This window comes from Malikia granosa (genome assembly GCF_002980595.1).
Taxonomy (GTDB): domain Bacteria; phylum Pseudomonadota; class Gammaproteobacteria; order Burkholderiales; family Burkholderiaceae_C; genus Malikia; species Malikia granosa.
The window spans coordinates 169,657-222,594 of record NZ_PVLQ01000008.1; the positions used below are offsets into that span (position 1 = coordinate 169,657).

Below are 52,938 nucleotides of genomic sequence, written 5' to 3' on the forward strand. Positions count from 1 at the left end.
GGCCGAAGGCGTCAAGATCCGCACCGGCGTGCTGATCGGCAGCATGCCCGAGGGTTCCAAGGTCACCAACTGGGCCAAGGAAAGCATCAGTCCCGAGCAGCTCAAGCAGGACTTCGACGCCGTGCTGCTGACCGGCGGCTCCGAGCAGTCGCGCGACCTGCCGGTGCCGGGCCGCGAGCTCGACGGCATCCATTTCGCGATGGAGTTCCTGCCGCAGCAGAACAAGGTCAACGCCGACGGCAAGCTCAAGGGCCAGCTGCGCGCCGATGGCAAGCATGTGATCGTGATCGGCGGTGGCGACACCGGCTCCGACTGCGTGGGCACCTCGACCCGCCACGGCGCTGCCAGCGTGACCCAGTTCGAGGTCATGCCGATGCCGCCCGAGCAGGAGAACAAGCCGCTGGTCTGGCCCTACTGGCCGCTCAAGCTGCGTACCAGCTCCAGCCACGACGAGAGCGCCGAGAAGGGCATCCTCAAGCGCGAGTTCGCGATCTCGACCAAGGAGTTCATCGGCAAGAACGGCAAGGTCACCGGCCTCAAGACGGTTCAGGTCGAGCTCAAGGACGGCAAGCTGGTCGAGGTGCCTGGCACCGAGAAGGAATTCCAGGCTGACCTGGTGCTGCTGGCGATGGGCTTCGTCCATCCGGTCGCGACCATCCTGGATGGCTTCGGCATCGAGAAGGACGGTCGCGGCAATGCCAAGGCCAGCGATGCGCTGGTCGGCGGCTACGCGACCAGCGTGCCCAAGGTCTTCGCTGCCGGCGACATCCGCCGCGGCCAGTCGCTGGTGGTGTGGGCGATCCGCGAAGGCCGCCAGGCCGCGCGCGCGGTCGACGAGTTCCTGATGGGCTCGACCCAGCTGCCGCGCTGATGCGCCCGGGGGTATAGGCGAATCCAGCTCAGGGTTTTCCTCTATCCCTTATCATATGGAAGCCGGTCAGTCCGGCTTTCTTCATTTCTGAGCCTGCCCCATGTCCACACCGCACCTGGTTGAAATCCGCGATCTCACCTTCGGGTATGGGGATGGCCGCCTCGTGCTCGAGGACATCAACCTGCATGTGCCGCGCGGCAAGGTCACGGTGCTGATCGGTGCCTCGGGCGGTGGCAAGACCACCTTGCTGCGCCTGATCGGCGGCCAGAACAAGGCCGTCAAGGGCCAGGTGCTGTTCGACGGCCAGGATGTCGGCCAGCTCGACCGCGACGGCCTCTACGCGATGCGCCGCCGCATGGGCATGCTGTACCAGTTCGGCGCGCTGTTCACCGACCAGGATGTCTACGACAACGTGGCCTTCCCGCTGCGCGAGCACAGCGGCCTGCCCGAGTCGATGATCCGCGACATCGTGCTGATGAAGCTGCAGGCGGTCGGCCTGCGCGGCGCGCGGCATCTGATGCCCAGTGAATTGTCGGGCGGCATGGCGCGCCGCGTCGCGCTGGCGCGCGCGATCGCGCTCGACCCCGAACTCGTGATGTACGACGAGCCGTTCTCGGGCCTGGACCCGATCTCGCTCGGCACCGCCGCGCGCCTGATCCGCCAGCTCAACGACACGCTGGGACTGACCAGCCTGATGGTCTCGCACGAGCTCGACGCCACCTTTGCGGTCTGCGACCATGTGATCGTGCTGGCCAACGGCAAGGTGGCGCAGCAGGGCACGCCCGACGAGATCCGCGCCAGCGACAACCCGCTGATCCGGCAATATGTCACCGCCTCGCCCGAGGGGCCGGTGCGCTTCCACTACCCCGGTCCCGAGGTCGAGGAAGACTTTGGCCTGGTGGCCAGGAGAACTGCATGAAACGCCTGGCACCGGCCGAGATCGGTTTCGCCGTGCGCAGCTGGCTGGCTGACCTCGGCCGCGGCGCGCGGCTGTTCTTCCGCCTGCTGCTCGGCACCTGGGGCAGCTGGCGCCGCTTCGGCCTGATTCGCGACCAGATTCATTTCCTCGGCAACTACTCGCTTGCGATCATCGGGGTCTCGGGCCTGTTCGTCGGCTTCGTGTTCGCGCTGCAGGGCTACAACATCCTCGAGAAGTTCGGCTCGACCGAGGCGCTGGGCCTGATGGTGTCGCTGAGCCTGATCCGCGAGCTCGGTCCGGTGGTGACCGCGCTGCTGTTCGCGGGCCGCGCCGGTACCTCGCTGACGGCCGAGATCGGCCTGATGAAGGCCGGCGAGCAGATCAGCGTGATGGAGATGATGGCGGTCGATCCGATCGACCGCGTGCTGGCGCCGCGCTTCTGGGCCGGTGTCATCACGATGCCGCTGCTCGGCGCGGTCTTCAGCGCGATGGGCATCATCGGCGGCTGGATCGTCGGCGTGCTGATGATCGGCGTCGATGGCGGTTCGTTCTGGAGCCAGATCCAGGGCGGGGTCGACGTCTGGGCCGACATCGGCAACAGCCTGATCAAGAGCCTGGTGTTCGGCATCGCGGTGACCTTCATCGCGCTGCAGCAGGGTTTCGAGGCCAGTCCGACGCCCGAGGGGGTGTCGCGCGCGACCACCCGTACCGTGGTGATGGCCTCGCTGTCTGTCCTCGGTCTGGATTTCATCCTGACCGCCATGATGTTTGCCGTTTGATTCAAGGGAGAGCCAATTGCAACGCTCCAAAGTCGATGTCTGGGTAGGCCTGTTCGTGCTGATCGGCGCGGCCGCCATCCTGTTCCTGGCCCTGCAGTCGGCCAACCTGCTCAACCTGAGCTTCGAGAAGACCTACCAGGTGACGGCCAAGTTCGACAATGCCGGCGGCCTGAAGCCGAAGGCGGCGGTCAAGAGCGCTGGCGTCGTGGTCGGCCGCATCGAGTCGATCAATTTCGACGACAAGAGCTACCAGGCCCAGGTGGTGCTGGCGCTCGAGTCGCGCTATGCCTTCCCGAAGGACAGCTCGCTCAAGGTCTTGACCAGCGGCCTGCTCGGCGAGCAATATGTCGGCATCGAGCCGGGTGGCGACGAGAAGAACCTGGCTCAGGGTGATGTGATCACCCAGACCCAGTCGGCCGTGGTGCTCGAGAACCTGATCGGCCAGTTCCTCTACAGCAAGGCGGCTGACGCGGGCAATTCCCCCGCCAATGCCACGGCGCCCTGAGCGCCACAGCGACCAAGGACATGGCGATGAGCTCGACTCTCCACAAGCTGCTGCAGACGGCCGGGCTGACGGCCTTGCTGGCGCTGGCCGGCTGTGCCAGCGGACCGGCGGCCGACCCGCGCGATCCGCTCGAGCCGCTCAACCGCGGCATCTACCAGTTCAACGTCGATGTCGACCGCGCGCTGCTCAAGCCGGTGGCGACGGCCTATGTCGATGTCGCGCCGGCGCCCGTGCGCACCGGCGTCAACAACTTCTTCGGCAACTTGCGTGACGGCTGGTCGGCCGTCAACGGCGTGCTGCAGTTGCGTCCGCGCGAGGCGACCGAGAACGGCATGCGCTTTGCCATCAACAGCACCTTCGGCCTGGTCGGCCTGCTCGACATCGCCTCGGAAATGGGCCTCGAGCGCACCACGCTGGACTTCGGCATGACGCTGGGCCGCTGGGGCGTGCCTGACGGTCCCTACCTGATGCTGCCGCTGCTCGGCCCCTCGACGTTGCGCGACACGGCGGCCTTGCCGGTCGATGGACAGGGCAATGCCGTCGGCCAGGTCGGCCATATCCCGACCCGCAACGAGCTGAGGGCGCTGAGCGTCGTCGACCAGCGCGCCGGCCTGCTGCGCGCCGGCGACATGCTGCAGGAGGCGGCACTCGATCCCTACAGCTTCCTGCGCGATTCCTACCTGCAGCGTCGCCACAGCCAGATGGGCGTGACTCCGCCCGAGGAACGCTACGACCTCGAATGAAACAATTGCAGGCATTTGTAAGCGGAGGGCGCGACTGTCATCGCCCTCGGCTACAGTGACCTGGCAACAGCCCCTTGTCGGGGCCTCTCTTGCAGACAGGAAAGACCCAATGAATCTTGCCATCGACCGCCGCACGGCCCTGGGTTGGGCGGCCGCCTTTTCCCTTTCCGGCCTGGCCGGCCGCGCCATGGCGCAGGCCAGCGAGGGCCCCGAGGTGCTGATCCAGCGCGTCGCCGCCGAACTGATCGAGGCGGTCAAGTCCGATCCGGCGCTGCGCAACGGCGACCAGGCCCGGGTGATCGCGCTGGTCGACAACCGCTTGCTGCCGCACGTGAACTTCATGCGCATGACGGCATCGGCCGTCGGCCGCTTCTGGCGCCAGGCCACGCCTGAGCAGAAGCAGAAGCTGCAGGCCGAGTTCAAGACCCTGCTGGTGCGCACCTATTCGGGCGCGCTGAGCCAGGTCAAGGACCAGACCCTGGTCGTCAAGCCGCTGCGCGCCAATCCGGGCGATACCGAGGTCATTGTGCGCTCCGAGCTGCGCAGCCCGGGCAAGGACCCGGTCCAGCTCGACTACCGGGTCGAGAAGACCGATGCCGGCTGGAAGGTCTACGACCTCAACGTGCTCGGCGTCTGGCTGGTCGAGACCTACCGCGGCCAGTTCGCGCAGGAAATCAATGCCAAGGGCCTGGATGGCTTGATCGCGGCGCTGGCGCAGCGCAACCGCGGCAATGTCACCGAGAAGCCGCCGGTCGGCAGCAAGGGCTGAGGCCGTGAGCCGATTGCCTGCCTTGCCGTCCCGGCTCACCCATGCCGAGGCGCCGGCCTGCCTGGCCGCCTGCGAGGCCGCGCTGCGCCGCACCCCGGCTGGCGAGCCGGCCGAGCTCGATGCCGGTGCGCTGCAGGACTTCGATTCCTCCGCCGTGGCGCTGTTGCTGGCGCTGGCGCGCGTGGCGCGCGAGCGCAGCGTCGAGCTGCGCCTGCTGGCCCTGCCGCAGCGCCTGCGCGAGCTGGCCGTACTTTATGGGGTCGGCAGCCTGCTGCCCGGCTAGAATCCCCGGTCCATGTCAGCAGTCTCATTCCAGAACGTTTCCAAGACCTTTGCCACCGCGCGCGGGGAGCTGCACGCCCTCAAGGGCGTGAGCTTCGACATCGAGCCGGGCGAGTTCTTCGGCCTGCTCGGCCCCAATGGCGCGGGCAAGACCACGCTGATCAGCATCCTGGCCGGCCTGTCGCGCGCCAGCAGCGGCCGCGTGCTGGTGCATGGCGCCGATGTGCAGGCCGACTTTGCCCAGGCCCGCCGTTGCCTCGGCGTGGTGCCGCAGGAGCTGGTGTTCGACCCCTTCTTCAATGTGCGCGAGGCGCTGCGCTTCCAGTCGGGCTATTTCGGCATCCAGCGCAACGACGACTGGATCGACGAGCTGCTCGACGGCCTCGGCCTGACCGATAAGGCGAACGCCAACATGCGCCAGCTCTCGGGCGGCATGAAGCGGCGCGTGCTGGTCGCGCAGGCGCTGGTGCACAAGCCGCCGGTGATCGTGCTCGACGAGCCGACCGCCGGGGTCGATGTCGAGCTGCGCCAGACCCTGTGGGCCTTCGTCTCCAGGCTCAACAAGCAGGGCAGCACCGTGCTGCTGACGACGCATTACCTGGAGGAGGCCGAGGCGCTGTGCAACCGCATCGCGATGCTCAAGCTCGGCCAGGTGGTGGCGCTGGACAAGACCTCGGAGCTGCTCAAGCAGGCGGTCGCGACCCAGCTCTGCTTCAAGACCGACCAGGCGCTGCCGCCCGCGCTGGCGGCGCAGGCGCGCGTGACCGGCCGCGTGGTGCGGCTGCCGGCGCAGGACGCGGCGGCGGTCGAGCGGCTGCTGGCCCAGCTGCGCGAGCAGGGCATCGCGGTCGAGGACATCGAAATCCGCAAGGCCGATCTCGAGGACGTGTTCCTCGACCTGATGGCCGGCCACCCGGAGGCAAGCGCATGAGCGGCTGGACCACCCTGTTCTACAAGGAAGTGCTGCGCTTCTGGAAGGTCGGCTTCCAGACCGTGGCGGCACCGGTCATGACGGCCATCCTGTACCTGCTGATCTTCGGCCATGTGCTGGAAGAGCATGTGCAGGTCTACGATGGCGTGGGCTATACCGCCTTCCTGCTGCCGGGCCTGATCATGATGAGCCTGCTGCAGAACGCCTTCGCCAACAGCTCGTCGAGCCTGATCCAGAGCAAGATCATGGGCAACCTGGTCTTCATCCTGCTGAGCCCGCTGTCGCACCGGGCCTGGTTCCTGGCCTATGTCGCCTCCTCGATGGTGCGCGGCCTGGTGGTCGGCGCTGGCGTGCTGCTGGCCACCTGCTGGACCGCCCAGTTGAGTTTTGCCGAGCCGCTCTGGATCCTGGCCTTCGCGCTGCTGGGCTCGGCCCTGCTCGGTTCGCTCGGCGTGATCGCCGGTCTCTGGGCCGAGAAGTTCGACCAGATGGCGGCGTTCCAGAACTTCGTCATCATGCCGATGACCTTCCTGAGCGGCGTGTTCTATTCCATCCACTCGCTGCCGCCGTTCTGGCAGCAGCTCAGCCGCTTCAACCCCTTCTTCTACATGATCGACGGCTTCCGCCACGGCTTCTTCGGCCGCGGCGACGTCTCGCCCTGGCTCAGCCTGGGCGTGGTGGGAGGGGCTTTCGCCCTGGTCGCGGGCCTGGCCCTGCACCTGCTCAAGACCGGCTACAAGATCCGACACTGAACATGACTTCCGACGAACTGCAATCCATCATCGCCGCCGGCCTGAGCTGCGAGCACCTGGAGGTTTCGGGCGATGGCCGCCACTGGGCCGCCGTTGTCGTGTCCGCCGCCTTCGAGGGCAAGCGCGCGATCGCGCGCCACCAGCAGGTCTATGCGACCCTGGGTCCGCGCATCCACAACGACGAGGTACATGCGCTGTCGATCAAGGCCTACACCCCGGCCGAATGGGCCGCTGCCCAGGGCTGAAGATGGACAAGCTACTGATTCGCGGTGGCCGCCGCCTGAACGGCGAGGTGAATGTCTCGGGCGCCAAGAACGCGGCGCTGCCCGAGCTCTGTGCCGCCTTGCTGACCGACCAGCCGGTGATGCTGCGCAACGTGCCGCGCCTGCGCGACGTGGCGACCATGCGCCAGCTGCTCGAGAACATGGGCGTGCAGGCCCAGACCCATGGCGAGCGCGGTGGCTTCACGCTGCAGGCGGCCGATCCGATCAAGCCGGAAGCGCCCTACGAGCTGGTCAAGACCATGCGCGCCTCGGTGTTGGTGCTGGGCCCGCTGCTGGCGCGCTTCGGCCAGGCCAAGGTCTCGCTGCCGGGCGGCTGCGCGATCGGCTCGCGTCCGGTCGACCAGCACATCAAGGGCCTGCAGGCCATGGGCGCCGAGATCGAGGTCGAGCATGGCTACATGATCGCGCGCCTGCCGGCCGGCCGCACCCGCCTGAAGGGCGCGCGCATCACGACCGACATGGTGACCGTGACCGGGACCGAGAACTTCCTGATGGCCGCCACCCTGGCCGAGGGCGAGACCATCCTCGAGAACGCGGCGCAGGAGCCCGAGATCACCGATCTGGCCGAGATGCTGATCAAGATGGGAGCCCGGATCGAGGGCCATGGCAGCAGCCGCATCCGCATCCAGGGCGTCGAGCGGCTCGATGGCTGCGACCATGCGGTGGTGGCCGACCGGATCGAGGCCGGCACCTTCCTGTGTGCGGTCGCGGCCACCGGCGGCGAGGCGCTGCTGCACCATGCGCGCGCCGATCATCTCGACGCGGTGATCGACAAGCTGCGTGATGCCGGCGTCCGGGTCGATGCGGTCGAAGGCGGCCTGCGCGTGACCTCGCCCGGCGCGGCCCAGCTCAAGGGCCAGACCTTCCGCACCACCGAATACCCGGGCTTCCCGACCGACATGCAGGCCCAGTTCATGGCGCTCAACGTGGCGGCGCAGGGCGCCAGCAGCGTGACCGAGACCATCTTCGAGAACCGCTTCATGCATGTGCAGGAGCTGCAGCGCCTGGGCGCGCGCATCCATACCGACGGCCGGGTCGCGCTGGTCGAGGGTCTGGGCGAGTTCGGCCGCCTGTCGGGCGCGACCGTGATGGCGACCGACCTGCGGGCCTCCGCCAGCCTGGTGATCGCCGGCCTGGTGGCCAAGGGCGAGACCGTGGTCGACCGCATCTACCACCTGGACCGCGGCTACGACCAGATGGAAGTCAAACTGCGCGCCCTCGGCGCCGACATCGAAAGAATCCAATGAGCCAGGCCAAACTGACCCTGGCCCTGTCCAAGGGCCGCATCTTCGAGGAGACCTTGCCGCTGCTGCGCGCTGCCGGCATCGAGGTGCTGGAAGATCCCGAGAAGTCGCGCAAGCTGATCCTGCCGACCAACCGCGCCGACGTGCAGGTGGTGCTGGTGCGCGCCAGCGACGTGCCGACCTATGTCCAGTATGGCGGTGCCGACCTGGGCGTCTGCGGCAAGGACACGCTGATCGAGCACGAGGCCGAGTGGGGCGGTGCCGGCAGCGTCGGCCTGTACCAGCCGCTCGACCTCAAGATCGCCAAGTGCCGCATGAGCGTGGCGGTGCGCGCCGACTTCGATTACGCCAATGCGGTGCGCCAGGGCGCGCGCCTCAAGGTCGCGACCAAGTATGTCGCGATCGCGCGCGAGTTCTTCGCCAGCAAGGGCGTGCACGTCGACCTGATCAAGCTCTACGGCAGCATGGAATTGGCACCGCTGACCGGCATGGCCGATGCCATCGTCGACTTGGTCTCGACCGGCAACACGCTGAAGGCCAACCATCTGGTCGAGGTCGAGCCGATCATGGAGATTTCCTCGCGCCTGGTCGTCAATCCGGCCGCGCTCAAGGTCAAGCGCGAGCTGATCCGTCCCATCCTCGACGCCTTTGCCCAGGCCACGGCCTGAAACCTTCCCTAGGTCCGACAAGATGAAAGCCACCCCGCTGGTGCTGCGCACCACCGACGCCGATTTCGAAGCCCGCTTCCAGCAGCGCCTGCACTGGTCGGCCGACACCGATGCCGCGATCGAGCAGCGCGTGGCCGCTATCCTGGCCGACGTGCGGGAGCGGGGCGACGCGGCGGTGATCGAGTACACCCAGCGCTTCGACGGCCTGCAGGTCGATGGCATGGCCGGACTCGAGCTCAAGCAGGACGAGCTCAAGGCAGCGTTCGACGGCCTGCCCGAGGTCCAGCGCGAGGCGCTGCAGGCGGCTGCCGCGCGGGTGCGCCGCTACCACGAGGCGCAGAAGCGCGCCAGCGGCGAGAGCTGGAGCTATCGCGACGAGGACGGCACGCTGCTGGGCCAGAAGGTCACGCCGCTGGACCGGGTCGGCATCTACGTGCCGGGCGGCAAGGCGGCTTATCCGTCTTCCGTGCTGATGAATGCGATTCCGGCCCATGTCGCTGGCGTGGGCGAGATCATCATGGTGGTGCCGACGCCGCGCGGCGAGAAGAACGCGCTGGTGCTGGCCGCCGCCCATGTGGCCGGCGTGACGCGCGCCTTCACCATCGGCGGCGCCCAGGCCGTGGCCGCGCTGGCCTATGGCACCGCGACCGTCCCCAAGGTCGACAAGATCACCGGCCCCGGCAACGCCTATGTCGCGAGCGCCAAGAAGCATGTGTTCGGCACGGTGGGCATCGACATGATCGCCGGCCCGAGCGAGATCCTGGTGCTGGCCGACGGCACGACGCCGCCGGACTGGGTCGCGATGGACCTGTTCAGTCAGGCCGAGCACGACGAGCTGGCGCAGAGCATCCTGCTGTGCCCGGACGCCGCCTACATCGAGGCGGTGCAGGCCTCGATCGACAAGCTGCTGCCCGAGATGCCGCGCGCCGAGATCATCGCCAAGAGCCTGAACGGGCGCGGTGCGCTGATCCTGACCCGCAGCATGGAGGAGGCCTGCGAGATCAGCAACCGGATCGCGCCCGAGCACCTCGAGGTGTCGTCGAGCGAGCCGCTGCGTTGGGAGCCGCTGCTGCGCCATGCGGGCGCCATCTTCCTGGGTGCCTACACCAGCGAATCCTTGGGCGACTACTGCGCCGGCCCGAACCACGTGCTGCCGACCAGCGGCACCGCGCGCTTCAGCTCACCGCTGGGTGTCTACGATTTCCAGAAGCGCTCCAGCCTGATCGAGGTCAGCGAGGCCGGCGCCCAGGTGCTGGGCCGCATTGCCTCGGTGATCGCGCATGGCGAGGGCCTGCAGGCGCACGCCCGCGCGGCCGAGCTGCGGCTGCGATCCGCCTGACGGCATCCCTGACCCCGGCTGGCGCCGCCTGCGCTGACTGCTTGGAGGGCCGCGCCATGTTGCAGCAATATCTCGCTTCACCTGGGCCACACTCGCTCGATGCCGCTCCATCGGCATCCCGGCAACCTGCCGGGCTGGATGGACTCGTCATGAACATCGTGCATGGCGTGGCGGTCTGTGGCGACGAGAACGCCTACCGCCGCATCCTGCATCAGTTCCTCGAGCGCTATCGGGCCGGGGTCGCCGAGTGGCGTTCAGCGCCAGCGGATCGCGGGCTTGTCCTCGACCTGGCGCACCAGCTCAAGAGTGTAGCCAGCTATCTGGGGCTGGAGCGGCTGGCAGCCACGGCGCACGAGGTGGATGATCCGGACGCTTCGCTGGAGCAGATCGAGCTCGCGTGGCAGCGACTGCAGGCGACGATGACCGAGGCATTGGCTGCGATTGCCGCTTTCCTGTCGCCTCCGCCTGGCGACAGTCCCGGCTGATCCAGGCAGACACTCAGCAGGCCTCGCTGCTGCCGACACCGGCTTGGCGGAACTGGCCGGGCGTCAGCCCGAACCGGGCCTTGAAGGCTGCAGTGAAGTTGGCGCCGCTCGTGAAGCCGAGTTCCTGCGCGATGGACTGGATTTCCATCAGCGTCTGCTTCAGCAACTGGCATGCCTGGCGCATGCGCGCCTCGCGCAGGTACTCGAAAACGCTCATGTCGACCCGCTGCTTGAACGCCTGGCCCAGGCGGCTGACGTTGGTGCCCGCCGCCCGCGCGACCTGCTCGAGCTTGGGGGTGCGGTCCATTTGAGCCAGCAGGTAGGAGCTCGCCGCCTCGAAGATCAGGTCGTCCAGCGTGGCCGGGGAACCTTGGGCCGTACCGGCCGGCATCACTACGGGCTTGGGCTTTTCTTGCAGATGGAGGGCCAGGCGCAAGCCGACTTCCGCGAAGTTGAATGGCTTGTGGATGTAGTCCACGGCTCCCGCCAGCAGGCCGTGAACCCGGTCGTCTGGCGTCGTCGCCCCGGACAGGAACATCACGTCAACCGATCTCGTCCTGCAGCCCGTTTTCAGGATGCGGCAGGCGGTGAGTCCGTCGCAGTGCGGCATGTTGATGTCCATCAGCACCAGATCGGGGAGCAGGCGCCTGGTCTGTGCAATCGCTTCCGCTCCGTCGCTGGCCAGGTAGACATGGCAGCCCTGTTTCCTCAGGTATTGCGCCAGCAGTTCCTGCTGGATGGGCTCGTCCTCCGCGATCAACAGGCGTCGTCCATGCAGCCGGGACAACTCGGAAGTCTGGATGTGGTCGTTCATTGACTCAGATGGAACGACCGTGAAAACATTTGGTTGCAGCAATGCCATCTCATCGCTGGGCAATGTTGAATCCAGCACGGTCAAGCTAAATTCACATATAAGGTCTTGTTTATACATGGAATTATGAGCTTTAACACCGCGGCGACGCACGGAGAGTTTGACTACGATCAAGGCTTGACGCTGATGTCGGTCACCGACACGCAAAGCTACATCACCTACGCGAACGAGGCTTTCGCGGAGGTCAGCGGTTATCACGACGGCGAGCTTCAGGGGCAGCCGCACAAGATCGTTCGCCATCCCGACATGCCGGCTGCCGCCTTTGCCGACATGTGGACGACCCTGAAGCAGGGCATGTCCTGGACCGCGCTGGTCAAGAACCGGCGCAAGGACGGTGGCCATTACTGGGTGCGCGCGAACGCTGCCCCCATGGTGCGTGACGGGCAGGTGGCCGGGTATATCTCGGTGCGCACCAAGCCCAGGCGCGAGGAGATCGCCGCGGCCGAGCAGCTGTACGGCGACTTCCGCGCCGGCCGGGCCGGTTCGCGCCGTTTCCATCGTGGCCTGGTCGTGCGCACCGGCCTCGGGTCCTGGCGCTCGCTGTTGCAATTGATCTCGGTGGCCGCGCGCATACGTCTGGTGCTGGCCTTCATCGCCCTGGGCCAGCTGGGCCTGCTGGCCTCGCTCGGGCTCGGCACGGTGCCGCTGGCAACGGCGGCCGGGGTGACGCTGCTGCTCTGCGGCTTGGCAGACGCCTGGCTGCAAGTGCAGATCAGTCGCCCCCTTGCCAAGGTGGCCCAGCACGCGCAGTCGGTGGCGGCCGGCAACATGGTTCGCTCGCAGCATTTCAACCGGATCGACGACATCGGCATGATCATGCGGTCGGTGAACCAGGCGGGACTGAACCTGCGTTCGCTGGTCGCCGATGTCGAGGCGCAGGTCGAAGGCGTCCAGGGCGTCAGCCAGCAGATCCGGCAGGCCGGCAACGATCTGGCAGCTCGGACCGAGCAGTCGGCTTCCGGGCTGGAGCAGACCGCTGCGTCGATGGAAGAGCTCACCTCGACCGTGGTGCAGAATGCCGACGGCGCACGCGAGGCGACACAGCTGGCCCAGGGGGCCAGCCAGGCCGCCGAACGGGGCGGAGCAGTGGTCGCGCAGGTGGTCGAGCTGATGCAGCGCATCACGAGCAGCTCGAAAAAGATCGCCGACATCATCGGGCTGATCGATGGCATCGCCTTCCAGACCAATATCCTGGCGCTGAACGCGGCGGTGGAAGCTGCGCGAGCCGGCGAGCAGGGGCGTGGCTTCGCGGTCGTGGCGAGCGAGGTGCGCAGCCTGGCCCAGAGAAGCGCTGACGCAGCGCACGAAATCAAGTCGCTGATCGAGGAAAGCGTGGCGGAGGTCAACTCTGGCTCGTCCTTGGTCCGGCAGGCCGGCGACACCATGAACGGCCTAGTGCGCGAAGTCCAGCGCGTCAGCCAGCTGATCGGCGAAATCACGACCGCAAGCAACGAGCAGGCCAATGGCGTGTCTCAGGTCTGCGTGGCGGTCGCCGAACTTGACCGGGTGACGCAGGAGAATGCCACCATGGTGCAGGGCAGCGTGGATGCCGCGCATGTACTGATGGCGCGGGCTGAGCGCCTGGGCGACGCGGTCAAGGTCTACAAGAACCGGTACGCTTGAGACGGCCTGCTCCCAGCCTGGCTCACCAGGGAATGATCTGTCCGGCGTGGTCGACGAACTGCGCCCGCCCGGTCGGTTCCAGGCCGTCGAGCACGCGCAGCAGGCGGGCGGCCGAATCGAGCGGGTCCATTGCCTGTTCGCCGACGAAGGGCCGGCTCAGGCCCGAGCGCACCGTGCCGGGCTGCAGCGCCGCGACCACGGCCAGCGGGCGCCGGCGCGCGATCTCGATCGCTGCCGTCTGCAGCAGCATGTTGAGCGCTGCCTTGGACGCGCGGTAGCCGTACCAGCCGCCCTTGCGGTTGTCCTCGATGCTGCCAACCCGGGCCGACAGCTTGGCCCAGATCACGCGCTCCCCTGTGGCCAGCCGGGGCAGCAGCCGCTGCAGCAGCAAGGCCGGGCCGATCGCATTGATGCTCATCGCGTCCTGCAGCGCTCCGGCATCGAGCTCGTCGAGCCGCTTTTCCGGCGGGCGTCCATCGAGCAGCAGCGCGCCGGTGGCGTCGATCACGAGCTGGAACGGACCCCGCTCGGCCAGCGTCAGCGCCAGCCGCTCGAGGCTGGCCGGGTCCCTGAGGTCGAAGCCGGGATCGCTCTGGCGCGACAGTCCGATCACGCTGGCGCAGCGCGGATCGGACTGCAGCAGCGTCACGAAGGCCTGGCCGATGGCGCCGCTGGCGCCCAGCACCAGGGCCGAATAGCCCGCACGCAGGCTCTGCATCGACGGGGCGGGGAGGGCGGTGTGGTCTTGCATGTCGTCTTTGCTCGGAGGTGCAGGATCAAGCGGATCACTCATGGGCCGCGCGCCAGCGCGCCAGGCCGGCATCGACCTGCGCACCATTGACGACCGGCCGCACGTCCTGGGGCAGGCGGCGCCGGTTGGCGTCGATCCAGGCGCCGCCGACCCAGAGTTCGGTCGCGGGCGGCAATTGCTCGCGCAGCAGCGACAGCTGCTCCGTGACCTCGCGCACCGAGGCGTGCAGGCTGATGCTGAGCGCGACGATGTCGATGCCGAGATGCCCGACCGCGGCCAGGATCTCGCTCGCGGGCAGCCGCGGGCCGAGCGCGAGCCGTTCGCAGCCGGCGAGCGCGAAATAGCATTCGGCCATCAGCAGGCCCAGCGTGTGCTGCTCCTGCGGCAGCGTGGTCAGCAGCACCCGCGGCGGGCGGTTGTCGCCTTGGCTGTCGAGCTTGGCGATGGCTTCGCGCAGCACCGACTGCAGGGTTTCGCTGAACAAGTGCTCCTGGTGGATCGAGAGCCGGTTCGCCAGCCAGGCCTGGCCGATGTGCTGGCCCAGCGGGACCAGCAATTGCTCGATCGCCTGCGCCAGGCCCAGCTGCTGCAGCTCTTGCTGCAGCGCCGCCCGCAGCTGCAGCTGCTGGCCCTGTTCTAGCAGGGCCAGCCAGCCGTCCAGGCCGGTCGCCGCGCACTGATCCGCCGGGGCACAGCTGGCCTGCAGCAAGGCCTCGAGCTGCGGCAGCGGCAAGGGCACGACCTGGCCCGGCCGATGGCCCGCGTCGAGCAGCTGCTTGATCCGCAGCAGGCGCTGCAGCTGCGGCTGGTCGTACAGGCGGTCGCCACGCGCATCGCGCAGCGGGGTCGGAAAGCCGTAGCGGCGCTCCCAGACCCGCAGGGCGTCCTTGCCCAGTCCGGTGTCGCGCTCGATCTCGGCGATGTTCCAGAGCTGGGCGGATGGAGGGCTGGCGGTGGTCGGATTCATGGTCGCGGGGGAAGAGGCTGAAAAATGGATTGGGGCTTTGTCTTGAGCGTCACACGCGACTTGCATAAATGAAGCATACTTGGCTTTGTCTAAGACAAATAGAGGCCGCCATGAAATTCCTGCATTTGAGCCTGCCTTTTGCCGCTGCCGCGATGACGGCCCTCGGCGCTGCCTCCGTGCAGGCCGCCGAGCCGGCCGCCAGCTGCCCGGCCCTGCTGCAGCACAGCTTCCCGAGGCTGCAGGACGAGAAGCCGCAGTCGCTCTGCCAGTACAGCGGCAAGGTGCTGCTGGTGGTCAACACCGCCAGCTACTGCGGCTTCACCGGCCAGTACGAGGGCCTGGAGCAGCTGCACGCGCGCTACCGCGACCGTGGCCTGGTCGTGCTGGGCTTCCCGTCCAACGACTTCGCCCAGGAGACCGGCAGCAACCAGCAGATCGCCGAATTCTGCAGCAATACCTACGGCGTCAAGTTTCCGATGTTCGCCAAGAGCTCGGTCGCTGGCGCCCAGGCCTCGCCCTTCTTCCGCCAGCTGGCCGAGGCCACCGGCCAGAAGCCGCGCTGGAACTTCTACAAATACCTGATCGGTCGCGATGGCAAGCCGGTTGCCTCCTACTCGAGCATGACCGGGCCCGATAGCCAGGCCCTGCGGCGCGAGATCGAACGCCTGCTGGCCCTGCCGGCCCCCCGCTGAAGGAAGAAAAAGATGAAGATTGCAATCGTCGGCTCCGGCATCTCGGGCCTGGCCGTGGCCCATGCGCTCAAGGGCCAGGCGGCCTTGACCCTGTTCGAGGCCGGCGACTATTTCGGCGGCCATACCCACACGGTGGACGTGACCCTGCCCGACGCCAGCGGCCGCCCGGTCACCCAGGGCGTCGATACCGGCTTCCTGGTCTACAACGAGCGCACCTACCCGCAGCTGATCGCGCTGTTCGAGCAACTGGGCGTCGCGACCGCCAAGTCCGACATGTCGTTCTCGGTCCAGGTGCCGGCGGCTGGCAACGGACGCGCGCTGGAATGGAGCGGCAGCAACCTGGCCTCGCTGTTCGCGCAGAAGCGCAACCTGCTCAATCCGCGCTTCCTCGGCATGCTGGCCGACCTGCTGCGCTTCAACAAGCTGTGCACCCGCATCGCCGAGCAGGGGGTGGACGCCGAGCTGATGCAGCCGCTGGGCGACTTCCTCTCGGCCCATCGCTTCGGCGCGGCGTTCCGCGACTGGTATTTCCTGCCGATGCTGGGCTGCATCTGGAGCTGCCCGACCGACCAGATGCTGCAGTTCCCGGTCGCGACCATGATCCGCTTCTGCCACAACCATGGCCTGATCCAGGTCAGCAACCGGCCGCAATGGCACACGGTGGCCGGCGGTGCGCGTCACTATGTCGAGAAGATCCTGGCCGGCATCGCCGACAAGCGGCTCAACACGCCGGTGCGGCTGATCGAGCGCGATGCCGCCGGGGTGCGGATCGTGACCGATCACGGCGCCGAGCGCTTCGACCAGCTGGTGCTCGCGACCCATTCCGACCAGGCGCTCGCGCTGCTGCGCGAGCCCAGCGCACTGGAGCGCGAGCTGCTCGGCGCGATCCGCTACCAGCCCAACCGGGCCGTGCTGCACACCGACGTGTCGGTGATGCCGCAGCGCCGGCGTGCCTGGGCGGCCTGGAACTACGAGCGCGCCGCCGACGACGGCCGCGAGTCGGCCCGGGTCTGCCTGCATTACTGGCTCAACCTGCTGCAGCCGCTGCCGTTCGCGCAGGATGTCATCGTGTCGCTCAATCCGGTGCGCGAGATCGATCCGGCCCGCATCATCGGCGAGTACGAGTACGCGCATCCGGTGTTCGACCTGGCAGCGATCCGGGCCCAGCAGCGCCTGGGCGAGCTGCAGGGTCAGCAGCACAGCTGGTTCTGCGGTGCCTGGACCGGCTACGGCTTCCACGAGGACGGACTCAAGTCCGGGCTGGCGGTGGCGGCCGGCCTCCAGCAGCAGCTGCAGGACTGGCGGGAGGCCGCATGAGCCTGTCGGCCGCACCAGCCGCTTCGGCCTCCTCGACCCCCTCAGCAGCGGTCGAGCCAGCGGGCTGGCCTGGCGCCGGGCCGCTGATCGGCTTCGGCCAGGTGCACCACAGCCGGCTGCGGCCGAGCCGCAACGACTTCAGCTATCCGACCTGCTTCCTGCTGTTGCCGATGCGCCGCCTGGCGGCTGACCCGGCGGCGGCTGGCGCGCTGGCGCTGAACCGCCCGGGGCTGCTCAGCTTCTTCGATGCCGATCATGGCGACGGCCGCGGTCCGGAGCAGGGCGGCGCGCTGGCCTGGCTCGACGAGCTGTTGCGCGCCGAGGGCATCAGCGACGCCGATGGCGAGGTCTGGCTCCATGCCTATCCGCGCATGCTCGGCCATACCTTCAAGCCGGTCAGCTTCTGGTATTGCGAGCGCGCCGACGGCAGCCTGCGCGCGATCGTGGCCGAGGTCAACAACACCTTCGGCGAACGCCACTGCTACCTGCTCGAGCAGCCGCGCTACGGTATCGAATTGCAGGCCGAAAAGGTCTTCCATGTCTCGCCCTTCTGCGAGCTGGCCGGGCGCTACCGCTTCCGCTTCCTGCGCCACGGGCAGGGCGGCGAGCTGCAGACCCTGGTGCGGGTCGACCATGACGACGAGGCCGGCCCGCTGCTGCGCACCAGCGTCGGCGGCCGGCTCGAGCCCGTCACGCGCGCCAGCCTGCGGCGTGCGCTGCTGGGCTATCCCGCCATGACGCTGATGATCGTGTGGCGCATCCACTGGCAGGCGCTCAAGCTCTGGGTCAAGCGGGTGCGCTTCCATGCCAAGCCCGCTCCGCCTGACCGATTCCTGACCCGCTGACCTTCGGGAGACTCCATCCATGAACAGCTCCACCTTTCCACGCGGCGTTTCCGGCCTGCAGCCCTTGCCGGCCGACCTGCCCGCTTCCGCCCGTACCCTGTTCGGCCTGCTGCAGCGCCTGTCCCACGGCTCGCTGACCCTGCAGCTGCCCGACGGCCAGTTGCAGCATTTCGGCCAGGCCGAGTCGGGCTCGCCCTGCGCGGTGATCCATCTGCACAACTGGAAGCCCTGCGCGGCCGCGCTCAAGTCGGGCGACATCGGCTTTGCCGAGAGCTATGTCGCCGGCGACTGGAGCACGCCGCATCTGGCCGAGCTGCTCGGCCTGCTGGCCGCCAACCGGCAGGCGCTCGATGCCGCGATCTTCGGCCACTGGGCCGGCCGGTTGCTGTACCGGATCAAGCATCTGCTCAACCGCAACACGCGCGCCAACAGCCGCAAGAACATCCACGCCCATTACGACCTCGGCAATGCCTTCTACCGGCTCTGGCTCGATCCGAGCATGAACTATTCCTCGGCCTGGTTCGAGGGGCGCATGGATGGCGACCTGAACCAGGCCCAGCATGCCAAGGTGGCGCGCGCGCTGCGCATGGTCGAGCTGCAGCCGGGCCAGCGCCTGCTCGAGATCGGCTGCGGCTGGGGCGCGCTGGCGGAAAAGGCCACGCTCGAGTTCGGCGCCTCGGTGACCGGCGTGACCCTGTCGACCGAGCAGCTCGGCTTCGCGCGCCAGCGCCTGGCCGACCAGGGCCAGTCGGAGCGGGCCGATCTGCGGCTGCAGGACTACCGCGACATCGACGACGGGCCCTATGACGCGATCTGCTCGATCGAGATGATCGAGGCGGTCGGGCAGGAATACTGGCCGACCTATTTCCAGACCGTGCAGCGGCTGCTCAAATCCGGTGGCAAGGCCTGCATCCAGAGCATCGTGATCGACGACCGGCTGTTCGCGCGCTACCTGCGCTCGACCGACTTCATCCAGCAGTACATCTTCCCCGGCGGCTGCCTGCCCTGTCCGGCCGAGTTCAGGCGCCAGGCCGAGTCCGCCGGGCTGCGCGTGGTCGACGAGTTCGCCTTCGGCCTCGACTATGCCGAGACCTGCCGGCGCTGGCGCGAGTCCTTCCTGGCCCGGCGCGAGGAGGTGCTGCAGATCGGCTTCGACGAGCGCTTCATCCGGGTCTGGGAGTTCTACCTGGCCTATTGCGAGGCGGGTTTCCGCGCCGGCGACATCGACGTGCGTCAGTACACGCTGCAAAAGCCATGAGCAAGACCCGGCGCCGCATCGTCTTGGCCCTGCTGGCTGCAGGGCCGGTCATTGCCTGGCCGGTCGCTGCCCTAGCAAACGGATTGGCCAGCGCAGCGACCGATCCCGTGTCGGCGAGTGCCGCTGCGGTGCTTGACCAGGGTCGTCTGCTGTCGCTGCCGGGGGCCCGGCTGGCGGGCCAGGGCCTGCTGCGCTTCTGGGGCCTGGAGGTCTACCAGGCCCGCCTTTGGGTCGGCCCCGGCTTCAGGCCCGAGTCCTTCGCCAGCCAGCCCTTCGCGCTCGAGCTCGAGTACCGGCGCGCCTTCAAGGCCAGCGCGATCGCCGAGCGCTCGATCCAGGAGATGCGCCGCCTGGGTTCCTTCAGCGATACCCAGGCCCGGCGCTGGCAGCGCGCCTTGCAGGCTGCGCTGCCCGATGTCAGGCCGGGCGACCGCATCGTCGGCCTGAACCGGCCGGGCCAGGGCGTGCGCTTCGAGCAGGACGGGCACCTGCTCGGCGAGCTGGCCGACCCCGAGTTCGCGCGCCTGTTCTTTGCCATCTGGCTGGCACCGGCCAGTCCGGAGCCAGCGCTGCGCGAGGCGCTGCTGGCCGGCCTGGCGGCAGACTGAGGCGGGACTGGCCATGCCTGCGATGCCCGGCTCCGAATCCGAGCTGCCGACTGCCACCGGTACGGTTGCCGGGCCGGCGCCGCGCCGCCTGGGCCTGAGCGCGCGCCAGGGACTGGCCTATGGCCTGCTCGGGTTGCCGCTGGCCTTCGTCTCGCTGCCGCTGTACGTGCTGCTGCCGCACCACTATGCGCGCGAGTTCGGCCTGCCGCTGGCCACCCTGGGCGCCTTGCTGCTGGCCGCCAGGCTGGCCGATGCGCTGGTCGATCCCCTGCTCGGGCGCTGGATCGACCGCCGGTTCCGTCGTTCGGCGCGCAGCGTGCAAGGGCAGGGGTTGCTGGCCGCGTTGCTGCTGGCGCTGGGCCTGACCGGCTTGTTCCTGCCCCCGGTGCGCGGCGCCGATGCCTTGCTGCTCTGGGCCGGTGCCAGCTTGATCCTGAGCTATGCCGGCTACAGCCTGCTGGCGATCGCGCACCAGGCCTGGGGCGCGCGGCTCGGCGGCGACGAGGTCGAGCGCGGTCGCATCGTGGCCTGGCGCGAGGGGGCTGGCCTGCTCGGGGTGCTGCTGGCCTCCGTCCTGCCGGCCTGGCAGGGCATAGCGGCCATGCTGGCTGTCCTTGCCATCAGCCTGGCGCTGGGCTGGCTGGCCTGGTGGCGCTCGCCTCAGCCGCCGCAGCTGCCGGCGGCCATCGCGGTGGAGCAGGGCCAGGTCTCGTGCTGGCAGCCCTGGCGTCAGCCGGCGTTTCGTGGCCTGCTCGGGGTGTTCGTGCTCAACGGCATCGCCAGCGCGATTCCGGCCACGCTGGTGCTGTTCTTCGTCGAGGACCGGCTGCAGGCGCCGGTGGCGCAACAGCCGCTGTTCCTGCTGAGCTATTTCCTGGCAGCGGCAATCGGTCTGCCGCTGTGGCTGCGCCTGGTGCGGGCCTGGGGGCTGGCGCGCAGCTGGCTGCTCGGCATGGGGCTGTCGGTAGCCGTGTTCGGCTGGGCCGCGGCGCTGGGGACGGGCGACCTGATCCCGTTCGGCCTGGTCTGTCTGCTGGCCGGACTGGCCTTGGGGGCGGATCTTGCGCTGCCCGGCGCCTTGCTGGCCGGCCTGCTGGCCGATACGGGCGAACGCGACCAGCACGCTGCGACCTATTTCGGCTGGTGGAATTTCGCCACCAAGCTCAACCTCGCACTGGCGGCCGGTCTGGCGCTGCCCTTGCTGGCCTGGTGGGGCTACGAGCCGGGCAGCCGCAGTCCGCAGGGCCTGCAGGCGCTGGGCTGGGCCTATGCCGTGCTGCCCTGCGTCCTCAAGCTGCTGGCGGCAGCCGCGCTCTGGCGCTGGAGCCGCCTGCATCACATTCACCACCGCTGGAGCTCCCGATGAAACCGAAACTGCTGCTCTTGTCACTGGCCGCCAGCCTGGCTCTCCTGACCGGCTGTGCCGGCCCCCAGGTCGGCGACTACGCCGCCGAGCAACCCGCGCTCGACCTGCGGCGCTATTTCGACGGGCCGATCGAGGCCCATGGCATGTTCCAGGACCGGGGCGGCGCGGTCGTCAAGCGCTTCACGGTGCGCATGGAGGGGCGCTGGCAAGGCGAGCAGGGCGTGCTCGACGAGCAGTTCCTGTATTCGGACGGCACGCGCGAGCGCCGCGTCTGGCGCCTGACGCACCATGGCAATGGCCGCTACACCGGGCGCGCCGACGACGTGGTCGGCGAGGCCAGCGGCCAGGTCGCGGGCAATGCCTTCCGCTGGGCCTACACGCTCAAGCTGCCGGTCGATGGCAAGATCTACGAGGTCCAGTTCGACGACTGGATGTACCTGGTCGACGAGCGCGTCATGCTGAACCGCGCCACCATGAGCAAGTTCGGCCTGCGCCTGGGCGAGGTCACGCTGAGCTTCCACAAGCCGGCGCCGCTGGCTGCTGCCCAGGCTGGACCAGCCGCTTCGGCTGGAGCCGCGCGATGAGCCTGAATCCCCGCATTCGTGACTGGAGCGGCCGGCGCGTCTGGCTGCTCGGCGCCTCCAGCGGCATCGGCCTGGCCACGGCCCGCCTGCTGCATGGGCGCGGCGCGCGCGTGATCGTGTCGGCGCGCCAGGCCGCTGCGCTCGACGACTTCGTCGAAGCCCACCCGGGCAGCCAGGCGCTGGCGCTCGACATCACCGATCGCGAGGCGGTCCGGGTGGCGGCTGATCGCCTGGTCGCAGAAGGTCCGCTCGACCTGGTCTGCTATCTCGCCGGTCACTACCGGCCGATGCGCGCGATGGACCTCGACCTCGAGGACGCGCTGCGTCACCAGCAGGTCAACCTGACCGGAGTCTGGCATCTGCTGGCGGCCCTGTTGCCGGCGTTGCTGGCGCAGGGCCATGGCCATCTCAGCCTGGTCAGCAGCGTGGCGGGTTTTCGCGGCCTGCCGCGCAGCCTGGCCTATGGCCCGACCAAGGCGGCGCTGATCAACCTGGCCGAATCGCTCTACCTCGACCTGCGACCGCGCGGACTGGGGGTCAGCGTGATCACGCCCGGTTTCGTCGCGACGCCGCTGACCGCCGGCAACGATTTCCCGATGCCGGCGCTGCTGACGCCCGAGCAGGCCGCCGCCGAGATCGTGCGCGGCTGGGAGCGCGGCAGCTTCATGATCCATTTCCCCAAGCGCTTCAGCCGCTTCCTGCTGCTGTTGCGGCTGCTGCCCCATTCCGCCTATTTCGCGCTGGTGCGCCGCTTCACCGGGCTCTGAACCATGCCACCCGACGCCATGACCCGCTTCGTGCGCTATTTCGAGCAACTGCAGCCGGCCGACATCGCGCGGCTGGGCCATTACTACGCTGCCGACGCGCGCTTCAAGGACCCGTTCAACGACGTGCGCGGCGTGCCGGCGATCGCGCGCATCTTCCAGCACATGTTCGACTCGCTCGAACAGCCGCGCTTCGTCGTCACCCGGCAGCTGCTGCAGGGCAACGAGGCCTTCCTGAGCTGGGAATTCAGCTTCCGTTTCAGGGACTTCAGGCGCGAGCAGCTGCAGCGCATCGAGGGCGCCACCCTCCTGCAGTTCGATCACGCCGGCCTGGTGACGCTGCACCGCGACTACTGGGACGCGGCCGAGGAGCTGTACGAGAAGCTGCCGCTGGTAGGCAGCCTGATGCGCTGGCTGAAAGCGCGCGCCAACGCCTGAGCATGAGCTACCGCGTCGTCTGGTTCAAGCGCGACCTGCGCCTGTGCGACCATGCGCCGCTGGCCGAGGCGGCCCGGCAAGGGCCGGTGCTGTGCCTCTATCTGATCGAGCCCGGACTCTGGGCCCAGCCCGATGCCGCGACCCAGCATTACCGCTTCGCGCTCGAGGGCCTGGCCGACCTGGAGGCCGAATTGCAGCGCCTGGGCGGGCGGCTGCTGGTGCGGGTCGGCGAGGCGGTCGAGGTGCTGGAGCAGCTGTACCGCACCGCGCCCTTCCTGGCGCTGCATGCGCACGAGGAGACCGGCAACGGCTGGACCTATGCGCGCGACCTGGCGGTGGGGCGCTGGTGTCGCGGCAAAGGCCTGGCCTGGCGCGAATGGCCGCAGTTCGGTGTCGTGCGTTGGCTGGCGGATCGCAATCGCTGGCAACGCGAATGGGAGGCGCTGATGGCCCAGCCGCCGGCCGATTTGCCCGAGCCGCGCTTCTTCGATCCGCCCATGCCCAGCGATCCGCCGCCCCAGCCGGCGCAGCTGGGGCTGGACCCCTGGCAGCCGCCGCAGCGCCAGCGCGGTGGTCGGCGGCGCGCACTGGCGCTGCTCGACGACTTCCTCGACCAGCGCTGCGAGCGCTACCGCGGCCATATCTCGTCGCCGCTGTCGGCGCCCACCGCCTGCTCGCGCCTGTCGCCCTACCTGGCCCAGGGCAGCCTCAGCCTGCGCGAGGTGGTGCAGGCCACGCGCGCGCAGATCGCCTTGCTGCCCGAGTCGCAGGTGCGTAGTCGGCAGGGCCTGCAGGCCTTCCTGAGCCGGCTCTACTGGCATTGCCATTTCATCCAGAAGCTCGAGAGCGAGCCCGCGCTCGAATCGCGCAACCTGCACCGCGGCTACGACCGCCTGCGCGAGCCGGACTGGAATCCGGCCCATTTCGCGGCTCTGGTGCAGGGTCGCACCGGCTGGCCGCTGGTCGATGCCTGCGTCGCGATGCTGCGTCAGACCGGCTGGCTCAACTTCCGCATGCGCGCTATGCTGGTCTCGGTCGCGGCTTATCCGCTCTGGCTGCACTGGCGCGAGGTCGGCCTGTGGCTGGCGCGCGAGTTCCTCGACTACGAGCCCGGCATCCACTGGAGCCAGCTGCAGATGCAGTCGGGCACCACCGGCATCAACACCACCCGGGTCTACAACCCGGTCAAGCAGGCGCGCGACCAGGACCCGCAGGGCGTCTTCGTGCGGCGCTGGCTGCCGGCCCTGCGCCGCGTGCCGGACAGCTGGATCTTCGAGCCCTGGCTTATGCCACCCGAGCTGCAGCAGCGCTGCGGCCTGCGCGTCGGCATCGACATTGCGCAGCCGGTGGTCGATCTCGAGGCCGCCACCCGCGCGGCCAAGCAAAGGCTGTACGCCCGGCGCGGCCAGCCCGAGGTGCGCGCCGCCAAGGCCGCCATCGTCGACAAGCATGGCTCGCGCAAGGGCATGCCGGGCCGGGTGGCCGAGCGCGGCAAGCGCAGCCTGCGTCCTGTCACGGCGTCAGCCGACGCATCACAACTGAGCCTGGATTTTTGAGGCCGATCCGAATGAAGATGAGAAAGAAATCCGAGCTGCCGAGCAAGACCTGCCTCTGCTGCGGCCTGCCCTTTGCCTGGCGCAAGAAATGGGAGCGCGACTGGGACCAGGTCAAGTACTGCTCCGAGCGCTGCCGCCGCAGCGCGCCCAAGGCCCAGGAGGCTACCCGATGAGCGCCGGCGTGATCTACTGGCTGCGCAATGACCTGCGCTTGCACGACAACCCGGCACTGTTGCTGGCGGCAAGGCGCGCGAGCGAACAGGGCGGCTGGCTGCTGCCGGTCTGTCTGCACGACCCGGTCCAGCAGCTCGAGACGCGCTGGGGCTTCGCGCGCATGGGCGCGCACCGGCGCGCCTTCCTGGACCAGGCGTTGCAGGACCTGGGGCGGCAACTGGCCGGCCTGGGCAGCGGCCTGTTGCAGCTGCACGGCAGCCCAGCCATGGTGCTGCCCGAACTGGCGCGCCGACTCGGTGCCCGCCGCCTGGTCTGCGAGGCCATCGCCGCGCCCGAGGAGCTGGCCGAGGTCCAGGCGCTGCGCGCCGCCGGCCTGCAGGTCGAGACGGTCTGGCAGTCCAGCCTGATCGATCCGGCCGACCTGCCCTTTGCGCCCGAGGCCGTGCCCGATACCTTCACCACCTTCCGCCAGAAGCTGGAACGCGCCGGCGTGCTCGAAGCCTTGCCCAGGCCGGCGCCGGCCGCGCTGTCGCCCCTGCCGGCCGCATTTCCGGCTACAGCGGCAACGCTTGCCGGCGCGTTGCGCCCCCTGGAAGGGGAGGCGTCGGCGCTGGGCGATTGGCTGGCATCAATCGCTGCCAGGCCGGACATGCACAGCCCGGCCGTCGATCCGCGCAGCTCCTTCCCCTATGCCGAGGCCCGCTGCCATGGCGGCGAGCGCGCCGCGCTGGCCCACCTGGCCCAGTATTGCGCGCGCGGCCTGCCGCACAGCTACAAGGACACGCGCAACGGCCTGGCGGGCCTCGACTACTCGAGCAAGTTCTCGCCCTGGCTCGCGACCGGCGCCCTGTCGCCACGCCAGGCCATGGCCGCGATCCGCGCCTTCGAGGCCGAGCGCGGCGCCAACGACAGCAGCTACTGGCTCTGGTTCGAGCTGCTCTGGCGCGACCATTTCCGCTGGATGTCGCGCAAGCATGGGCGTCGGCTGTATGGTGCGCGCGGCCTGTCCGAGCGACCCTTGCCGGCGCACAACGCGCGCGGCTTCGAGCGCTGGACCGAGGGCCGCACCGGCGACGCGCTGGTCGATGCCGGCATGCGCGAGTTGTCTGCCACCGGCTATCTGTCGAACCGGCTGCGCCAGAACGTGGCCAGCTATCTGGTGCACGACCTCGGCGGCGACTGGCGCGCCGGCGCGGCCTGGTTCGAGTCCCAGCTGATCGACTACGACTGCTGCAGCAACCAGGGCAACTGGCTCTACATCGCCGGGCGCGGCACCGACCCGCGCGGCGGGCGCCGCTTCAACACGAACAAGCAGGCGCAGGACTACGACCGCGACGGCGCCTATCGCCGGCTCTGGGGCCGGCCGTGAGCGCGCTGGAAACCCAGGCTGCCCCAGCCATCGGCCCGGCCCCCGCGAGTGCGCCCGATGGCCCTACGCTGCGCCTGGTCCTGGGTGACCAGCTCGACCCGCAGCATCCCTGGTACCGCGAGCCCCGGCCCGATGTCGTCTACCTGCTGCTGGAAATGCGCCAGGAGACCGACTATGTCGTGCACCACGCCCAGAAGGTGATCGCCATCTTCGCCGCGATGCGCGATTTCGCGCGCCAGCTCAAGGCCGCCGGCCACCGGGTGCGCCATGTCGCGATCGACGATGCCTCGAATCGTCAGTCGCTGACCGCCAATCTCGACGCGCTGATCGCCCACTACGGCGCCAGCGCCTTCGAATGGCAGCTGCCCGACGAATGGCGGCTCGACGCGCAGCTGAGCGACTGGGCCGCGCGCCAGGCCATTGCCTGCCGCGCCGTCGACAGCTGCCATTTCTACACCGCGCGCGGCGATGCCGCCGAGCTCTTTGCCGGCCGCAAGCAATGGCTGCTCGAGCATTGCTACCGCCAGCTGCGCCGGCGCCACGGCGTGCTGCTCGATGCCGATGGCAATCCGGAGGGCGGCCAGTGGAACTTCGATGCCGACAATCGCCAGCCCTGGCCCGGCAATCCGCCCGAGCCGGTCGATAGCCGGCCGCGCCACGACCATTCGGCACTCTGGCGCCAGATCGAGGCCGCCGGCGTCGTCACCATGGGCGAGTCGCAGGCGGCCGAGTTCCGCTGGCCGCTCAATCGCGCCGAAGCGCTGCAGCAACTCGATGGCTTCATCGAGCACGCGCTGCCGCATTTCGGCGCCTACCAGGACGCGCTCTCAGGCAAAAGCTGGCGCCTGTTTCACTCGCTGCTGTCGTTCGCGCTCAACGTCAAGATGCTCAATCCGCGCGAGGTGGTGCAGCGCGCCGAGCAGGCGTACCGACAGGGCAGGGCGCCGCTGGCCGCCGTCGAGGGCTTCATCCGCCAGATCCTGGGCTGGCGCGAGTACGTGCGTGGCGTCTACTGGGCGCGCATGCCGGGCTACACCGAGTCCAACGCGCTCGGTCATGACCGTCCGCTGCCGCACTGGTTCTGGACCGGCGATACCGGAATGGCCTGCCTGTCGGCGGCGATCGGGACTTCACTGCGGCAGGCCTACGCGCACCATATCCAGCGCCTGATGGTGATCGGCAACTTCGCGCTGCTGGCCGGACTCGACCCGCAGCAATTGCACCGCTGGTACCTGGGCATCTACATCGATGCCTTCGAATGGGTCGAGGCGCCCAACACCCTGGGCATGAGCCAGTTCGCCGACGGCGGCCTGCTCGCGACCAAGCCTTATGTCTCGAGCGCGGCCTACCTCGATCGCATGGGCGACCATTGCAAGGGTTGCCGCTACGACAGGAAGGCCAAGACCGGCGAGCGCGCCTGCCCGTTCAACGCGCTCTACTGGGACTTCTTCGAGCGCCAGTCCGAACGCCTGCGCGGCAAGCACCGGCTCGCCATGGTCTACAAGAACCTCGACAAGATGACGCCCGCGGCGCGCGCCGCCTTGCGCGAGCAGGCCGCGGCCACGCTCGCACGCATCGAGACCCTCTGAACGGGCCACCGCTTCCAGGCGCAAGGCTCGGCCAGCCACGATCCTGTCCAGTGCAAGGCGGGCAGAAATCGATGCGGTTCGAGCCAAGAAATCGTGATGCCCAGTTTTGGTAATAAGATAAATATATGATAAATTAAAAGATTGAACTTTCAAAGTCGAGGTACCGATGGGCAAGGTGGAAGCTGGTCCGGCGACAGATTCGAAGCCTGGATTGGCTCGGCCGCTCCAGGTCCTGGTGGCTGATGATGACGCCCTCAACCTGAGGGTGGCCGCTCGCCTGCTGAGGGAGCAAGACTGCAGCGGAGCCCTGGTCACCAGCGGCGACAAGGCCCTGCAGCTGATCGCCCAGCGGGAATTCGACCTGATGCTGCTCGACATCAGCATGCCGCAGATGGATGGCGCACAGACCCTGCAGGCCCTGCGTGAACGAGAGCGCCAAGGTGCGCGCCACCTGCCGGTGCTGATGATTTCGGGCTTCGACGACCCGGCCACCGTCGCACGTTTCCTGGCGGCAGGTGCCGACGGCTTCCTGGTCAAGCCGCTGGCAGCGGATCGTCTGCGCGCTGAAATCAGCCGCTTGACAAGAGGCTAGCGCCATGTGGTGGTCCAAGAACCGGGGGCGTGACATGGACACCTTGCTGCATGCCATCAGCCGGCTGGCCCTGGTGCTCGAGACCGACCGTCGCGGCCGGATCCTGCGCGCCAACGAGCGGTTTGAACAGCTCAGCGGTTTTCGCGAGGCGACTCTGCGCGGCCGCAAGCACCGCAGTCTGCGCTCAGGCGTCCATCCCCCCCTGTTCTGGAAGCAGGTCTGGCGCACGCTCAGCCAGGGCCGGGCCTGGCAGGGCGAGATCTGCAACCGGGCGCGGGACGGACGCTTCTACTGGATCGAGGTCATGGTGTCGCCGATCAGCACGGCCGATGGCCAGGTGGAGAAATACCTCTGCATCGGCTACCCGATCGCCCATTCGAGGCTGGATCTGCCCTCGATGCTGACCAACCAGCATATGTTGACCCGCACGGCCGCCATTGCCGGCGTGGGCGGCTGGTACCTCGATCTGCCGGCCCAGCGCCTGTTCATGACGGATGCCTGCCTTGGCATTTTTGGCCTCGAACCTTTCAGTTGCAGCGAGGCCTGCAGCAGCCAGGTCTACTTCGAGCCGCGCTCGCGGCCCCCGGCCATCACTGCGCTGGTAGCGGCCGTGAGCGCCTCCGGAGCGACCGAGCAGGTCGAGGAGTTCCGCTTGCCCTCGGGAGAAAAGCGCTTCATCCGGCTGATCGGCGAACTTGACCTGCGCGATGGCCAGCCCAGCCGCGTCATCGGCACGGCGCAGGACATCACCGAGCAGGTCATGGCCCAGCGCGGCGTCGAGGAAAGCCAGCGCATCCTGCGTTCGGCCATCGACGAGTTCGGCGAGGCCTTCGCGCTGTTCGATCCCCAGGAAAGGCTGGTGTTCTGCAACGATCTCTACCGTGGCATCTACCGCATCCGCGATGACGAGGCCATGGTCGGCATGCGCTTCGAGGACATGCTCCAGATCGCCATCGAACGGGGGGCTTTTCCGGGTATTGACCGCCAAGACCAGGACTGGGTCGCCAAGCGCCTGGAGGCATTCCGCCGCCCCAGGTCCGAGTACAAGCAGCAGTTGCCCGATGGCCGCTGGCTCAAGGCGATCGACCGCACCACGCCCGACCAGTTCCACGTCAGCTTTCGCATCGACATCACCGACATGCAGCGGGCGCTGGAGGCCACCGATGCCGCCTCGCGCAGCAAGAGCCAGTTCCTGGCCAACATGAGCCACGAGATCCGTACGCCGATGAACGCGGTCCTCGGCATGCTCGAGCTGCTGTCGCACACCGGCCTGAGCAGCCGCCAGGGCGATCTGGTACAGAAGGCCAGCAATGCCGCTGGCTCGCTGCTCGGCATCCTCAACGACATCCTCGACTATTCCAAGGTCGAGATGGGCAAGATGCAGCTCGATCTCGAGCCCTTCGTGCTCGACGACCTGCTCTGTGCCCTCTCGACCATCCTGTCGGGCACCATGGGGCGCAAGCCGGTTGAACTGGTGTTCGACCTCGACCCCGAGATCCCCGCCATGCTGGTCGGTGATGCGATGCGCCTCAAGCAGGCCCTGATCAACCTCTGCGGCAATGCGATCAAGTTCACATCCGAGGGCGAGGTGGTGCTGGGCCTGAAGCTGCAGCGCCGTGACCGCGACATGGCGCGGGTGGCCTTCTCGGTCCGTGACACCGGCATCGGCATCACGCCCGAGCAGCAACAGCATATCTTCAGTGGCTTTTCCCAGGCCGAGCCGGCCACGGCGCGTCTGTACGGCGGCACCGGCCTGGGCCTGTCGATCAGTCAGCGACTGGTCGGACTGATGGGCGGGCATCTCGTCGTCGACAGCGTCGCGGGCAAGGGCAGCACTTTCTCGTTCGAGATCGAGCTGCCGATCGCGAAGAAATGGCCGGCCCATCTGCCGCAGCGCACCGACGTGCGCATGAGCGGATTGAGCGTGCTGCTGGTCGAGGACAACCCGCTGACGCGCGCTGCCGTGGCGCGCATGCTGGCCGGCCTGGGCTGGTCGGTTCATCCGGTGTCGAACCTGCAGGATGCCCTGGCCTGGCTGGACGCCAGCCTGGTCGATGGCAGTCCCCCCGATGTCATCCTGATGGATGCCGGCCTGCCGAACGGCAGCCAGTTGCGCCAGCGCTGCGACGACTGGCAGCTGCGCAGGGGCTCGCAGCTGCGGCCGCTGATCTGGGTCGACATCACTTCGGTCCCGGGAGACCTGCTGCGTGACTGCGACGGTGCCCGTTGCGTGACCTTGGTCAAGCCTCTCACGCCGGGCATGGTGTTCGATGCCGTCGCGAACCGCCGTCTCGGTGGCCCGACCCATGGCCTGCCGGCCGTGTCGGCGCCCTCGTTGCAGCGCCTGGCCGGCCTGAGGCTGCTGCTGGTCGAGGACAACCTGATCAACCAGGAGATCGGGCTGGAGGTGTTGCGGCGCGAAGGGGCACAGGTCGATCTGGCCGAGAACGGGCAGGAGGGCGTCGCCGCCGTCAACCAGGCCGAGACGGCCTACGACCTCGTGCTGATGGACTTGCAGATGCCCGAGATGGACGGCCTGCTGGCTACCCAGGTCATACGCCGCAATCCGCGGCACCAGGCCTTGCCCATCCTGGCCATGACGGCCTATGCCATGCAGGAGGACCGCGAGGCTTGCGCGGTCGCGGGCATGAACGGCCATGTCAGCAAGCCCTTCGACATCAACAGCCTGGTGCGCTCCATCCTGGAGCACACCGGGCGGCTGCTCCCGGCGACCGCCGCTGCCCTGCCGTCCCAGCCCGAGTGGCTCGCGCAGCCGCTCGATGCGGCCCAGGCTATCCGGCGGCTGGGGGGTGATCCGGCTTTCTATGCCCGCCTGCTCGAGAGCTTCCCGCGCTCGGCGCAGCAGCTGGCCCAGCGGCTCCGGCAGCAGCTTGCCGATGGCGAAATCCGTGTCGCCGCCGCCTTGGCCCACCAGCTCAAGGGAACCGCGGGCGCTGTCGGCGCCGAGCAGCTCGCGGCCGCCTGTGCCCAGTTCGAACAGCGGACCAGGGCCTGGCCGCATCCGCCCCGCCCGGAGCAGGCCTTGCCCGACCCGGTGCTGCTGGAGTCCTTGCTGGATTCGATCGACCAGGCACTGGAGCTGGTGCTTGCGGCGCAGGCCCAATGGCTGGCGGATGCCAGCGCCATGCCGTCCGATGCCGGACCGCCCGCGGACATGCCGGATACGCTTGAATCCGATCTGGCGGCCTTGCTCGCGGCGCTGCGCGACGGCGACATGGAGGTCTTCGAACGCTTCGATGCCCTGTCCCGGCGCCACGGCCGGATCCAGGCCTTGGCCTGGGAGCCGTTGCGGCTGGCCATCGAGCAGTTCGACCTCGAGGCCGCCGAGCAAGCCGCCAGCCATTTCCTGGCAATAGTTTCATCTGGTAAATATATTGACTGATATATGCGCACCAACCTGCCCATCACTTCGAATGCCTACGATTTCCCCGCTGACCAGACGCTGATTTCAGTGACCGACCTCAAGGGTCGCATCACCTATTGCAACAGCAATTTCGTGACCGTCAGCGGTTTCCTGAGCGAGGAGCTGCTGGGCCAGCCGCACAACATCGTGCGCCATCCCGACATGCCGGAAGAAGCCTTCCGCGACATGTGGCAGACGATCCAGGGCGATGGCCTGCCCTGGAGCGCACTGGTCAAGAACCGCCGCAAGAATGGCGACTATTACTGGGTGCGTGCCAACGCAACCCCGGTGCGCGACGGCGATCGCATCGTCGGTTTCCTGTCGGTACGCACCAAGCCGGCGCCGCAAGAGGTCGAGTTCTTCGAGCGCCTCTACGCCACCATGCGCGCCGAAGCCGCGGCAGGCAAGCGGATTCATGTGCTGCGCCATGGCGAGGTGCAGCGCAAGGGCCTGGCCGGCACCCTGTCGCGCCTGTTGCACCCCACGCTCAAGGCCAAGCTGATCGGCTTGTCCGTGTGGTCGGGTGGGGTGCCGGTGCTGGCCTACCTGCTGGGCGCTCCCTGGTGGCTGCTGGTCCTGTCCGGCCTGGTCTCGCTCTCGACGGCCGCCTATGGCACGCTGCGCCTGGCGATCGCACCGCTCAACGCAGTCATCGCCACGGCCAACAAGATGGCCGCCGGCGACCTGACCCATCTGGTCGAGGTCAACAGCAAGGGCGAGATCGGGCAATTGCAGCTGGCCCTGGCCCAGCTGACCGTCTCGGTGCGTACCGTCGTGCGCGATGTGCGCCACGAGGTGGCCAACCTGAGAGGTGGGGCGCAGGAAATCGCGGCGGGTGGCCAGGACATGTCCTCGCGCACCGAGTCGCAAGCCAGCAACCTGGAGCAGACCGCGGCCTCGATGGAGCAGATCAACGGCACCATCAGGCAGACTGCCCACCTGGCTTCCGAGGGCGCTGCGGTGGCGCGCGAGACCGCCGCCGTGGCCAAGCGCAGCCATGAGGCCGTGGTGACGGTGGCCGATACCATGCAGGAAATCGCTGACTCATCGCTCCGCATCGGTGAAATCGTCCAGGTGATCGAGGGCGTGGCCTTCCAGACCAATATCCTGGCACTCAATGCGGCCGTCGAGGCCGCGCGTGCCGGTGAGCAAGGCCGCGGCTTTGCCGTGGTGGCGGCCGAGGTGCGCGTGCTCGCGCAACGCGCCTCGAATGAGGCCAAGGCGATCCGGCAGTTGATCGAGGAGTCCCGGGGCCGCGTCGATGCCGGCAACCTACGCGCTGCCGAGGCGCGCAACCGCATGGATGAAGCCATGGCCTCGGTCCAGAGGGTGACCACCATGCTCGAGAGCATCCACAGCGCCACTCAGGAGCAGGCGAATGGCATCGCTCAGATCAGCACGGCGGTGACCCAGCTCGATTCGATCACGCAGCAGAATGCCGCCATGGTGGAGGAGTTCGCGGCTGGGTCGACCTCGCTGCAGGAGCAGGTTGAGAAGGTCCACAGCACCATCCGCGTGTTCAAGCTGGTGGAAAGCGATACCACATTGGCCGAAGTGGATGCGGTCGAGCTGCGCAAGCAGCAACGCCAGTCAGCCGCTGACGGATTCTCTGCCCACCTCGACTTTGACCGCGCGATCGAGTCCCATCACCAGTGGCGGGTTACCCTGCGCAACTCGATCGCGCGCAAGCTCAAGGTCGATGTCGACAGGCTGCGCCGCGATGACTGCTGTGACCTGGGGCGCTGGCTGCACGGCCCGGCCGGCCAGGCCTGGAGCTCCAACCCCGTCTTCACGCGCCTGCTGCAGAGCCACCGCGACTTCCACCAGGAGGCGGGCAAGATCGGCGACCTGATCAACCGGAACCAGCTGCGGGAAGCCGAGCAGCTGATCGGCTCCGGCCATCCCTTCCACAAGGCGGGCACGCAGGTCATCGCCGGGATTGGCGCCTTGCGCGAAGTCGCCAACGAGAGCAGCCAGCCTGCGGCCCCGCTGCGCGCCCTGCGCCCGGCTTCTGCCTCGGCCGTCCGGCAGCCGGTTGCCGCCGAGGCTGACTGGGAAACCTTCTGACGCGGTGGGCCGCTGCGCGCTGCGGCCCCCTGCTCAGCCGGCCAGGATCTCGCCCAGGGCCGCCACCAGCTGAGCGCATTGCTCGTCGGTGCCGATCGTGATGCGCAGGAACTGGTCGATGCGCGCCTGCTTGAAATGCCGCACGATGATGGCGCGCGCGCGCAGCGCCGCGGCCAGCTCGGCGCCGTCGCGCGCCGGGTGACGCGCGAAGACGAAGTTGGCGCCCGAAGGCAGCACCTCGAAGCCGAGCTGCTGCAGCTGGGCCACCAGGGTCTCGCGGGTGGCGATCACCTTCTGGCAGCTGTCCAGGAAGAATTCCTCGTCCTCGACCGAGGCGACGGCACCAGCCAGGGCGAGGCGATCCAGCGGGTAGGAGTTGAAGCTGTTCTTGACCCGCTCCAGGCCCTCGATCAGGTCCTTGTGGCCGATCGCATAACCGACGCGCAGGCCGGCCAGCGAGCGGCTCTTGGAGAAAGTGTGCGACACCAGCAGGTTCGGGTACTGGTCGACCAGCGCAATCGCGCTCTCGCCGCCGAAGTCGACATAGGCCTCGTCGACCAGCACTACCGCGTCGGGGTTGCCCGCCACGATCTGCTCGACCGCCTGCAGCGGCAGCAGGCGGCCGGTCGGCGCGTTCGGGTTCGGGAAGATGATGGCGCCGGCCTTCTCCCCGGAGCCGTCGCCGCGCGGCAGGTAGTCCTCGACCCGGATCGTGAAGTCCTCGGCCAGCGGGATCTGCCGGTGCGCCACGCCATAGAGGCCGCAGTAGACCGGGTAGAAGCTGTAGCTGATGTCGGGGAACCAGAGCTCGCGCTCCTGGTTCAGCAGCGCCTGGAAGGCATGGGCCAGCACCTCGTCCGAGCCGTTGCCGACGAAGACCTGGTTCGGCTGCACCTCGAAGCGCTGGGCCAGCACGGTTTTCAGCGCGTCCGCGTTCGGGTCCGGATAGAGGCGCAGGCTGTCGCCGGTCGCCGCGCGGATCGCCTCGAGCGCCTTCGGCGATGGGCCGTAGGGATGTTCGTTGGTGTTGAGCTTGACCAGGTTGTCGATCTTGGGCTGTTCGCCCGGCACATAGGGGGTCAGGCCGTGTACGACGGCGCTCCAGAAGCGGCTCATGCGGTGATTCTGCGGTAGGGAATGGACCGGCCCGGACAGCCGCTCGAGCGGCCTTCCCGTCAGGGTGCGACAGGCCCGCGGGCAGCGGTCAATCGGGCTGACGATGGTATCATGGGCTCCATTTTTCTACTGGGCGCCAAGCCCTATCAGCCCCATGCGGCAAGCCGAAGTCACCCGCAATACCCTCGAAACCCAGATCACCGTCCGCATCAACCTGGACGGCACGGGCCAGTCCAAGCTGCACACCGGCATCGGTTTCTTCGACCACATGCTGGACCAGATCGCGCGTCACGGCCTGATCGATCTCGACATCGACTGCCAGGGTGACCTGCACATCGACGGCCACCACACGGTCGAGGATGTCGGCATCGCGCTCGGCCAGGCCTTCGCCCAGGCGGTCGGCGACAAGAAGGGCATCCGGCGCTACGGCCATGCCTATGTGCCGCTCGACGAGGCGCTCAGCCGCGTGGTGGTCGACTTCTCGGGCCGCCCGGGCCTGCACATGGACTGCAAGTTCACTGCCGGCGCCATCGGCCAGCTCGATACTCAGCTGGTGTTCGAGTTCTTCCAGGGCTTCGTCAACCATGCCCTGGTGACGCTGCACATCGACAACCTCAAGGGTCACAACGCGCATCACCAGTGCGAGACCATCTTCAAGGCCTTCGGCCGCACCCTGCGCGCCGCGCTCGAACTCGACCCGCGCTCGGCCGGCGTGATCCCCTCGACCAAGGGTTCGCTCTGATTTCCTTCGTCCGCGTTCCGGAACCGACAAGATGAACCGACAGACAGTGGCCGTGGTCGACTACGGCATGGGCAACCTGCGCTCCGTCGCGCAGGCCGTCATCCACGCCGCGACCGCGGTCGACCATGTGGACGTGGTCGTGACCTCCGACCCGCAGGTGGTGCGCGACGCGCACCGCGTCGTGCTGCCGGGCCAGGGCGCCATGCCCGACTGCATGATGGAGCTCGAGCGCTCCGGCCTGCGCGATGCCGTGCTCGAGGCCGCCGCTGCCAAGCCGCTGTTCGGCGTCTGCGTCGGCATGCAGATGCTGCTCGACCACAGCGAGGAAGGTCCGACCGACGGCCTCGGCCTGATTCCGGGCCGCGTGATCAAGTTCCAGCTCGATGGCCAGTACCAGCCCGACGGCAGCCGCTTCAAGGTGCCGCAGATGGGCTGGAACCGCGTCTTCCACCAGCTCGGTCGCGGCGACTCGCACCCGGTCTGGGCCGGCATTCCCGACGGTGCCTATTTCTACTTCGTGCACAGCTTCCACGCCCACCCGCAGCAGGCCGCGCACAGCGTCGGCGAGACCGACTACGGCAGCCGCTTCAGTTCGGCCATCGCGCGCGACAACATCTTTGCGACCCAGTTCCACCCGGAAAAGAGTGCCGACCAGGGCCTCGCGCTCTATCGCAACTTCCTGCACTGGAAGCCCTGATTTCTTTCGTCCCTCCTGAACCCGATACCGCCATGCTCCTGATCCCTGCCATCGACCTGAAAGACGGCCAATGCGTGCGCCTCAAACAAGGCGACATGGACCAATCCACCGTGTTCGGCGAAGACCCCGCGGCCATGGCCCGCAACTGGGTCGCCAAGGGCGCGCGCCGCCTGCACCTGGTCGACCTCAACGGCGCCTTTGCCGGCCAGCCGCGCAACGGCCAGGCGATCAAGTCCATCCTGAAGGAAGTCGGCAACGAGATCGACGTCCAGCTCGGCGGCGGCATCCGTGACCTCGACACCATCGAGCGCTATCTCGACGCCGGCCTGCGCTACGTCATCATCGGCACCGCCGCGGTCAAGAACCCGGGCTTCCTGCAGGATGCCTGCACCGCCTTCCCGGGCCACATCATCGTCGGCCTCGACGCCAAGGACGGCAAGGTCGCGACCGACGGCTGGTCCAAGCTGACCGGCCACGAGGTCGCCGACCTCGGCAAGAAGTTCGAGGACTACGGCGTCGAATCGATCATCTACACCGACATCGGCCGCGACGGCATGCTGTCTGGCATCAACATCGAGGCCACCGTCAAGCTGGCGCAGGCGCTGACCATCCCCGTGATCGCGTCGGGCGGCCTGTCCAACCTCGATGACATCCGCAAGCTGTGCGCGGTCGAGGACGAGGGTGTGCAGGGCGTGATCTGCGGCCGCTCGATCTACAGCGGCGACCTCGACTTCGCGGCCGGCCAGAAGCTGGCCGACGAGCTGCGCGGCTGATCCCATGAGCGCGCGTGCCACCCTGGTGCCCGAGACCCTGGGCGGCCTGAACTGCTGGCGCCTGAGCCTGCCGGGCGGCGACAGCCTGCGCGTGGCCGAGCAGGGTGGCCATGTGCTGTCCTGGATCGCTGGCGGGCGCGAGCGCCTGTTCCTGAGCCCGCGCAGCGCGCTCGACGGCAGCGCGCTCGACGGCAGCGCGCCGGTGCGCGGCGGCGTGCCGGTCTGCTGGCCGCAGTTCAACCAGCGCGGCGATCTAGTCAAGCATGGCTTCGCGCGCCAGCTGCCCTGGCTGACCACCGCCTACGACCTCGGCGCTGATGCGGCCAGCCTCGAGCTCACGCTCTGCAGCAGCGAGCGCACGCGCGCGCTCTGGCCGCACGAGTTCGAGCTCACGCTGAGGCTGCTGCTGCAGCCGGGCCGGCTGCGCCTGACCCTGGGCGCGCGCAACACCGGCGCCCAGCCGCTGGCCTTCACGGGCGCGTTGCACAGCTATTTCGCCTGCGACGATGTCGCCCAGGCCAGCCTGTCCGGCCTGCAGGGCCGCCCGGAATGGGATTCCCTGACCGATGGCCATGCCCAGGGCGCCGAGCCGCTGCGCTTCGAGGCCGAGTTCGACCGCGTCTATTCCGGCCAGTCCACGCCGATGCGGCTGCAGGACGGCGCCCAGGCACTGACCATCAGCCAGAGCGACTCCTGGGGCGACACCGTGGTCTGGAATCCGCATGTCGCCAAGTGCGCCGCGCTGGCCGACATGGAGGCCGACGGCTGGCGCCGCATGCTCTGCGTCGAGGCGGCCCGGGTGTTCGAGCCGGTGACGCTGGCCCCCGGCCAGACCTGGCAGGGCTGGCAGCAGCTCGAACTCGGCTGATTCCGTCCCGGCGACGGCGCCGTGGCGCCGCGGTGCTGCGACAATAGCGCCATGCTTGCGAAACGAATCATCCCCTGCCTGGACGTGACCGGCGGCCGCGTGGTCAAGGGCGTCAACTTCCTCGAACTGCGCGACGCCGGCGATCCGGTCGAGATCGCCGCCCGCTACAACGAGCAGGGTGCCGACGAGCTGACCTTCCTCGACATCACCGCGACCAGCGACGGCCGCGACCTGATCCTGCACATCATCGAGGCCGTGGCCTCCCAGGTCTTCATTCCCCTGACCGTGGGCGGCGGCGTGCGCGTGGTCGAGGACGTGCGGCGTCTGCTCAACGCCGGCGCCGACAAGGTCAGCTTCAACTCGGCCGCCATCGCCAACCCGCAGGTGATCCGCGACGCCTCGGCCAAGTACGGCTCGCAGTGCATCGTGGTCGCGATCGACGCCAAGCGCCGCCTGCCCGAGGACGAGCTGCGGCTGGGCGCCAATGGTCTGCCGGTCGGCCCGGGCTGGGATGTCTACAGCCATGGCGGGCGCAAGAACGTCGGCCTCGACGCCATCGCCTGGGCCACGCAGATGGCCGAGCATGGCGCCGGCGAGATCCTGCTGACCAGCATGGACCGCGACGGCACCAAGTCCGGCTTCGACCTGCAGCTCACGCGCGCGGTCAGCGACGCGATCCCGGTGCCGGTGATCGCCTCCGGCGGCGTCGGCAACCTGGACCACCTGGCCGACGGCGTGCAGCAGGGCGGCGCCGACGCGGTGCTGGCCGCCAGCATCTTCCACTACGGCGAATACACCATCGCCGAGGCCAAGCAGCGCATGGCCGCGCGCGGCATCCCGGTGCGGCTGTGAGGACCATGACCATGGATTGGCTCGACCAGATCAAGTGGGACGACAAGGGCCTGGTGCCCGTGATCGCGCAGGAAAACGCCAGCGGCGACGTGCTGATGTTCGCCTGGATGAACCGCGAGGCCTTGCAGAAGACCGCCGAGCTGGGCCGCGCGGTCTACTTCAGCCGCTCGCGCAGCAAGCTCTGGTTCAAGGGCGAGGAATCCGGCCATGTGCAGACCGTGCACGACATCCGGCTCGATTGCGACAACGACGTGGTGCTGCTGAAAGTCACGCAGCAGGGCCACGAGCCCGGCATCGCCTGCCACACCGGCCGCCACAGCTGCTTCTACCAGCGCCACGAGAACGGCGAGTGGAAGAGCGTCGATCCGGTCCTGAAAGACCCCGAGACCATCTACAAATGACGAACTCCACCGACACCCTGGACCGCCTCGCGGCGGTGATCGAATCGCGCAAGCCCGCCAACGGCGGCGATCCCGAGAAGAGCTATGTCGCGCGCCTGCTGCACAAGGGCCCGGACGCCTTTCTCAAGAAGGTGGCCGAGGAAACCGGCGAGGCCGTCATGGCCGCCAAGGACCTGCAATACGGTGCCGGCGAGGCCAAGGCCCTGGTCGGCGAAGTGGCCGACCTCTGGTTCCACAGCATGATCGCGCTGGCGCATTTCGGCCTCAGCCCGGCCGACGTGGTGGCCGAACTCGCGCGCCGCGAGGGCCTGGGCGGCCTCGAGGAAAAAGCGCTGCGCAAGGCCAAGGCGCGCGAGCAGGGCGAATAAGCCAGCCCGCCTCGAAAAGGACCTGTCCATGAGCAGCGAAGACCAGCAAGAGCGCCTGCGCAGCCTCAATACCGTCGGCCTGGTCAGCTATGTGCTGCACCTGATCGTCGCGGTCGGCGCGCTGATTCCGGGCGGCCAGTGGGGGCCGACGCTGCTGATCGCGGCGCTGGTGCTCGACCTGGTCAAGCGCGACGATGCGCGCGGCAGCTGGCATGAAAGCCATTTCCGCTGGCGCATCCGCACCGTCGCCTTCGCCCTGCTGGCCTATCTGCTGACCTTGCCGCTCTGGCTCTTCATCCTGCCGGGTTGGCTGGCCTGGACCGCCATCTCGGCCTGGTTCGTCTACCGCATCGTCAAAGGCATGGTCCGCATGAACGCGGGCCAACCCATGGAGTTCCCTCAATGAACGCTTCCCCCGACTGCATCTTCTGCAAAATCGTCGCCGGCCAGATCCCGAGCCGCAAGGTCTACGAGGACGACGAGCTCTACGCCTTCCACGACATCAAGCCCTGGGCACCGGTGCATTTCCTGGTCATCCCCAAGCTGCACATCCCGTCGATGGCCCAGCTCGAGGCCAGTCACGCGGCGCTGCTCGGCAAGATGATGGTGCTGGCGCCCCAGCTCGCGCTCGAGCAGGGCTGCAATCCCTACCCGAGCGGCGGCTTCCGCGTCATCGCCAACACCGGCGACGACGGCGGCCAGGAAGTGCATCACCTGCACCTGCATGTGATCGGCGGCCCGCGTCCCTGGGCGCGCGGCTGACTTGATTTAAGCAAACCGTCACCCCATATGGGGATAATGGAAGATTGCTGCGCGTGAACCAATCGCGTGTGGTGGAATCCAAATCGATCGATGGGGCGCAGTCCCCGCTCTGGAGTTAAAAATGGGTAGTTTTTCCATCTGGCACTGGCTGATCGTGCTGCTGATCGTCGTCATGGTCTTCGGCACCAAGAAGCTCAAGAACATCGGCTCCGACCTCGGTGGCGCCGTCAAGGGCTTCAAGGACGGCATGAAGGACGGCGGCGGCACGGCGGCCGACGACAAGCCTGCGTCCCAGGCTGCTCCCCAGGTCGCGCAGAACGCCGCGGCCGACAAGGCCACCATCGACGTCGAAGCCAAGACCAAGGGTTGAGGCCGCTGGCTGAATCCGAATGATCGATCTCGGCATATCCAAGCTCGCGCTGATCGGTGCGGTGGCGCTCGTCGTCATCGGCCCCGAGAAGCTGCCGCGCGTCGCGCGCACCGTCGGCACCCTGCTCGGCAAGGCGCAGCGCTATGTCGCCGACGTCAAGGCCGAGGTCAACCGCTCGATGGAGCTCGACGAGCTCAAGAAGATGAAGGACAGCATGACCAGCGCCGCGCAGGAGGTCCAGTCCTCGATGCGCGAGGTCGGCAGCGAGTTCGAGCGCAGCGTGTCCGGCGGCACCGATACGGTCCAGACCGATGTCCCGGCCTACGAGCCCGCCCCTCCGGTCTACCGTCATCCCAAGAAGAACTTCCGCCTCAAGCAGAAGGCCGTGCCCCAGTGGTACAAGGCCCGCCAGGGCCTGCGCAGCAAGGCCCAGTCAGGCGCGGCGCGGGTGGCGCGCTTCCGTCCCAAGTCCCGCTTCCAGTGACCCCCTGATCCATGTCAGACAAGCAAGAACCGGCTGACGAGCTCGCCGGCAGCGAGCAGCCCTTCGTCCAGCACCTGATGGAGTTGCGCGACCGCCTGCTCTACTGCCTCTACGGCATCGCGCTCGCGATGGCGCTGCTGGCGATCTGGCCCGGTCCCTCGGGCCTGATCGACCTGATCGCGCTGCCGATCCGGGCCCACATGCCGCCCGACGTCAAGCTGATCGCGGTCGGCGTCTTCACGCCCTTCTTCATTCCGCTCAAGGTACTGATGATGGCGGGCCTGCTGCTCGCGCTGCCCTGGGTGCTGTACCAGATCTGGGCCTTCGTCGCCCCCGGCCTCTACAGCCACGAGAAGAACTTCGCGCTGCCGCTGATCATCTTCGGCAGCCTGCTGGCCTATGTCGGCATCGCCTTCGTGCAGTTCTTCGTGCTCGACAAGATGTTCGGCTTCATCCAGAACTTCACGCCCGAGAGCGTCAACGCGACGCCCGACATCGCCTCCTACGTCGAGTCCATCCTGTCGCTCTACCTGGCCTTCGGCCTGGCCTTCCAGGTGCCGATCGTCGTGATGCTGCTGGTGCGCTTCGAGCTCGTCACGGTGGCCCAGCTCAAGACCTACCGCGGCTACTTCGTCGTCGCCTCCTTCGTCGTCGCGGCGGTCGTGACCCCGCCCGACGTGATCTCGCAGCTGGCGCTGGCGGTGCCGATGTGCCTGCTGTACGAGATCGGCATCCTGGGCTCGCGCTGGTTCGCGCGCATCAGCCGCAACCCCGAAGCCGACGCCGACCCGGCCAAGTCCGACTGAGAGCCGGCCCGCGCCCGCCCGTGCTTCTTCAGCGCGGGGAGGGCGCCTTGCGCTGCTCCGGCACCACCTGCAGCTGCTGCTGCGCATTGCGGCGCACCACCTCGAGCCGGGCCGGCTTGCCGGGCGGCAGCGCGGCCACCGCGGCCAGCAGGCCGGCCACATTGCGCACTGGCTGCTCGGCGACGCTGACGATCACGTCGCCCGGACGCAATCCGGCCCGCGCCGCCGGGCCGTTCTGCAGCACGCCGGTGATCATCACGCCCTCGCGCAGCTCGGTGTCGAAATAGGCCGCCAGCTCGGGCGTGAGCGCCTGCGGCTCGACGCCGATCCAGCCGCGCGTGACCTTGCCGTCGCGCAGGATGGCCTCCATGACCTGGCGCGCGCTCGAGGTCGGGATCGCGAAGCCGATTCCCATCGAGCCGCCCGAGCGCGAGTAGATCGCGGTGTTGATCCCCATCAGCCGGCCCTGCGCATCGACCAGCGCGCCGCCCGAGTTGCCCGGGTTGATCGCCGCGTCGGTCTGGATGAAGTTCTCGAAGGTGTTGATGCCGAGCTGGTTGCGCCCGAGCGCGCTGACGATGCCGCTGGTCACGGTCTGGCCGACGCCGAACGGGTTGCCGATCGCCAGCACCACGTCGCCGACCGCGAGCTGCTCCGAGTCGCCCAGCGTGATCGTGGGCAGCCGCTCGAGGTCGATCTTGAGCACCGCCAGGTCGGTCTCGGGGTCGGTGCCGATGATCCGGCCCGGCGCCTTGCGCCCGTCGCTGAGCTGGACCTCGATCTCGTCGGCATCGGCGATCACATGGTGGTTGGTCAGCAGATAGCCGGCCGGGCTCACGATCACGCCCGAGCCCAGGCCGGTCTGCGGCTGCGACTCGGCCTGGTCGCCGTAGAAGAAGCGGAACCAGGGATCGTTGGCATAGGGGTTGCGTGCCGGCGCCTTGCTGGTGCTGATGCTGACCACCGCCGGCGCGGCCGCCTGCGCCGCGTTGCGGTAGCTGCTGCCGGCTGCCGCCGCCGCAGCGGGCGAGGCCGACTCCAGCACCGGTACCACGGCCTGCGCGGCCTGCCGCTGCCCCGACTCCAGCCATTGCGGCCTGAGCGTGCCGACCACGAACCAGAGGGCCAGCAGCAGCGTGACCGATTGCGAGAAGAACAGCCAGTAGCGTTTCATGTGCAAACAGGGTTGTTGATGTGGATCAAGCCAGCTCGGACGGGATTGGGCTGAAATGACCTTATCAATCCAAGGTTATTGACGGAGCCAGCATGAAAGCAATTGTGGACCTTTTTTCGACCGACTATGGTCTGATGAGCATCGCGGTCATCCTGTTCGTGATCTGCATGTCGGTCTGGTTCTCGCGCTTCTTCAAGCGCAAGATGAACGAGTCGGCGCAGGAGCAGCAGCGCTTGCAGGCTGGCCAGCGCACGCCGCGCTGAAGCGCCGCGCCTGCTGCCGGCGCCTGGCCTGAAGGGCTGTCACAATGCGGTTCGAGTCCAGTCCGAGCCCGAAAATGACCGCATCGTCCGAGCCCTCGTCTTCCCCATTTTCCGAAGCTGCCGCGCCAGGCTGCAGCCTGAGCGATCTGGTCGCCGCCTGCGACGGCCTGCTGCAGCCGGCCCAGTTCAAGGACTATGGCCCCAATGGCCTGCAGGTCGAGGGCCGCGACAGCGTGCGCAAGCTCGTCAGCGGCGTCACCGCGAGCCGGGCCCTGATCGAGGCCGCGATCGCCGCCGAGGCCGATGCCATCCTGGTCCACCATGGCCTGTTCTGGCGTGGCCAGGACGGCCGCGTGACCGGCTGGATGAAGCAGCGGCTGGCGCTGCTGCTGCAGCATGACATCAGCCTGCTGGCCTACCATCTGCCGCTCGACGCCCATGCCGAGTTCGGCAACAACGCCCAGCTCGGGCGCCAGCTCGGCTTTGCACCGCCCGACGGCGCGGCCTGGGGCCGTTTCGGCGAGCAGCAGCTCGGCTTCTTGGGCCAGGCCGTGCCTTGCAGCGGCCCTGAGCTGGCGCGCCAGGTCGAGCGTGCGCTCGGCCGGACGCCGCTGCTGATCGATGCCTGCCCGCGGTCGATCCGGCGCGTGGCCTGGTGCAGCGGCGGCGCGCAGGGCTATTTCGAAGCCGCGATCGCGGCTGGTGCCGATGCCTTCCTGACCGGCGAGATCTCCGAGCCGCAGGCCCATCTCGCGCGCGAGTGCGGGGTCGCCTTCCTGGCCTGCGGCCATCACGCGACCGAGCGCTATGGCGCGCCCGCGCTGGCGACCCAGGTCGCCGCCCAGCTCGGCCTGCAACACCAGTTCATCGAGATCGACAACCCCGCATGACCGCCTCACTCCCGATCGCCATCACCATGGGTGACCCGGCCGGCATCGGCCCCGAGATCATCGCCCAGCTCTTCCGTCAGCAGCCCGGTTGGTCGCAGCGCTGCTTTGCGGTCGGCGACCTCGCCACGCTGCGCCGGGCCGCGGCCGCCACCGGTGGCCTGCTGCCGGTCGCGCTGATCGAGCAGCCGGCCGACGTGTTCGAGCTGCCGCCGCGCTGCCTGCCGGTGCTGCCGGCCGTCTGCATGGAGTCGCTGGCCGAATGGGGCCGGATCGACGCGCGCGCCGGCCGTGCCGCCGCCGACAGCATCGCCTGGGCGGCCCGCGCCGCGTTGCGCGGCGAGGTCGGTGCCGTCGTCACCGCGCCGATCCACAAGGAGGCGCTGGCCGCGGCCGGCATCGAGCATCCCGGCCACACCGAATTCCTGCAGGCGCTGGCCGCCGAGCACCTGGGCCGTTCGGTCGCCGAGCTGCCGGTGCGCATGATGCTCTCGAACGACGAGCTGCGCACCGTGCTGGTCAGCATCCATGTCTCGCTGCGCGATGCGCTCGCAGCCGTCACGACGGCCAATGTGCTGCAGACCCTGCGCATCACGGCCACCCATCTGGCGCGCCAGCTCGGGCGTGCGCCGCGCATCGCGGTGGCCGGGGTCAATCCGCATGCCGGCGAGGGCGGCCTGTTCGGGCGCGAGGAAATCGAGCAGATCGCGCCGGCAGTGCGGCAGGCGCAGGCCGAGGGGCTCGATGTCAGCGGTCCGCACGCGCCCGACACCGTCTTCATGCGCGCGCGCGCTGGCGAGTTCGACGTCGTGATCGCGATGTACCACGACCAGGGCCTGATCCCGGTCAAGTACCTGGGGCTCGAGCATGGGGTCAACAGCACGCTGGGCCTGCCCTTCGTGCGCACCAGTCCCGACCATGGCACCGCCTTCGACCTGGCCGGCAGCGGCCGGGCCGATCCCTCGAGCCTGATCGCTGCGCTGCGGGCGGCGATGGGGGCCTGAGCGGCGCCTAGCCCTTCTGCTTGAGGCTGTCGCGGATCTCGCGCAGCAGCAGCACATCCTCGGGCGTGGGCGGCGGAGCGGCCGGCGCGGGTGCCGGCGCCGGCACGGCCCGCTTGAGGCGGTTGATCTGCTTGACCATCAGGAAGATCGCCAGTGCCAGGATCAGGAAGTTCAGCGCCACGGTCAGGAAGTTGCCGTAGGCGAACACCGGAACACCAGCCTTCTTGAGTTCGACCAGGGTCCGCGCGGTCCCGGGCGGCGGGTCGCCAAGCAGGATGAACAGGTTGGAGAAGTCCAGGTTGCCGATCAGCATGCCGACCAGCGGCATGATCAGGTCGTCGACCACCGAACCGACGATCTTGCCGAAGGCGCCGCCGATGATGACGCCAACTGCCAGATCGATCACATTGCCCTTGATCGCAAAATCGCGAAACTCCTGCATCATGCCCATGGTCGTGCTCCTGTTGGTCAAATGGCCTTTTGCATGGACATGGTAACGGGTTTTCTGCTAACCCCAGGGTGCGCTCCGGTACAATGCCATGTTGACCAGAGCTGGCTTGCCGGTCGGCTCCCTTGTCCTTCCCAGTCATTGAAAGATCCCCATGAGCGAAGCATCCGTCGACAACGGCCGCCGCACCTGGCTCATCACCTCGGGCGCCGTGGGCGCAGTGGGAGCCGCTGCTGTCGCCGTCCCCTTTGTGAGCACGTTCCAGCCCTCCGAGCGAGCCAAGGCAGCCGGTGCTGCCGTCCAGGTCGATATTTCCGCGATCCAGCCGGGCGAGAAGCTCGTGGTCGAATGGCGCGGCAAGCCCGTGTGGATCATGAAGCGCACGACCGAACAGGTCGCTGCCCTCGAGAAGCTCGACGCCGAGGTGGCTGATCCCGAGTCCCAGCGCACCGCCTACCCGACGCCCGAGTACGCGAAGAACCGCAGCCGCTCGATCAAGCCCGAGATCTTCGTCGCGATCGGCATCTGCACCCATCTGGGCTGCTCGCCGTCGGACAAGTTCCAGACCGGCGCCCAGCCTTCGCTGCCCGACAACTGGCAGGGCGGCTACCTGTGCCCATGCCATGGCTCCACCTTCGACCTGGCCGGCCGCGTGTTCAAGAACAAGCCCGCGCCCGACAACCTCGAAGTGCCGCCGCACATGTACCTGTCCGACACCGTTCTGCTGATCGGTGAGGACAAGAAGGCCTGATCCGAACCAATCTGAGGAACATCATGGCAGCTGAATTCAAGGAACTTCCGGCCAACGCCCCGACGGGCGAGAAGGTCGCCAACTGGTTCGAGAACCGCTTTCCCTCGGCATTTGCTGGCTACAAGCAGCATCTGTCCGAGTACTACGCACCGAAGAACTTCAACTTCTGGTATTTCTTCGGCTCGCTGGCGCTGCTGGTGCTGGTGATCCAGATCGTGACCGGCATCTTCCTGGTCATGAACTACAAGCCGGATGCCAATCTGGCCTTCGCCTCGGTCGAGTACATCATGCGCGATGTGCCCTGGGGCTGGCTGATCCGCTACATGCACTCGACTGGCGCCTCCGCCTTCTTCGTCGTGGTCTACCTGCACATGTACCGCGGCCTGATCTACGGCTCCTACCGCAAGCCGCGCGAGCTGGTCTGGGTGTTCGGCTGCGCCATCTTCCTGGCGCTGATGGCCGAGGCCTTCATGGGCTACCTGCTGCCCTGGGGCCAGATGTCGTTCTGGGGCGCCCAGGTGATCGTCAACCTGTTCGCCGCCGTGCCCTTCATCGGTCCTGACCTGGCGCTGCTGATCCGCGGCGACTTCGTGGTCGGCGACGCGACCCTGAACCGCTTCTTCAGCTTCCACGTCATTGCCGTGCCGCTGATCCTGCTCGGCCTGGTGGTCGCGCATATCCTGGCGCTGCATGACGTCGGCTCGAACAACCCGGACGGCATCGAGATCAAGGGCCCGAACGCCCCGAAGGACGCCCAGGGCCACCCGCTCGACGGCATCCCCTTCCACCCCTACTACTCGGTCCATGACCTGCTGGGCGTCGGCGTGTTCCTGATGGCCTTCTCGGCGATCATCTTCTTCGCGCCCGAGTTCGGTGGCTATTTCCTCGAGTACAACAACTTCATCCCGGCCGATCCGTTCAAGACCCCGCTGCACATCGCACCGGTCTGGTACTTCACGCCGTTCTACTCGATGCTGCGTGCCATCACCACCCAGATGATCTACGTGCTGATCGCCGTCGCCATCATCGGTGCCCTGCTGGGCGTGGCCAAGGCCAAGGTCGGTGCGATCGGCAAGATCGCCATCCTGGGCGCCACCGCCGTCGTGATCGTCCTGCTGCTGTCCATCGACGCCAAGTTCTGGGGCGTCGTCGCCATGGGCGGCGCGGTCGTGATCATGTTCTTCCTGCCGTGGCTGGACTACAGCCCGGTCAAGTCGATCCGCTACCGTCCGAACTGGCACAAGCTGGTCTATGCCGTGTTCGTGATCAACTTCCTGATCCTGGGCTACCTGGGCGTGCAGCCGCCGTCGCCGGTCGGCGAGCGCGTGTCGCAGGTCGGCACCCTGCTGTACTTCGGCTTCTTCCTGCTGATGCCCTGGTGGAGCCGTCTGGGCACGCCCAAGCCGGTCCCGAGCCGCGTGACCTTCAAGCCGCACTGAGCCCAACCGCCTACAGGAGTTACAAGATGAAAAAGTGGATTGTGGGCTGCGTGATGGCCCTGGGTCTGGCTGGTGGCGCGCTGGCCGCTGGCGCCGGCTTCCCGCTGGACAAGGCGCCCGACCTGAGCAAGAAGAGCGAGCAGGAATACCAGGCTGCGTTGCAGAACGGTGCCAAGCTGTTCGTCAACTACTGCCTGAACTGCCACTCGGCAGCCTTCATGCGCTTCAACCGCCTGAAGGACATCGGCCTGACCGACCAGCAGATCAAGGACAACCTGCTGTTCACGACCGACAAGGTCGGTGAGGTCATGAAGTCGGCGATCAACCCGCGCCAGGCCAAGGAGTGGTTCGGTGCCAACCCGCCCGACCTGACCGTGATCTCGCGTTCGCGCGCCAGCGCTGCCGGCACGGGCTCCGACTACCTCTACACCTATATGCGCACCTTCTACCGCGACGACACCCGTCCGACCGGCTGGAACAACATGGTGTTCCCGAACGTCGGCATGCCGCACGCGCTGTACGAGCTGCAGGGCGAGCGCAAGCCCATCCTCGACGAACACCACAAGCTCACTGGCTGGGAGCAGGTCAAGCCCGGCAAGCTGAGCCCCGAGGCCTATGACGCCGCGATCGGCGACCTGGTGGCCTATATGCGCTGGATGGCCGAACCGGCACAGCACCAGCGTACCCGACTCGGTGTCTGGGTCCTGCTGTTCCTGGGCCTGTTCACCTTCACGGCCTGGCGACTGAACAAAGCGTTCTGGAAAGACGTCAAGTAAGGCCCGCTGGCCCGCAACGGGCCGGACCGACCGCAGTGGCTGGCCGTTTCAGGCCCGCCACTGCTTTTGCTTTTTGATTGAGGAGTTTTCGCCATGATGGTTTTGTACTCGGGCACCACCTGCCCTTACTCGCATCGCTGCCGTTTCGTGCTGTTCGAGAAGGGCATGGACTTCGAGATCCGCGACGTCGACCTCTACAACAAGCCCGAAGACATCGCGGTCATGAACCCCTATGGCCAGGTGCCGATCCTGGTCGAGCGCGACCTGATCCTGTACGAGTCGAACATCATCAACGAGTACATCGACGAGCGCTTCCCGCATCCGCAGCTGATGCCGGGCGACCCGGTCGACCGCGCCCGCGTGCGCCTGTTCCTGCTCAACTTCGAGAAGGAGCTGTTCGCCCATGTGTCGGTGCTCGAGCAGCGCGGCATCAAGCCCACCGACAAGTCGGTCGAGAAGGCCAAGGCCCATATCCGCGACCGCCTGACCCAGCTCGCGCCGGTGTTCCTGAAGAACAAGTACATGCTGGGCGACAACTTCTCGATGCTCGACGTCGCGATCGCGCCGCTGCTGTGGCGCCTGGACCACTACGGCATCGAGCTGAGCAAGAACGCCGCACCGCTGCTCAAGTACGCCGAGCGCATCTTCTCGCGTCCGGCCTATATCGAGGCGCTGACCCCGTCCGAAAAGGTCATGCGCAAGTAAGCGCAGCCTGCACTGGAGATGTCAGCGATGAGCCAGGGCGACCTGCCTTCCACCCGTCCCTACCTGATCCGCGCCATCCACGAATGGTGCTGTGACAACGGGTTCACGCCCTATATCGCCGTGGCGGTCGATCAGTGGGTGCAAGTGCCGCGCGAGTTCGTCAAGGATGGCGAGATCGTGCTCAACACCAGCTACGATGCGACCGGCAACCTGCGGCTTGGCAACGACTGCATCGAGTTCAAGGCCCGCTTCGGCGGCGTCGCGCGCGAGATCCGGGTGCCGGTCGACCATGTGCTGGCGATCTATGCGCGCGAGAACGGCCAGGGCATGGCCTTCCCGCCGCCCGAGCGCGAGTCGGCGCAGGCCCAGTCCGAACAGCCGCCCCAGGATGAGCCGCCGCCGTCCGGCAGCGGCCGTCCGGCGCTCAAGCGGGTGAAGTAGAATAGCGCCGTTGCCGCCTTAGCTCAGTTGGTAGAGCACCCGCCTTGTAAGCGGTAGGTCGTCAGTTCGAATCCGACAGGCGGCACCAACCATACCCACAAAGGCCCCCAAGAATCACCACTTGGGGGCCTTTTTCATTGGTGCGTAGAGGGAAGAACCCCCCAAGGAGGCACAAAGCCCCACATTGACAGCCACTCAAAACAGGGGGTACAAGACGGGGGTACAACGCACCCCCCAAGGGGGTACAACCTTACACCCCCCACCGAAGACCGCAAAACATGCTGACAGACGCCCAATGCAAGAACGCCACTTGCCCCCCAGACAGGAAGCAGGCGAGGCTTTACGACAGCGGGGGGCTGTTCCTGCAGGTCAGTCCGGCTGGGTCCAAGCGATGGTTCTGGCGCTACTCGGTCAACGGCGCCAAGAAAGACATGGCGCTGGGGAGCTATCCCGATATCGGGCTGAAGGCCGCGCGCAACGCCAGAGACGCGGCGAAGCTGAAGAAGACCGAAGGCGTTGATCCGATCCAGGCCCGGCAGGTCGAGAAGCTCAAGGCCCGCGTCGGCAGCGGCGACACCCTGGAAGCCGTGGCGCGCGACTGGCTGGCGCGCGGCAAGCCGGCATGGAGCGACACCCACTTCGAGCGCGAGCAGCGCAACGTCGAGAAGGACCTGCTGCCCTGGCTGGGGCGGCGCAAGATCAGCGATATCGAGCCGGTCGAGCTGCTGTCAGTGATCCAGAAGGTCGCTGAACGCGGCGCGCTGTCCGTGGTCGAGCGGGTCCACCTGACGGCGCGCGGTATCTGGTGCCATGCCGTGGCGACGGGCAGGGCGCCCAGGGACATCACCAGCGACATCAAGAAGGCGCTGCCCAGGCACCTGAAGAAGAACTTTCCCGCCATCGTCGAGCCGGCCGAGCTGGGCGAGCTGCTGCGCGCGATGGATGGCTACAAGGGCGGTCCCGTGGTCCGAGCCGGCCTGAAGCTGGCCCCGATCCTGTTCCAGCGACCCGGCAACCTGCGCACCATGCGATGGGAAGACCTGGACCTGGAGCGGGGACTGTGGAGCATCCCCAGCGAGGATATGAAGCGCACCAAGGAGCAGAAGGCCAACGGCCAGCCGCATATCTGCCCGTTGCCCAGGCAGGCCGTGGAGCTGCTGCGCGAGCTGCACCACCTGACCGGAGGCCGCGAGTATGTGCTGCCCGGCCTGCGCGACCCCAAGACGCCGATGTCAGAGGCCGGGCTGTCGGCGGCCCTGAACGCGATGGGCTACAAGGGCCGGCAGACTTGGCACGGGTTCCGGGCGACAGGGCGGACGATCCTGCGTCAGGTGCTGAAGTACCCCGCTGACGTGATCGAGGCCCAATTAGCCCATGTCGGCCAGATCACCCACGGCGGCGCCTACGACCGCGCGACCCACCAGGAAGAACGCACCGTGATGATCCAGCACTGGGCGGACTTCCTGGACCGCCTGCGCACGGGTGCTGATGTGATCCCGCTGCAGAAGGCGGCCTGAGCGATATCGGCAGCCAGCCCACCATCAGCCTGGCCGTGAGCCGGGTTTTTCGTTCTTGGTCGAAGGCCACCGTACAATTGAGCTAACGCGCCTAGCCATCGACTGATCCCCGTTGGTGAATACCCGGACACCCTGACCGGGCGGCGCGTTTTCCATTTTAGGGTTGCGAGACAGGGGAACGCATGGGAATCTCGGACGAGATTGAACGCATAGCGGAGGAATTCATTCCGGTATGCGTCCTGATAGATGCTTTGCTTAATCAAGAAGGTATTACGCCTTATAGATTGAGTCGGTGGATCGAAAGAAATATGAATGCAATTAAGTGCATTCCAGTACTTGATTTTAGTTATGATGAAAAAGACTTCGTATGGAGAGAAGATATTCGAGATGCGGTAGGTGATTTTGGTTTTTGCGTGAATTCGGCAGATGGTGATTTTGATTACAGCCTTTTTGCCAGCTACGAGTACGATGGATTCGTTCCTGGATGGCTTGCCTCTGATTTGCGAGGGTTTTTTTCTAAAACTTTAGTGAAGTATCCAGAGAAAGAAATTGATGAGCTACTGAAGGCGGAGCACTGGCGCATTGCAATAAAAGCCAATATAGAGGAGAGGCAAGCAGAGCTAGAGCAGCGGAAAGCGCTTGCTCGACCGCAAATAGCCACCGCAGCACCGCAAGACGATGAAGAAAAGCCGCTATCCACCAAGGAGCGCAATACCTTGCTTAGGCTGGTTATCGGAGTGGCTGTTCACGCCTACGGCTACAACCCATCGTACCGCCGCAATACTGCACCAGGCGAGATTTCAGAAGCACTTACAGAGCTTGGTATGAGCATAGACCCGGATACCGTGCGCAAGTACCTGAAGGAAGCAGCCGAGACCGTCCTGCCTGCCGGCTCCATCAAGCCCTGATAAAAACCGAATTCGGTTAGCAGTAAACCGAATTCGGCCACACGGGTGGCGTACCCCGGCACAGTTGCCCCTAATCCCTGGCCCATTGCACAGGGAGACACAAAGGGCAACCAATGGCACTACTGAGAAAGCCGCAAACCAAGGCCGAGATGGGATACCGCTCGGACACCAGCATCACCAACGCGATCAAGGCGGGCTTGTTGACCAAGCCTGTCCCCATCGGCCCCAGGGCCTTGGGCTGGCCGGATGACGAGATCCGGGCCATCAACGCCGCACGCATTGCGGGCAAGACGGATGACGAGATCCGCGCCCTGGTCGAGCATCTGCAAGGCCAGCGGGCTATCAAGTTCGAGCGCCTGATGGGCTGGATGCCTCCCGATGCCGCGCCCGAGCTGGCCGGCGCCGGCCGCGTGGCCGAGCTGCGGAGGGGCTGCTGATGACCCAAGAAAAAACGCCCGCCGCAACCGAAGTCACGACGAGCGCCCAGAACAGCGCGATTCTCGCAGAACGGAACGATGACGGCAAGCTGAAGCTGGTGACCTGCAAGGACGAAGCCCGGATTGATTCGCGCATACTGGCGCAGCACTTCGGCAAGGATCACCATGATGTGTTCGAGCTGGTGAAGAACTACCATGCCGACTTCGAGCAGATGGGGGTTGTTCGGTTTCAAACCGAGAAACCCCTACCCGGCTCCAAGGGGGGTAGGCCGGAACGCTTCGCGCTGCTGACCGAGGATCAGGCCATCTGCTGCTGACCTACACGCGCAACACCGCCAAGGCGCGCGCGCTCAAGGTCAAGCTGGTGCAAGCCTTCGGGGAGGCTCGACGCGCGGCACAGATGCGCGGCGCTGAGTACCTGCCGACCTATCACGCCCTGCACGACGCCATCCATGCGCGCGCGGCTGGATCACCGAACGAGAAGTTCGTTCACCTGAACGTCAACAGGCTGGTGAACAAGGTC

At 67.4% G+C, this 52,938-nt stretch carries 62 protein-coding genes and 1 tRNA gene (2 of these 63 cut by a window edge); 57 read left to right on the forward strand and 6 right to left on the reverse strand.

Annotated elements, in window-relative coordinates; genetic code table 11:
• The 14 genes from C6P64_RS01875 to C6P64_RS01940 all read left to right on the forward strand — a co-directional run.
• Window positions 1-871, forward strand: the 3' portion of a protein-coding gene (locus C6P64_RS01875) for a glutamate synthase subunit beta (RefSeq protein WP_105746887.1). Its footprint begins 611 nt before the window's first position; only the last 871 of its 1,482 coding nucleotides appear in the window; the start codon falls outside the window, past its left edge; it ends in the stop codon at window positions 869-871.
• 100 nt (window positions 872-971) lie between these two features.
• Complete coding sequence (locus tag C6P64_RS01880; protein ID WP_105746888.1) at window positions 972-1,790, forward strand: ABC transporter ATP-binding protein; 819 nt, start codon at window positions 972-974, stop codon at window positions 1,788-1,790.
• The gene (gene mlaE / locus C6P64_RS01885) at window positions 1,787-2,569 is read left to right on the forward strand and encodes a lipid asymmetry maintenance ABC transporter permease subunit MlaE (protein ID WP_105746889.1); all 783 of its coding nucleotides are present in this window, start codon (window positions 1,787-1,789) and stop codon (window positions 2,567-2,569) included. Before C6P64_RS01880 ends, mlaE begins: the two co-directional genes overlap by 4 nt.
• 16 nt (window positions 2,570-2,585) lie before the next feature.
• The gene (gene mlaD, locus C6P64_RS01890) at window positions 2,586-3,074 is read left to right on the forward strand and encodes an outer membrane lipid asymmetry maintenance protein MlaD (RefSeq protein ID WP_105746890.1); all 489 of its coding nucleotides are present in this window, start codon (window positions 2,586-2,588) and stop codon (window positions 3,072-3,074) included.
• A gap of 26 nt (window positions 3,075-3,100) precedes the next feature.
• A complete protein-coding gene (locus C6P64_RS01895; RefSeq protein WP_105746993.1) occupies window positions 3,101-3,817 on the forward strand; it encodes an MlaA family lipoprotein in 717 nt (238 codons plus the stop codon).
• Between the two features lie 109 nt (window positions 3,818-3,926).
• Complete coding sequence (locus C6P64_RS01900; RefSeq protein ID WP_105746891.1) at window positions 3,927-4,586, forward strand: MlaC/ttg2D family ABC transporter substrate-binding protein; 660 nt, start codon at window positions 3,927-3,929, stop codon at window positions 4,584-4,586.
• 4 nt (window positions 4,587-4,590) lie between these two features.
• Window positions 4,591-4,869, forward strand: coding sequence for an STAS domain-containing protein (locus C6P64_RS01905; RefSeq protein WP_105746892.1), 279 nt, complete (start codon window positions 4,591-4,593; stop codon window positions 4,867-4,869).
• Between the two features lie 12 nt (window positions 4,870-4,881).
• On the forward strand, window positions 4,882-5,799 hold the full coding sequence (locus C6P64_RS01910) for an ABC transporter ATP-binding protein (protein ID WP_105746893.1): 918 nt from the start codon (window positions 4,882-4,884) through the stop codon (window positions 5,797-5,799).
• A complete protein-coding gene (locus C6P64_RS01915) occupies window positions 5,796-6,551 on the forward strand; it encodes an ABC transporter permease (RefSeq protein WP_105746894.1) in 756 nt (251 codons plus the stop codon). The genes C6P64_RS01910 and C6P64_RS01915 overlap by 4 nt, the downstream gene beginning before the upstream one ends.
• Before the next feature lie 2 nt (window positions 6,552-6,553).
• Window positions 6,554-6,796, forward strand: a complete 243-nt coding sequence (locus C6P64_RS01920) for a BolA family protein (protein WP_105746895.1) — start codon at window positions 6,554-6,556, stop codon at window positions 6,794-6,796.
• A gap of 2 nt (window positions 6,797-6,798) precedes the next feature.
• Window positions 6,799-8,082, forward strand: coding sequence for a UDP-N-acetylglucosamine 1-carboxyvinyltransferase (gene murA, locus C6P64_RS01925; protein WP_105746994.1), 1,284 nt, complete (start codon window positions 6,799-6,801; stop codon window positions 8,080-8,082).
• Window positions 8,079-8,747 (forward strand): ATP phosphoribosyltransferase, encoded by a 669-nt coding sequence (gene hisG / locus C6P64_RS01930; protein WP_105746896.1) that lies wholly within the window; start codon window positions 8,079-8,081, stop codon window positions 8,745-8,747. The genes murA and hisG overlap by 4 nt, the downstream gene beginning before the upstream one ends.
• A gap of 22 nt (window positions 8,748-8,769) precedes the next feature.
• Window positions 8,770-10,086 (forward strand): histidinol dehydrogenase, encoded by a 1,317-nt coding sequence (gene hisD, locus C6P64_RS01935; RefSeq protein ID WP_105746897.1) that lies wholly within the window; start codon window positions 8,770-8,772, stop codon window positions 10,084-10,086.
• Between the two features lie 149 nt (window positions 10,087-10,235).
• On the forward strand, window positions 10,236-10,571 hold the full coding sequence (locus tag C6P64_RS01940) for an Hpt domain-containing protein (RefSeq protein ID WP_170073023.1): 336 nt from the start codon (window positions 10,236-10,238) through the stop codon (window positions 10,569-10,571).
• Window positions 10,572-10,584: 13 nt separating this feature from the next.
• Here the strand turns inward: C6P64_RS01940 and C6P64_RS01945 are convergent, their stop codons facing one another.
• A complete protein-coding gene (locus tag C6P64_RS01945; RefSeq protein ID WP_245911595.1) occupies window positions 10,585-11,463 on the reverse strand; it encodes a response regulator transcription factor in 879 nt (292 codons plus the stop codon).
• A 105-nt stretch (window positions 11,464-11,568) separates the two neighbouring features.
• On the opposite strand from C6P64_RS01945, the gene C6P64_RS01950 reads away from it, so the two are divergent.
• The gene (locus C6P64_RS01950) at window positions 11,569-13,065 is read left to right on the forward strand and encodes a methyl-accepting chemotaxis protein (protein ID WP_211296780.1); all 1,497 of its coding nucleotides are present in this window, start codon (window positions 11,569-11,571) and stop codon (window positions 13,063-13,065) included.
• 22 nt (window positions 13,066-13,087) lie between these two features.
• On the opposite strand, the gene C6P64_RS01955 is transcribed toward C6P64_RS01950, so the two are convergent.
• Both C6P64_RS01955 and C6P64_RS01960 read right to left on the reverse strand, forming a co-directional pair.
• Complete coding sequence (locus C6P64_RS01955; RefSeq protein ID WP_245911590.1) at window positions 13,088-13,816, reverse strand: SDR family NAD(P)-dependent oxidoreductase; 729 nt, start codon at window positions 13,814-13,816, stop codon at window positions 13,088-13,090.
• A gap of 34 nt (window positions 13,817-13,850) precedes the next feature.
• The gene (locus C6P64_RS01960) at window positions 13,851-14,783 is read right to left on the reverse strand and encodes a MerR family transcriptional regulator (RefSeq protein WP_170073024.1); all 933 of its coding nucleotides are present in this window, start codon (window positions 14,781-14,783) and stop codon (window positions 13,851-13,853) included.
• Between the two features lie 110 nt (window positions 14,784-14,893).
• Here C6P64_RS01960 and C6P64_RS01965 point away from each other — a divergent pair, with 110 nt between their 5' ends.
• From C6P64_RS01965 to C6P64_RS02040, 16 genes are all read left to right on the forward strand, one after another.
• Entirely contained in the window at window positions 14,894-15,475 is a 582-nt protein-coding gene (locus C6P64_RS01965) for a glutathione peroxidase (RefSeq protein ID WP_105746903.1), read from the forward strand.
• A gap of 12 nt (window positions 15,476-15,487) precedes the next feature.
• Window positions 15,488-16,792: an NAD(P)/FAD-dependent oxidoreductase gene (locus C6P64_RS01970; RefSeq protein WP_105746904.1), complete on the forward strand. Its 1,305-nt coding sequence runs from the start codon at window positions 15,488-15,490 to the stop codon at window positions 16,790-16,792.
• A complete protein-coding gene (locus C6P64_RS01975) occupies window positions 16,789-17,637 on the forward strand; it encodes a DUF1365 domain-containing protein (protein ID WP_105746905.1) in 849 nt (282 codons plus the stop codon). Before C6P64_RS01970 ends, C6P64_RS01975 begins: the two co-directional genes overlap by 4 nt.
• Before the next feature lie 19 nt (window positions 17,638-17,656).
• On the forward strand, window positions 17,657-18,895 hold the full coding sequence (locus tag C6P64_RS01980) for an SAM-dependent methyltransferase (protein WP_105746906.1): 1,239 nt from the start codon (window positions 17,657-17,659) through the stop codon (window positions 18,893-18,895).
• Window positions 18,892-19,503, forward strand: coding sequence for a chalcone isomerase family protein (locus C6P64_RS01985; protein ID WP_105746907.1), 612 nt, complete (start codon window positions 18,892-18,894; stop codon window positions 19,501-19,503). The genes C6P64_RS01980 and C6P64_RS01985 overlap by 4 nt, the downstream gene beginning before the upstream one ends.
• A gap of 13 nt (window positions 19,504-19,516) precedes the next feature.
• Window positions 19,517-20,869 carry an MFS transporter gene (locus C6P64_RS01990; RefSeq protein WP_245911591.1) on the forward strand — a complete coding sequence of 451 codons (1,353 nt, stop codon included), beginning with the start codon at window positions 19,517-19,519 and terminating at the stop codon, window positions 20,867-20,869.
• The gene (locus C6P64_RS01995; protein ID WP_105746909.1) at window positions 20,866-21,453 is read left to right on the forward strand and encodes a DUF3833 domain-containing protein; all 588 of its coding nucleotides are present in this window, start codon (window positions 20,866-20,868) and stop codon (window positions 21,451-21,453) included. The genes C6P64_RS01990 and C6P64_RS01995 overlap by 4 nt, the downstream gene beginning before the upstream one ends.
• On the forward strand, window positions 21,450-22,220 hold the full coding sequence (locus C6P64_RS02000) for an SDR family NAD(P)-dependent oxidoreductase (protein WP_105746910.1): 771 nt from the start codon (window positions 21,450-21,452) through the stop codon (window positions 22,218-22,220). The genes C6P64_RS01995 and C6P64_RS02000 overlap by 4 nt, the downstream gene beginning before the upstream one ends.
• Before the next feature lie 3 nt (window positions 22,221-22,223).
• Entirely contained in the window at window positions 22,224-22,655 is a 432-nt protein-coding gene (locus tag C6P64_RS02005; RefSeq protein ID WP_105746911.1) for a nuclear transport factor 2 family protein, read from the forward strand.
• 2 nt (window positions 22,656-22,657) lie between these two features.
• Complete coding sequence (locus C6P64_RS02010) at window positions 22,658-24,211, forward strand: cryptochrome/deoxyribodipyrimidine photo-lyase family protein (RefSeq protein WP_105746912.1); 1,554 nt, start codon at window positions 22,658-22,660, stop codon at window positions 24,209-24,211.
• Between the two features lie 17 nt (window positions 24,212-24,228).
• Window positions 24,229-24,384: a DUF2256 domain-containing protein gene (locus tag C6P64_RS02015; protein WP_425436666.1), complete on the forward strand. Its 156-nt coding sequence runs from the start codon at window positions 24,229-24,231 to the stop codon at window positions 24,382-24,384.
• Entirely contained in the window at window positions 24,381-25,754 is a 1,374-nt protein-coding gene (locus tag C6P64_RS02020; protein WP_170073017.1) for a DASH family cryptochrome, read from the forward strand. The genes C6P64_RS02015 and C6P64_RS02020 overlap by 4 nt, the downstream gene beginning before the upstream one ends.
• A 5-nt stretch (window positions 25,755-25,759) precedes the next feature.
• Window positions 25,760-27,343, forward strand: a complete 1,584-nt coding sequence (locus C6P64_RS02025; protein ID WP_425436669.1) for a cryptochrome/photolyase family protein — start codon at window positions 25,760-25,762, stop codon at window positions 27,341-27,343.
• Between the two features lie 235 nt (window positions 27,344-27,578).
• Window positions 27,579-27,935: a response regulator gene (locus C6P64_RS02030; RefSeq protein WP_170073025.1), complete on the forward strand. Its 357-nt coding sequence runs from the start codon at window positions 27,579-27,581 to the stop codon at window positions 27,933-27,935.
• 4 nt (window positions 27,936-27,939) lie between these two features.
• Complete coding sequence (locus C6P64_RS02035; RefSeq protein WP_105746916.1) at window positions 27,940-31,338, forward strand: response regulator; 3,399 nt, start codon at window positions 27,940-27,942, stop codon at window positions 31,336-31,338.
• A gap of 3 nt (window positions 31,339-31,341) precedes the next feature.
• Window positions 31,342-33,426, forward strand: a complete 2,085-nt coding sequence (locus C6P64_RS02040; protein ID WP_170073026.1) for a methyl-accepting chemotaxis protein — start codon at window positions 31,342-31,344, stop codon at window positions 33,424-33,426.
• Window positions 33,427-33,459: 33 nt separating this feature from the next.
• Here the strand turns inward: C6P64_RS02040 and hisC are convergent, their stop codons facing one another.
• Complete coding sequence (gene hisC, locus C6P64_RS02045) at window positions 33,460-34,542, reverse strand: histidinol-phosphate transaminase (protein WP_105746917.1); 1,083 nt, start codon at window positions 34,540-34,542, stop codon at window positions 33,460-33,462.
• Between the two features lie 154 nt (window positions 34,543-34,696).
• Between hisC and hisB the strand changes: the two genes are divergently transcribed.
• The 12 genes from hisB to tatC all read left to right on the forward strand — a co-directional run bounded on the left by hisB (window position 34,697) and on the right by tatC (window position 41,665).
• A complete protein-coding gene (hisB, locus tag C6P64_RS02050) occupies window positions 34,697-35,284 on the forward strand; it encodes an imidazoleglycerol-phosphate dehydratase HisB (RefSeq protein ID WP_105746918.1) in 588 nt (195 codons plus the stop codon).
• 31 nt (window positions 35,285-35,315) lie between these two features.
• The gene (gene hisH, locus C6P64_RS02055) at window positions 35,316-35,981 is read left to right on the forward strand and encodes an imidazole glycerol phosphate synthase subunit HisH (protein ID WP_105746919.1); all 666 of its coding nucleotides are present in this window, start codon (window positions 35,316-35,318) and stop codon (window positions 35,979-35,981) included.
• A gap of 32 nt (window positions 35,982-36,013) precedes the next feature.
• Entirely contained in the window at window positions 36,014-36,754 is a 741-nt protein-coding gene (gene hisA / locus C6P64_RS02060; protein WP_105746920.1) for a 1-(5-phosphoribosyl)-5-[(5-phosphoribosylamino)methylideneamino]imidazole-4-carboxamide isomerase, read from the forward strand.
• A 4-nt stretch (window positions 36,755-36,758) separates the two neighbouring features.
• Window positions 36,759-37,622: a D-hexose-6-phosphate mutarotase gene (locus C6P64_RS02065; RefSeq protein ID WP_105746921.1), complete on the forward strand. Its 864-nt coding sequence runs from the start codon at window positions 36,759-36,761 to the stop codon at window positions 37,620-37,622.
• Window positions 37,623-37,673: 51 nt separating this feature from the next.
• Window positions 37,674-38,474: an imidazole glycerol phosphate synthase subunit HisF gene (hisF, locus tag C6P64_RS02070; protein ID WP_105746922.1), complete on the forward strand. Its 801-nt coding sequence runs from the start codon at window positions 37,674-37,676 to the stop codon at window positions 38,472-38,474.
• 11 nt (window positions 38,475-38,485) lie between these two features.
• Window positions 38,486-38,875, forward strand: coding sequence for a phosphoribosyl-AMP cyclohydrolase (gene hisI, locus C6P64_RS02075; RefSeq protein WP_105746996.1), 390 nt, complete (start codon window positions 38,486-38,488; stop codon window positions 38,873-38,875).
• The gene (locus tag C6P64_RS02080; RefSeq protein WP_105746923.1) at window positions 38,872-39,243 is read left to right on the forward strand and encodes a phosphoribosyl-ATP diphosphatase; all 372 of its coding nucleotides are present in this window, start codon (window positions 38,872-38,874) and stop codon (window positions 39,241-39,243) included. The genes hisI and C6P64_RS02080 overlap by 4 nt, the downstream gene beginning before the upstream one ends.
• A gap of 28 nt (window positions 39,244-39,271) precedes the next feature.
• Complete coding sequence (locus tag C6P64_RS02085; RefSeq protein WP_105746924.1) at window positions 39,272-39,649, forward strand: DUF4870 family protein; 378 nt, start codon at window positions 39,272-39,274, stop codon at window positions 39,647-39,649.
• The gene (locus C6P64_RS02090; protein WP_105746925.1) at window positions 39,646-40,005 is read left to right on the forward strand and encodes a histidine triad nucleotide-binding protein; all 360 of its coding nucleotides are present in this window, start codon (window positions 39,646-39,648) and stop codon (window positions 40,003-40,005) included. Before C6P64_RS02085 ends, C6P64_RS02090 begins: the two co-directional genes overlap by 4 nt.
• A 121-nt stretch (window positions 40,006-40,126) precedes the next feature.
• Window positions 40,127-40,375, forward strand: coding sequence for a Sec-independent protein translocase subunit TatA (tatA, locus tag C6P64_RS02095; protein ID WP_105746926.1), 249 nt, complete (start codon window positions 40,127-40,129; stop codon window positions 40,373-40,375).
• A gap of 19 nt (window positions 40,376-40,394) precedes the next feature.
• Complete coding sequence (tatB, locus tag C6P64_RS02100; RefSeq protein WP_105746927.1) at window positions 40,395-40,859, forward strand: Sec-independent protein translocase protein TatB; 465 nt, start codon at window positions 40,395-40,397, stop codon at window positions 40,857-40,859.
• Window positions 40,860-40,870: 11 nt separating this feature from the next.
• On the forward strand, window positions 40,871-41,665 hold the full coding sequence (tatC, locus tag C6P64_RS02105; RefSeq protein ID WP_105746928.1) for a twin-arginine translocase subunit TatC: 795 nt from the start codon (window positions 40,871-40,873) through the stop codon (window positions 41,663-41,665).
• A gap of 28 nt (window positions 41,666-41,693) precedes the next feature.
• Here tatC and C6P64_RS02110 read toward each other — a convergent pair whose 3' ends face one another.
• The gene (locus C6P64_RS02110; RefSeq protein WP_105746929.1) at window positions 41,694-42,839 is read right to left on the reverse strand and encodes a S1C family serine protease; all 1,146 of its coding nucleotides are present in this window, start codon (window positions 42,837-42,839) and stop codon (window positions 41,694-41,696) included.
• Between the two features lie 92 nt (window positions 42,840-42,931).
• Here C6P64_RS02110 and C6P64_RS02115 point away from each other — a divergent pair, with 92 nt between their 5' ends.
• From C6P64_RS02115 to pdxA, 3 genes are all read left to right on the forward strand, one after another.
• Window positions 42,932-43,102, forward strand: coding sequence for a DUF3149 domain-containing protein (locus C6P64_RS02115; RefSeq protein ID WP_105746930.1), 171 nt, complete (start codon window positions 42,932-42,934; stop codon window positions 43,100-43,102).
• Window positions 43,103-43,176: 74 nt separating this feature from the next.
• Window positions 43,177-43,992, forward strand: a complete 816-nt coding sequence (locus C6P64_RS02120; protein ID WP_105746931.1) for a Nif3-like dinuclear metal center hexameric protein — start codon at window positions 43,177-43,179, stop codon at window positions 43,990-43,992.
• Window positions 43,989-44,993: a 4-hydroxythreonine-4-phosphate dehydrogenase PdxA gene (pdxA, locus tag C6P64_RS02125; RefSeq protein WP_105746932.1), complete on the forward strand. Its 1,005-nt coding sequence runs from the start codon at window positions 43,989-43,991 to the stop codon at window positions 44,991-44,993. The genes C6P64_RS02120 and pdxA overlap by 4 nt, the downstream gene beginning before the upstream one ends.
• A 7-nt stretch (window positions 44,994-45,000) precedes the next feature.
• On the opposite strand, the gene mscL is transcribed toward pdxA, so the two are convergent.
• Window positions 45,001-45,444, reverse strand: a complete 444-nt coding sequence (gene mscL, locus C6P64_RS02130; protein ID WP_105746933.1) for a large conductance mechanosensitive channel protein MscL — start codon at window positions 45,442-45,444, stop codon at window positions 45,001-45,003.
• 151 nt (window positions 45,445-45,595) lie between these two features.
• On the opposite strand from mscL, the gene petA reads away from it, so the two are divergent.
• The 11 genes from petA to C6P64_RS02180 all read left to right on the forward strand — a co-directional run.
• The gene (petA, locus tag C6P64_RS02135; protein ID WP_105746934.1) at window positions 45,596-46,192 is read left to right on the forward strand and encodes a ubiquinol-cytochrome c reductase iron-sulfur subunit; all 597 of its coding nucleotides are present in this window, start codon (window positions 45,596-45,598) and stop codon (window positions 46,190-46,192) included.
• Between the two features lie 23 nt (window positions 46,193-46,215).
• Complete coding sequence (locus tag C6P64_RS02140; protein WP_105746935.1) at window positions 46,216-47,631, forward strand: cytochrome b; 1,416 nt, start codon at window positions 46,216-46,218, stop codon at window positions 47,629-47,631.
• A 26-nt stretch (window positions 47,632-47,657) separates the two neighbouring features.
• Window positions 47,658-48,407, forward strand: coding sequence for a cytochrome c1 (locus tag C6P64_RS02145; RefSeq protein WP_105746936.1), 750 nt, complete (start codon window positions 47,658-47,660; stop codon window positions 48,405-48,407).
• A 93-nt stretch (window positions 48,408-48,500) separates the two neighbouring features.
• On the forward strand, window positions 48,501-49,112 hold the full coding sequence (locus C6P64_RS02150; protein WP_105746937.1) for a glutathione S-transferase N-terminal domain-containing protein: 612 nt from the start codon (window positions 48,501-48,503) through the stop codon (window positions 49,110-49,112).
• Window positions 49,113-49,130: 18 nt separating this feature from the next.
• Window positions 49,131-49,553, forward strand: coding sequence for a ClpXP protease specificity-enhancing factor (locus C6P64_RS02155; RefSeq protein ID WP_211296777.1), 423 nt, complete (start codon window positions 49,131-49,133; stop codon window positions 49,551-49,553).
• 12 nt (window positions 49,554-49,565) lie between these two features.
• Window positions 49,566-49,641: transfer RNA gene (locus tag C6P64_RS02160), tRNA-Thr, on the forward strand.
• A gap of 190 nt (window positions 49,642-49,831) precedes the next feature.
• The gene (locus tag C6P64_RS02165; protein WP_105746939.1) at window positions 49,832-51,070 is read left to right on the forward strand and encodes a tyrosine-type recombinase/integrase; all 1,239 of its coding nucleotides are present in this window, start codon (window positions 49,832-49,834) and stop codon (window positions 51,068-51,070) included.
• Window positions 51,071-51,252: 182 nt separating this feature from the next.
• Entirely contained in the window at window positions 51,253-51,978 is a 726-nt protein-coding gene (locus C6P64_RS17835) for a hypothetical protein (protein WP_146115843.1), read from the forward strand.
• Window positions 51,979-52,091: 113 nt separating this feature from the next.
• Window positions 52,092-52,415, forward strand: coding sequence for a helix-turn-helix transcriptional regulator (locus C6P64_RS02170; RefSeq protein ID WP_211296778.1), 324 nt, complete (start codon window positions 52,092-52,094; stop codon window positions 52,413-52,415).
• Window positions 52,415-52,732 carry a Rha family transcriptional regulator gene (locus C6P64_RS02175; protein WP_105746940.1) on the forward strand — a complete coding sequence of 106 codons (318 nt, stop codon included), beginning with the start codon at window positions 52,415-52,417 and terminating at the stop codon, window positions 52,730-52,732. The genes C6P64_RS02170 and C6P64_RS02175 overlap by 1 nt, the downstream gene beginning before the upstream one ends.
• Before the next feature lie 47 nt (window positions 52,733-52,779).
• Window positions 52,780-52,938, forward strand: the start of a protein-coding gene (locus C6P64_RS02180) for a hypothetical protein (protein ID WP_146115844.1). 186 nt of this gene lie beyond the right edge of the window; the window shows 159 of its 345 coding nt (coding positions 1-159); its start codon is at window positions 52,780-52,782; the stop codon falls past the right edge of the window.

What these genes read in the sequence shown, in the direction of transcription:
- C6P64_RS01990 (WP_245911591.1), top strand. Translation starts at nt 19,517, where the DNA reads ATGCCTGCGATGCCCGGCTCCGAATCCGAGCTGCCGACTGCCACCGGT.
- C6P64_RS02145 (WP_105746936.1), top strand. Translation starts at nt 47,658, where the DNA reads ATGAAAAAGTGGATTGTGGGCTGCGTGATGGCCCTGGGTCTGGCTGGT.
- C6P64_RS01955 (WP_245911590.1), bottom strand. Translation starts at nt 13,816, where the DNA reads ATGCAAGACCACACCGCCCTCCCCGCCCCGTCGATGCAGAGCCTGCGT.
- murA (WP_105746994.1), top strand. Translation starts at nt 6,799, where the DNA reads ATGGACAAGCTACTGATTCGCGGTGGCCGCCGCCTGAACGGCGAGGTG.
- tatC (WP_105746928.1), top strand. Translation starts at nt 40,871, where the DNA reads ATGTCAGACAAGCAAGAACCGGCTGACGAGCTCGCCGGCAGCGAGCAG.
- mscL (WP_105746933.1), bottom strand. Translation starts at nt 45,444, where the DNA reads ATGGGCATGATGCAGGAGTTTCGCGATTTTGCGATCAAGGGCAATGTG.
- C6P64_RS02165 (WP_105746939.1), top strand. Translation starts at nt 49,832, where the DNA reads ATGCTGACAGACGCCCAATGCAAGAACGCCACTTGCCCCCCAGACAGG.
- C6P64_RS02170 (WP_211296778.1), top strand. Translation starts at nt 52,092, where the DNA reads ATGGCACTACTGAGAAAGCCGCAAACCAAGGCCGAGATGGGATACCGC.
- hisD (WP_105746897.1), top strand. Translation starts at nt 8,770, where the DNA reads ATGAAAGCCACCCCGCTGGTGCTGCGCACCACCGACGCCGATTTCGAA.
- C6P64_RS02000 (WP_105746910.1), top strand. Translation starts at nt 21,450, where the DNA reads ATGAGCCTGAATCCCCGCATTCGTGACTGGAGCGGCCGGCGCGTCTGG.
- C6P64_RS02155 (WP_211296777.1), top strand. Translation starts at nt 49,131, where the DNA reads ATGTCAGCGATGAGCCAGGGCGACCTGCCTTCCACCCGTCCCTACCTG.
- petA (WP_105746934.1), top strand. Translation starts at nt 45,596, where the DNA reads ATGAGCGAAGCATCCGTCGACAACGGCCGCCGCACCTGGCTCATCACC.
- C6P64_RS02015 (WP_425436666.1), top strand. Translation starts at nt 24,229, where the DNA reads ATGAGAAAGAAATCCGAGCTGCCGAGCAAGACCTGCCTCTGCTGCGGC.
- tatA (WP_105746926.1), top strand. Translation starts at nt 40,127, where the DNA reads ATGGGTAGTTTTTCCATCTGGCACTGGCTGATCGTGCTGCTGATCGTC.
- C6P64_RS02035 (WP_105746916.1), top strand. Translation starts at nt 27,940, where the DNA reads ATGTGGTGGTCCAAGAACCGGGGGCGTGACATGGACACCTTGCTGCAT.
- mlaE (WP_105746889.1), top strand. Translation starts at nt 1,787, where the DNA reads ATGAAACGCCTGGCACCGGCCGAGATCGGTTTCGCCGTGCGCAGCTGG.
- C6P64_RS01960 (WP_170073024.1), bottom strand. Translation starts at nt 14,783, where the DNA reads ATGAATCCGACCACCGCCAGCCCTCCATCCGCCCAGCTCTGGAACATC.
- C6P64_RS01900 (WP_105746891.1), top strand. Translation starts at nt 3,927, where the DNA reads ATGAATCTTGCCATCGACCGCCGCACGGCCCTGGGTTGGGCGGCCGCC.
- pdxA (WP_105746932.1), top strand. Translation starts at nt 43,989, where the DNA reads ATGACCGCCTCACTCCCGATCGCCATCACCATGGGTGACCCGGCCGGC.
- C6P64_RS01975 (WP_105746905.1), top strand. Translation starts at nt 16,789, where the DNA reads ATGAGCCTGTCGGCCGCACCAGCCGCTTCGGCCTCCTCGACCCCCTCA.
- C6P64_RS01970 (WP_105746904.1), top strand. Translation starts at nt 15,488, where the DNA reads ATGAAGATTGCAATCGTCGGCTCCGGCATCTCGGGCCTGGCCGTGGCC.
- C6P64_RS02010 (WP_105746912.1), top strand. Translation starts at nt 22,658, where the DNA reads ATGAGCTACCGCGTCGTCTGGTTCAAGCGCGACCTGCGCCTGTGCGAC.
- C6P64_RS01985 (WP_105746907.1), top strand. Translation starts at nt 18,892, where the DNA reads ATGAGCAAGACCCGGCGCCGCATCGTCTTGGCCCTGCTGGCTGCAGGG.
- C6P64_RS01910 (WP_105746893.1), top strand. Translation starts at nt 4,882, where the DNA reads ATGTCAGCAGTCTCATTCCAGAACGTTTCCAAGACCTTTGCCACCGCG.
- C6P64_RS02005 (WP_105746911.1), top strand. Translation starts at nt 22,224, where the DNA reads ATGCCACCCGACGCCATGACCCGCTTCGTGCGCTATTTCGAGCAACTG.
- C6P64_RS02020 (WP_170073017.1), top strand. Translation starts at nt 24,381, where the DNA reads ATGAGCGCCGGCGTGATCTACTGGCTGCGCAATGACCTGCGCTTGCAC.
- C6P64_RS02115 (WP_105746930.1), top strand. Translation starts at nt 42,932, where the DNA reads ATGAAAGCAATTGTGGACCTTTTTTCGACCGACTATGGTCTGATGAGC.
- C6P64_RS01995 (WP_105746909.1), top strand. Translation starts at nt 20,866, where the DNA reads ATGAAACCGAAACTGCTGCTCTTGTCACTGGCCGCCAGCCTGGCTCTC.
- C6P64_RS02085 (WP_105746924.1), top strand. Translation starts at nt 39,272, where the DNA reads ATGAGCAGCGAAGACCAGCAAGAGCGCCTGCGCAGCCTCAATACCGTC.
- C6P64_RS02120 (WP_105746931.1), top strand. Translation starts at nt 43,177, where the DNA reads ATGACCGCATCGTCCGAGCCCTCGTCTTCCCCATTTTCCGAAGCTGCC.
- hisG (WP_105746896.1), top strand. Translation starts at nt 8,079, where the DNA reads ATGAGCCAGGCCAAACTGACCCTGGCCCTGTCCAAGGGCCGCATCTTC.
- tatB (WP_105746927.1), top strand. Translation starts at nt 40,395, where the DNA reads ATGATCGATCTCGGCATATCCAAGCTCGCGCTGATCGGTGCGGTGGCG.
- C6P64_RS02090 (WP_105746925.1), top strand. Translation starts at nt 39,646, where the DNA reads ATGAACGCTTCCCCCGACTGCATCTTCTGCAAAATCGTCGCCGGCCAG.
- C6P64_RS02150 (WP_105746937.1), top strand. Translation starts at nt 48,501, where the DNA reads ATGATGGTTTTGTACTCGGGCACCACCTGCCCTTACTCGCATCGCTGC.
- C6P64_RS01940 (WP_170073023.1), top strand. Translation starts at nt 10,236, where the DNA reads ATGAACATCGTGCATGGCGTGGCGGTCTGTGGCGACGAGAACGCCTAC.
- C6P64_RS02065 (WP_105746921.1), top strand. Translation starts at nt 36,759, where the DNA reads ATGAGCGCGCGTGCCACCCTGGTGCCCGAGACCCTGGGCGGCCTGAAC.
- C6P64_RS01980 (WP_105746906.1), top strand. Translation starts at nt 17,657, where the DNA reads ATGAACAGCTCCACCTTTCCACGCGGCGTTTCCGGCCTGCAGCCCTTG.
- C6P64_RS02040 (WP_170073026.1), top strand. Translation starts at nt 31,342, where the DNA reads ATGCGCACCAACCTGCCCATCACTTCGAATGCCTACGATTTCCCCGCT.
- hisH (WP_105746919.1), top strand. Translation starts at nt 35,316, where the DNA reads ATGAACCGACAGACAGTGGCCGTGGTCGACTACGGCATGGGCAACCTG.
- C6P64_RS01920 (WP_105746895.1), top strand. Translation starts at nt 6,554, where the DNA reads ATGACTTCCGACGAACTGCAATCCATCATCGCCGCCGGCCTGAGCTGC.
- hisF (WP_105746922.1), top strand. Translation starts at nt 37,674, where the DNA reads ATGCTTGCGAAACGAATCATCCCCTGCCTGGACGTGACCGGCGGCCGC.
- hisB (WP_105746918.1), top strand. Translation starts at nt 34,697, where the DNA reads ATGCGGCAAGCCGAAGTCACCCGCAATACCCTCGAAACCCAGATCACC.
- C6P64_RS01965 (WP_105746903.1), top strand. Translation starts at nt 14,894, where the DNA reads ATGAAATTCCTGCATTTGAGCCTGCCTTTTGCCGCTGCCGCGATGACG.
- C6P64_RS01950 (WP_211296780.1), top strand. Translation starts at nt 11,569, where the DNA reads ATGTCGGTCACCGACACGCAAAGCTACATCACCTACGCGAACGAGGCT.
- C6P64_RS02175 (WP_105746940.1), top strand. Translation starts at nt 52,415, where the DNA reads ATGACCCAAGAAAAAACGCCCGCCGCAACCGAAGTCACGACGAGCGCC.
- hisA (WP_105746920.1), top strand. Translation starts at nt 36,014, where the DNA reads ATGCTCCTGATCCCTGCCATCGACCTGAAAGACGGCCAATGCGTGCGC.
- hisC (WP_105746917.1), bottom strand. Translation starts at nt 34,542, where the DNA reads ATGAGCCGCTTCTGGAGCGCCGTCGTACACGGCCTGACCCCCTATGTG.
- C6P64_RS02140 (WP_105746935.1), top strand. Translation starts at nt 46,216, where the DNA reads ATGGCAGCTGAATTCAAGGAACTTCCGGCCAACGCCCCGACGGGCGAG.
- C6P64_RS02080 (WP_105746923.1), top strand. Translation starts at nt 38,872, where the DNA reads ATGACGAACTCCACCGACACCCTGGACCGCCTCGCGGCGGTGATCGAA.
- C6P64_RS17835 (WP_146115843.1), top strand. Translation starts at nt 51,253, where the DNA reads ATGGGAATCTCGGACGAGATTGAACGCATAGCGGAGGAATTCATTCCG.
- C6P64_RS02110 (WP_105746929.1), bottom strand. Translation starts at nt 42,839, where the DNA reads ATGAAACGCTACTGGCTGTTCTTCTCGCAATCGGTCACGCTGCTGCTG.
- hisI (WP_105746996.1), top strand. Translation starts at nt 38,486, where the DNA reads ATGGATTGGCTCGACCAGATCAAGTGGGACGACAAGGGCCTGGTGCCC.
- C6P64_RS01915 (WP_105746894.1), top strand. Translation starts at nt 5,796, where the DNA reads ATGAGCGGCTGGACCACCCTGTTCTACAAGGAAGTGCTGCGCTTCTGG.
- C6P64_RS01895 (WP_105746993.1), top strand. Translation starts at nt 3,101, where the DNA reads ATGAGCTCGACTCTCCACAAGCTGCTGCAGACGGCCGGGCTGACGGCC.
- C6P64_RS01880 (WP_105746888.1), top strand. Translation starts at nt 972, where the DNA reads ATGTCCACACCGCACCTGGTTGAAATCCGCGATCTCACCTTCGGGTAT.